The following is a 57,671-nucleotide window of genomic DNA, read 5'->3' as shown; positions in this document are numbered from 1 at the left end:
GGCGGTGTACGGGCTGGTGCGCGGGCACCCGGCGGTGTACGGGCTGGTGGTCGTACGCGGGCACGCGGCGGTGTATGACCAGGTGGTCGTACGGGGGCACGCGGCGGTACAGGAGGACGCGGCGGTGTACGGGCAGGCGGCCGTACGCGCGCACGCGGCCGTGTACGGGCGCACGGCCGTCCGCGGGCGAGCGGGCCTGGCCGTCCCCGGTGACGCGGCCGTGCTCGGCGGGCGGCGGACCGGAGTGGTCGTCGGCCGGTGGACGTGGCCGCCGGTCCGCGGACGCACGCGGCGCGCGGTCCTGTGAGGGACTCGGCCGGCGGCGGACGCGATCTTCATGGCCGCACTATGACACCAAGAGGGGCCAAAAGTGGCTTATCTCCTCATATCATCCGCCCGCATGGACTATCCGGACGTGAGGGGCGGTCCGGGTGCGGGCGACGGTGCCGTACGCCGCGACCGCCCGCTCCGGGAACCGGTCGCGGAGCGGCTGACGCCCCATGGTCACCGGGGCCGGCGACGGCCGGGCCGGCCGGGAGGTGGGCCGGAGGAGTGAAGTGCCGCGTAGGGCGGAGCCGCCCCCGGGTGGCCCATGGCCGCCCGGGATCACCAGTGCTAGAAAGGTCACATGGCGAATCGTTTCGCCGGATTTGGACGGTTTTCACTCAGGCCACTGGTCAGCAAGAGTCCGCGGAGCGTAGCCGGGCAGGTGCTGGTTCTCCAGGTGGCACTGGTCGTGCTGCTCGTCGCCTTCGGCGTGCTCGGGCTCGCCCTGCAGTCGAAGCGCGACACCGACGCCGAGGCCAAGCGCCGTTCCCTCGCGGTCGCGGAGACCTTCGCGCACTCTCCCGGTGTCGTGGCGGCGCTGGAGAGCCCCCAGCCGAGCAAGATCCTCCAGCCGCTCACCGAAGCCGGGCGCAAGGCGGCCGGTGTCGACTTCATCGTGGTGCTGAACACCAAGGGGATCCGTTACACCCACCCTCTGCCGAGCCTGATCGGGAAGCGGTTCGTGGGCAACATCGCGCCCTCCCTGGCGGGGAAGATCTACACGGAGAGCGTCAACGGCCCGCTCGGCCGTGAGGTGCAGGCCACCGTTCCGGTCAAGAACGACGCGAACAAGGTGGTGGGCCTCGTCTCCGCCGGGATGAAGGTCAAGAACGTGAGCAACCAGGTGGCCCGGCAACTGCCGATCATCCTGGGCGCCGGGGCGGGCGCGCTGGTGGTGGCCACCGGCGGCACGGCACTGGTGGCCCGGCGGCTGCGGCGGCAGACCCACAGCCTGGCCCCGGCAGAGATGACCCGGATGTACGACCACCACGACACGGTGCTGCACTCCGTGCGTGAAGGGGTGCTCATCATCGGCGGCGACGGCCGGCTGCTGCTGGCGAACGACGAGGCCAAACGGCTGCTCGCGCTGCCGGCGGACGCCGAGGGACAGTTCGTGTCGGAGCTGTCGAGCCTCGACGAGGAGACGGTGGCACTGCTCGTCTCCGGACGCGAGGCCACCGACGAGGTGCACTTCGCCGGGGAGCGGCTGCTCGCGGTCAACCAGCGGCCCACGGATCGCGGCGGAGGTCCGAAGGGCACGGTGGTGACACTGCGCGACTCCACCGAGCTGCAGGCGGTGACAGGCAGGGCGGAGACCGCGCGCGAGCGGCTGAAGCTGCTGTACGACGCGGGAGTCCGCATCGGCACCACCCTGGACGTGCTGCGCACGGCCGACGAGCTGGCGAGGGTCGCGGTACCCCGCTTCGCCGATTTCGTCACCGTGGACCTGGCCGACGCGGTGCTGCGCGGCGAGGAGCCCGGCCTCACGGCCACCGGCATGCGGCGCACGGCCGTGTGCGGGATCCGGAAGGACCACCCGCTCTACGAGAAGGGCCGGCTGATCGACTTCGTGCCCTCCACGCCCCAGGCGCGCGGGTACGGAACCGGCCACTCCGAGCTGGTGACCGATCTGTCCACCGCCACGGGCTGGCACGCGCAGGACCCGCCGCGCACCAGGCGGATCATGGACTACGGCATCCACTCCCTCATCGCGGCCCCGATCCAGGCCCGCGGCGTGGTGCTGGGCATGGCCAACTTCTGGCGTTGCGAGCAGCACGAGCCCTTCGACGAGGAGGAACTGTCCCTCGCGGAGGAGCTGGTGGCCAGGGCCGCGGTCAGCATCGACAACGCCCGCCGCTACACCCGCGAACACGCGCTGGCGGTCACCCTCCAGCGCAGCCTGCTGCCGCGGGCCCTGCCCGAGCTCAGCGCGCTGGAGGTCGGCTACCGCTATCTCCCCGCCCAGTCGGGCGTCAGCGGGGACTGGTTCGACGTGCTTCCGCTGCCGGGGAGCCGAGTGGCGCTGGCCGTCGGCGACGTAGTGGGCCACGGTCTGCACGCGGCCGCCACGATGGGCCGGCTGCGCACCGCGGTGCACAACTTCTCCACCCTCGATCTGCCGCCGGACGAACTGCTGAGCCATGTGGACGATCTGGTCGGCCTCATCGACCAGGACGAGGCGGGTACGGAGAGTGCCGTGGGGGTCGTGGGCGCCACCTGCCTCTACGCGATCTACGACCCCGTGACACGTCGCTGCGTCATGGCGAGCGCGGGGCACCTGGCACCCGCGCTCGTCCACCCCGACGGGACCGTCACCTTCCCGGACCTGCCGGCCGGCCCCCCCCTCGGCCTCGGCGGCATGCCGTTCCTGACCACCGAGCTGGAGCTCGCGGAGGGAACCCAGCTCGTCCTGTACACCGACGGTCTCATCGAGGACCGCAGACGCGATCTGGACGTGGGGATGGACCTGCTCGGCGCCGCCCTCGCGGGTCATCCCGACCGGACACCCGAGGAGAGCTGCGGGGCCGTGCTCGAGGAGCTGCTGCCCGGACGCCCCAAGGACGACGTCGCCCTGCTCATCGCCCGCACCCGGGGCCTGCCGCGCGACCGGATCGCCGACTGGGACGTACCGCTCGACCCGGCCGCCGTCGCGGGAATGCGCGACGCCCTGTCCCAGAAGCTCGCCGAGTGGGACCTGTCCGAGCTGGGCTTCGGCATGGAGCTGGTCCTGAGCGAGCTCATCACCAACGCCATCCGCTACGGCTCCGAGCCGATCCACGTACGGCTGATCCGCGACCGCACGCTGATCTGCGAGGTGGCCGACGGGAGCAGCACCTCACCGCATCTGCGGTACGCGGCCACGATGGACGAGGGCGGCCGCGGCCTGTTCCTGGTGTCGCAGGTGACCGAACGCTGGGGCACCCGGTACACCCCGCAGGGAAAGGTGATCTGGGCCGAACAGGCGCTGCCGGCGAGTGTCGCGGAGCCCGTGCGGGAGCCGCCGGAGCAGGAGGACCCGATCTAGGACTACTGCCCGGAGGGCTCCGCCGGACCGCTCCCGGCCGGACCGCTCCCGGATGGACCGCTCCCGGCCGGACCGCTCCCGGCCGGATCGCTCGCGGCCGGATCGCTCCCGGGTGGACCGCTCTGGGGCGGATTGCTCGCGGGTGGACGGGCGTGGGGCGGACCGCTCCCGGCCGGATCGCTCGCGGGTGCATCGCTCCCGGATGGACCGCTCTGGGGCGGATCGCTCGCGGGTGGACGGGCGTGGGGCGGATCGGTTCGGCCTGTCCCGGTCCGGGGTGGACCGGTCCGGTGCGGTTCGGTCCGGGCCGCACCGTCTCCCGGCTCTTCGCTCCGACACGCCTCGGCCCGGTCCAGGCGCCCGCCGTCCCGGCGCGGGGCTGCCTCCGGGATGCGGTACGCGGCCAGGGCGGCGGTGTCGTCGTCGAGGTTCCCGCCGCTGTGCGCCAGCAGGTCCTGGTGGAGGCTGTCGAGGAGTTCGCGGGGCGGGAAGCGGCACCAGGACCGAACACGTTCGGCGAGCGGGTAGAAGTCGCCGGCGCGGTTGCGTGCCTCGGTGACTCCGTCGGTGTACAGCAGCAGCTGGTTGCCGGGGTGGAAGGGCACCACGTCCACGCGGTACTCGTCCCCGACGAGGACACCGAGGTTGAGAGGGAGGGAGGGGTCGTCCGAGTCCAGCTCGGTGACGCTGTCCCGGGCGATGAGCAGCGGCGGCGGGTGGCCGCAGTTCACGATGCGGACGACGGGTTCGTCGTCGGGGATCTCGGCGAACACCGCGGTGACGAAGCGTTCCGCGCCTTCACTGCCCGGCAGCAGCGCCGCTCTGCGCTTCATGCTCCTCTCGACCCGGCGGGCCACCCCGGCGAGGTCGGGTTCGTCGTGGGCGGCCTCGCGGAAGGCGCCGAGCATCGCCGCCGCAGTCTCCACCGCGACCAGGCCCTTGCCGCGGACGTCGCCGATGAGCAGACGCACCCCGTACGTGGTGGGCACCGCCTCGTACAGATCGCCCCCGATGCGTGCCTCCGCGGCGGCGGACAGGTACAGGGTCTCCACACAGATCTGGCCGAGGCGGCGGGGCACCGGGCGCAGCAGCACGCGCTGAGCGGTCTCGGCCACGGAGCGCACGGTGGCCAGGGTCCGTTCCCGGTGGATGCGGTGGGCGGCCAGAATCGTGCCGAGAACACCGACCAGGGCGGTGGAGATGTACGAGGCCACGTAGTGGCGCTCCCACAGATAGCCCACCGAGCGGCCCGCGCAGCACGGGGTTCCGGCCAGGACACCTTCGAACACCACGGCGAACACGGTGACGGCGGCGACGACGGCGGGGCCGTGCGCGTAGGCGGCGACGAGGGGGAGCGCGATGAGCAGGAAGCTGACCGGCCACTGCACCGGGGTGACGGGTTCGAGCAGCAGGAGGAAGGCGACGTAGAGGGCGGGCAGCCAGCGCAGCCACAGGGGTGTCGCCGGTCCCTGCAGACCTGTGGCACTCAGCCGCTCCGTACGGCGTCGTTCGGTGCCGCGGCTCCCCGGCCACCTCACCGCACGCTCCGGCGGGGGCCGGCCGTCGGCGGGAGCGGCCGGGGAGAACCGGCCGGGCGTACGGAGGCGGAGTCGGGGCCCGGACGGAGGTCCTGGCGGATCCACTCAAGCGGCCTGTGCACGAGAACTCCCGGCGGGCTTGGTCAAGACAACCGCCCTGATGCGGCTCGACAGCTCGACCCGATCATGACTCCGGCAAGGGCATGCCAGGATCTTTGGGGCAATCCTACGACGTGGAGATCCTCGAGAGGGGGGCGAACCGCATGAGACGGGAGGAATCGCCGTGGGCCGCGGCCCCGCCGGCCACGGGAAGCGGGCGCGTCCCCTTCCGGGTCCGGCCCGTCGGACGCGCGGGGGCACCGGCAGTGCACCGAATCCGTACAGCCCTCGGGGATCCGGACCGCCGCCCGGGGCCCGTGTCCTTCTCCCGGTGTCCGGGCCGCCGCCTCCGGTTCTTGGCCGCTCCCTCCGGAACCCGCGTCGCCTACTCGGGACCGCACGCGGCGGGCGGCCGGGCAGGAATGCGCCGAGGTGAGCGTGCGGCCTGGGCGGGTCCTTCGCCGCCCCGCTGGTGGCCGTCCGAGTCGAGGACCGGACGAAGACCGGTTCGCCACTGACGAGAAGGCTCAGGCTGTGCGGCGGCGGGACGAACTCCGCCCTGTCTCGTACGGTCGCGGAACCCCGTCCCGTTCCACCAGGACGACGTGCTGCTCGCCCGGGAGCTGGTGGCGCGTGCGGCGCTGCGCGTGGACAACACCCGCCGCCACACCCGCGAACACGCGGTCGCGGTCACCCTGCGGCACGGTCTGCTGCCTCACGCCCTGACGGGTGTACAGCGCTGGAGGTGGCCTGTCACCGACTGTCGGCCCACCACGACGACCTGGTGCTCCGGTTGGAGAGAGCCGGTGCCGGTGCCGGTGCCGATGCCTATTCAGTGTCGGTGCTGGAGCGGGTGCCCAACGGCACTGTCAGCGAAAGATGTTGACCGCCCGCGCGACCACCAGGACCACGGTCACCAACGAGATGGAGGACTGCAGCATCATCAGCATCTTGGCCCAGCGCGAGAGCGGCATCACGTCGGTCGGGCTGAAGGCCGTGGAGTTGGTGAACGACAGGTACAGGTAGTCCAGGAACGCCGGTTCCCAGTCGGGCGGCGCGGTCTCCGGGTTCTGCATCTGCACGAAGAGGAAGTCGGCGAACTGGTGATGGCCCCGGGCCCGCGCCATCGGCCCGCCGCGGTCCCACTCCCAGTACCACAGGGCGAACACGATGACGTTCGTCAGCCAGATCCCGCCGCCGGTCAGCAGCAGCGGCCCGGCGTCCTCTCCCTCGGTGCCGGTCACCAGGCCCGCCACCAGCCTGACCGCCGCCCAGCCGTTGGCCAGACTGATCACGGAGATCAGAGCCAGGCCCAGCCAGCGCAGCCACCGGCTCCGGGGCTCCACCCGCCGGGGGTTCGCCACGATCAGACCGGCCAGCAGCGCCAACTCCAGGGCGGGCAGCACCCAGTAGGGCTGGAGGGTGAGATCGTGCGGCACCGTCAGCTGGAGGGTGACCGCCACCAGGATCACGGCGGTCACCGCCCAGCGGGGCTCACCACGTGTCACGCGCCGCCAGGCCGGCGCCACCTCGCGCTCCCGGCTCTCCAGGAGCCGCTCGATCCTGGCCAGGCGGCTCTCGGCGTCGTTCGTCCCGTCGGTCATGGCGAGCATTGTCCCGGGTCACATGTTGATCAAGTGACCCGCCAGTCCGTGGATCGCCTCCTTGACCGCCTCGCCGAGCGTCGGGTGGCCGTGCACGTTGCGGGCGACCTCGTGGACGGTCAGGTCCCACTGCTGAGCGAGCGTCAGTTCCGGCAGCAGCTCGGTGACCTCGGGCCCGATCAGATGGGCACCGAGGAGTTCGCCGTGCCGGGCGTCGCTGAGGATCTTCACGAAGCCGGCGGTGTCGCCCAGACCGTGCGACTTGCCGTTGGCGGTGAACGGGAACTTCGCCACCCGCACGTCGAAGCCCCTCTCGCGGGCCTGGGCCTCGGTCCAGCCGAAGCTGGCGATCTGCGGCTGACAGTAGGTCGCCCGCGGGATCATGACGTAGTCGAGTTCCATGGTCTCCGCGTCGGCGATGGTCTCGGCCGCCACGATGCCCATCGCCTCGGCCGCGTGCGCGAGCATCAGCTTCGACGTCACGTCACCGATGGCGTAGATGTGCGGGACGCTCGTGCGGCACCGCCCGTCGATGTCGATCGCCCCGCGGTCGGTGAGCCGGACACCGGTGTTCTCCAGACCGTAGCCCTGCACGCGCGGCTGGAAGCCGATCGCCTGGAGCACCTTGTCGGCGTGGAGCGTCTGCCGCTGGCCGCCCGTGGTCACCATCACCTTGACCGCGTCGCCCGAGTCGTTGATCGCCTCGACACGGGTGGAGGTCAGCACGTTGATGCCGAGCCGCTTGTAACGGCGGGTCAGCTCCGCGGAGACCTCCTCGTCCTCCAGCGGGACGATACGGTCGAGGAACTCGACGAGGGTGACCTCGACGCCGTAGTTGTGCAGGACGTACGCGAACTCGACGCCGATGGCGCCCGCGCCCGCGATGATGATGCTCCGCGGAAGCGTGTCGGAGAGGATCTGCTCCTCGTACGTCACCACGCGCTCGCTGAGCGAGGTGTTCGGCAGCAGCTTCGTGGTGGCGCCGGCGGCGACGATGCAGTGGTCGAAGGCGATGGTTTCCGTGCCGCCGTCGGTAAGTTCGACCCGCAGGGTGTGGTCGTCGTCGAAGGTGCCGCGACCGGTGTACTGCGTGATCTTGTTCTTCTTCATCAGGTAGTGGACGCCCTTGACGCGCCCGTCCGCGACCTTGCGGCTGCGGGTGAAGGCCGCGCCGTAGTCGAAGGTCACTTCCCCGTTCACCCGGATGCCGAAGGTCTTGGCCTCCTGGGTGAAGATGTGGGCCAGCTCCGCGTTGCGCAACAGCGCCTTCGACGGGATGCACCCCACGTTGAGGCACACTCCGCCCCAGTACTTCTCCTCGACGATCGCCGTGCTGAGCCCGAGCTGGGCGGCCCTGATCGCCGCGACATATCCACCCGGGCCGGCGCCCAGGACCACTACGTCAAAGTGTGCGCTCATGGCCGCCAGCCTAGTACTCCGGCCCCGAACGGCGATCTTGTCGGTCGGGGGTGGTGTCGGAAAGCGTGACCGGACCGGCGGGACCGGGCGGGTCAGGATTCCGCGGGCGGGGTCTCCCGGGCGTCACCGAAGTCCCAGAGGCAGACGACGGTGCGGTCGCCCCCGGGAGACCGCACCGGCACGTCCACCTCGGAGAGGAACGAGGTGAGACGGGGCCGGCGCCCCGCCCAGCGGCCGGCGAACCAGTCCCCCGCCTCGGGGCGGACCAACAGGTCCGCCAGGGAGGAACTGCACAGCGCCAGCAGATCACCCGGACGGGTGGTCAGACGGGCACAGCGCACCCGTTGGGCGGCGGCGGGCATCCGCAGCCCCCGCTCGGCCGCCGTCCCGCCGGGCGTGAACGCACTGGTCCAGACTCCGTCGCGCAACATCATCAGCGCGCCGTCACCGATCCCGAAGGCGACGTGCTCGCGCTGCCTGCTGTCGCCCAGACGCGAAAGCAGCCCGGTCAGCGCCACCCCGATCGCGGCGTCGTCCGGCTCGCCGCCCGGCCCCTCCCCGCGCGTCACCAGCCGCATGGAGTGCGCCACCCCCTGCAGGGCCGTCCGCAGCAGCGCGGTCAGGTCGCCGTCCGAGCCGGCCGGCCGGTAGAGCTGATGGCCCAGTGCGTCCCCGTAACGGGCCACCTGTGCGGCGAGGTTGCGGCACGCGCGGTCGGCCGCGGACTGCGACCAGCGCCCGTGCGGCACCCCCGCCGCCACCGCGCTGAGCAGCGTCGGAGTCCGCATCTCCTCGACGAACCGCAGCAGGAACGCCTCGCGCCGGTGCTCTCCCTCGCGTCGGGCCCGGTCGCCGCGCACCGACGCGGCGCGGACGACGAGCGGTCCGAGGTCCGCACCGTCGACACTGCTGTCCGACGTCGCGTCCCGGCCCAGCGGCAGCCGCCGGGGGATCGCCGGGGACAGCGCGTTCGGACCGAGCGGCGTCCCGCCCTCGGCCTCCGCCTCGGCGAGGCGCCGCTTCAGACCGTCCGCGTCGGAACGCGCGTCGTCCCGTTCCCGCGCCAGACCGCGCACCTCACCCTCCAGAGTCCGCAACCGCTGCCGTGCCACGTGCAGTTCCTGCTGCAGACCGGCGGGCTGCATCGCGGCCGTCGCGGACTTCTCCTGAGTCTCCTTCAGGAGAGCGCGCACCCGCGACAGTTCGAGGTCCCGCCCGCGCAGCAGCTCGTGCGCCGCGGTCACCTCCCGTCGTACGCTCTCCAACCGAGCCTCCGAAGGCCCGAGTTCGGGACCCCTCCCCGATGACTGGGCCAACGCGGTCGGTACGGACGCCGGCGGCGGTACGGCGCGGTCCGTCCGGGCGAGCCGGAGGGCGAGCGCGGCGTTCCCCGCCAGCGACAGGCCGAGAAGGATGATCAGCCAGGTGGTGGAGGTCATGGTCCGCTGTCTCCCCGTGAACATGCGTCGTGTGGGTCGTCGTCCGGTCCGGCGTTCGGGAACAGCCGTCGTACGGCCCGTCGTGCCAGCGGCACCGCGGCGAAACGGTCCAGATCGTCCCAGAGTTGCCGGGCGGGTACGTCCGAGGCGAGCACGTCCGCGGCCGGCGCCGGTGCGCTCCCCGTGCCGGACGGAACGTCGTACGCGTCGAGCCGGATGTCGTGCAGTGCCGCCCGCAGGCGACGGGCGCTGAGCCGCGCCGTGGACGTGCGCGCGTCCCGCAGCGCGGGCGCCAGGGCCGACGCGCACAGGTCGGGCAGCCCGCTCGCCGCCCACACCGCCAGGGCCCGCGCCCGTACCGGCGCCGCCCGGTCCGTCGGACGCAGCAGTACCCGCAGGGCGTCCTCGGCGCGAGACGCGCACACCGCGTGGACGGGCAGGCCGCGGGCGCACGGTCCGACGGTGTGCGGCAGGGCGCCGCGCAGCCAGCCGGCCAGACCCGGGAGGAAGTCGGCTCCGTCGTGTTCGGGGACGCAGGACACCAGGGTCACCGGCGCTCGGCAGGGACCGCCCACGGACCCGGCGAGCAACGCCCGGAATCCGTCGGACAGCGGTTCCCGGCCCGTGAGTTGCTCATGCGGTGCGGCCGCCAGCACCAGATGCGCGGAGTCCAGGACCTCACGGGCGTACGGTGCGAGGGGACCCTCCGCCGGGACGGGGACGTCCGTGACCGTCAGGCGTACCCCGTCGCCCGCCGGTGGCCACGGCAGGGGGCCGCCCGCGAAGGCGGTCGAGAGGGTCGCCGGCAGATCAGGCCCGTCCGGCGGGTCCGGTGCGGCAAGCGCGCGGGCGGCGGCACCGGTGGCCGGCTCCGTGCCGGCCCCCGTCACATCCTGTATGCGGCGCCAGGCCCGTGCGACGCTGTCCTCGCCCGTCCAGCGTGTCGCGAAGAAGCGGTCCCGCCCTTGTTCCGCGCGGATCCGCAGCCAGGTGACCGTCCCGTACCGGTCCCTCCAGGCGGCGCGGGCCGGGCCCGTTGTGGCGATGTCCCGCAGGAGCCGACGGGCCAGCCGGTCGAGGGCCCGTCGATGCCCCTCAGTGATCCGCAACTCCGGTTCCACCGAGGGCCGGTGGTCGTACAGCAGAGGTACGAGGTCGAAGGCGGCGGGTGGTTCCGGCAGCCGGATCCCGGTGAGCAGGGGGACGAGACCCGCGGCGGCGGCACCGGTGCGCAGCACGACCACGCGGAGCACCCGGACGTCCTGCCGCGCCGGGCCCCCCGCCGGAGCGTACGACGCAGCGAGGTCCGCCACCAGCTGCGGGGAGAGGCCGTTCGCGCGCCCGGCGGCGCAGGCGCCGAGCAAGCGGGCCGGCGACACGCTGTCATGGGAGCCGATGTACGACCCCGGGTCCGGGGGCCGCGCGGTGGACGCCCGCGGCGCCTCACGCTGGTAGGCCATCACTCACCGCCGGGTGGGCTCGGCGGGCCGCACGACGACGCGGCCCTTGTGCTTGTTGGGCCCGTAGGCGGAGCCCTTCTTGCGCCGCAACGCCGTCCACACCACCCACTGCACCTCGGGTTCGCTGGAGCCGGCGACGCCCTTCACGGTCTCCTCGATCGTGTACTCGGCGGCGAAGTCCCGGCGCAGATCCTCCAACGGCCGGAAGATCACCTCGTAGTTGGCGTCCTCGGCGAGCGGGATCAGGATCCGGGAGACCCTCGTGCGCCACTGGTACCACCAACTCTCGGGAGCGGCCGGACGTTTGTGCACCAGGCCGCCCAGAACCATGTCCAGGTGGTGCGCGGCGCCCAGCCGGTTCTCCCGCGTCCACGCCATCTTCTCGTCCAGGCCCTGCCCCGCGGTGCGCAGCAGCGAGGCCAGCCGGCGTTCGTACTTGTCCCGGTGCTCCTGCTCGGCGAGGCTGCCCGGCTGGTGGTCGTGGAGGAGCGCGACGTGCAGTTCGGGGTCGAGCGCGGCCAGTCGCTCGGCCTGCGCGGCGCGCACCGCCCAGGCGGGACGCGGATCACCGGGTGGCAGGCTCCCGATCCCGGCCGCCGGAAGGCCGAGGTACCGGTGGAACTTGGGGTCCACCTCCCTGGCGGCGGCGGGCAGGTCGGCGAAGTCCAGCGGCAGCCGCTCCGCTGGACACAGGCCGTCCGGCAGACCGAGGACGATCACGTCGGCGTCGGCGACCTCACCGTCCGGCACCGGGAGGCCCGCGAGGGCGGCCTCGGCCGCGGCCGTCGTACGCCACTCCGTGGCCACGTCGCCGGGCAGCCTCAGCAGCGCCATGTGGACGCGCCGCCAGATCCGCCCGACGAGCTCGGCGGCGTCCCCGCCACGGTTGTCCCGGCGCGGAGGCGCCGGCTGCGGGAGATAGCGGACCTGTTCACTCCGGAGATCCGACTCCAACTGCTCGAGGGCGACCGCGAAGTCCGCCAGGGGGTCCGGCGTCGGGTCCGTCGGCGACACCGGAGACCCGGAAGAGGAGCCGTACGGCGGTGACCCCGCCGCCGTTCGGTGCTCAGTCAACTCTCCCTTGGTGACGGTGAGTTCCCGCGAGCCCCGCTGCTTCACCGGAACCGACGACTGCGGGTGGTCCGACGGATCCGGCTGGTCCCCCTGGTCGTGCTGATCCAGCTCGTCCGTTGTCTCCGTTGTCTCCGGAGCCGCTGATTCCGTCGGTCCCTCGGGCCTCACGGCAGCGTGGGACGTCGGGTCGGCCATCCGTTCCCTGCGGACCGACTCCACCCCGACAGCCGCTTCGCCCCCCTCCTCGGAGGCGACCTGGTCGCCCCGTCCGACTTGTTCGTCCGCGTCCCGGCCTTCGGCTGCGTGCCCGTCCCCTTCCCGGCTTTCGTCCCCGCTCCCGTGCCCGTCCTCGGCTCCGCCCGATTCGGGGGTGGCGCCACGCGCCGGACGTTCGCCGTGCGGGACCGCCGCGAGCGCCGACGCCTCGCGCAACGCCCGCCCCAGTTGCGTACGCGCCTCATCGAGGCGTTCGACGACCTCACGCGGATCGTCCCGGTACGGAGGCAGGTGGCCGGCGACGTTCTGGAGAGCCAGCCAGCACTCGTGCAGCGCTTCGAACATCGCCTCGCCACACTGGGAGGGCGATTCCAGTACGGCGGTGGCGGCCTCGGCGAAGGCACCGAGCCGGAGCGCGTGCGCGTGCCTCGGCCCGTGGTCGTGGGCGTCGGTCATCAGTGCCTCCCGCTGTTGGGATCCCAGTGGTGGTTCAGCTTGTTGGTGGGCGGGTCCATGCGCAGCCGCAGCACCCGGCCGGGAACCTCCTCCACCTGGCGCAGCTTCTCGGCGGGCAGATAGGGCACCAGGCCCCGGTGCACGCGCAGTTGGCCGTGGGCGTCGAGCGTGGCGTGGTGCCGGCCGTCCTGCACCGCGGGGAGATAGCCGAGGAAGACAGGCGCACCGTCGCCGCGGTCCAGGAAGAACTCGTAGGTGAACGTGTTGTTCACGTCGGTGGGCGGCGCCGAGATCGGGGCGACGCGCCCCGGCACCGGCAGGTCGTGCAGGTCGAGTGTGGGATGGAAGGACTCCGGCAGGTAGCCGCCGGCGGACACGACCGCGCCGGCCGCCAGGTCGGGTGACGAGGGCGGGAACACCTCCACCAGGCGTCGTACGCCGTTGTCGTCCGTGCCCGCGTTGACGCAGATGCGCCCGGGTACGGAGCAGTTCGGCAGTTCGGCGTCGAAGGCGAGTCCGGGCGCGGCGCCGTCCAGCGGGACCGCGGGACCGTCGACGAGCAGGTGGGCGGGGCCGTTGCACAGCAGGATGTACGGCACGAGCCGGTTGTCCATCTCGATCTGGTACCGCACCCCGCGCCGGCTGCCGCTGGGCGGCCGCCACACAGACGGCGTGGGTTCGAACCCCTCCGCGCTCGCCGCCAGGGCGAGATCGAAGGCACCCCACTGCAGGGAGTCGCCCGATCCGAGGTAGCGGTGGATCGACAGCGTGCGGCTGAGCGTGTTCCAGCCGGTGCGGACCCCGAGCCGCCCGGAGGTGTCGAGTTCGACATAGGGGTCGCCCGCCCGCAGCAGTGGGGTGACCCGGTCCATGTGCCCGCGCGGGCCGAAGTCGCACGGCAGACTGGAGAACAGGCCCTGGAGCCTGATGTCCAGATCGCTCAGCCGGATGGTGGCCCCGGCCCGTCCGCCCGCGCCGTCGCCGTGCCCGACCTGTCCCGCGACGTTGCGCACCGAGTGGGCCCAGGCCGCGCCGAGCGAGGTGACCTGCTTGGCGTACTTCACCTCGGCCGACAACTCGGTGTTCTTGTGCCAGCCGAGACCGTCGCCGCCGTCCGCGCCCTTCTGCCGCAGCACCGCCCGGACCTCTCCCTCCAACTGGGCCATGCGGCTCGTGCGTCCTGACAGCACCACCTGGTCGAGCAGTGGCTCGGGAAGCTCCGGCAGGCCCTTCGCGCGCCGCTCCTCGTTCTCCTCGTGGGCCCGGCGGAACGAGCCGCGCACCAGGTCGGCGCCGAGCGCGGCGGCCCGCCGCAGCACGGGCTGCACCAGCTTGGCGAACTGCCCCGCGTCCAGGGTGATCTGACCCTGCACCGCGCCCAGCCGGTGGTTCGGTCCCGCGTTCAGGACGTCGGCCACCCGCTCCGGCTCCAGCACCGCGCTTCCCGCGCCCCGGGCGCTGAGCTCGCGCTTCTTGAGTTCGGCGAGCCTCCACAGCAGCTCGAACCGGGTCCTGCGCTCGTCCCGCTCGGCCGGGTCGCTGATCCCGGCCCAGTCCGTGGGCAGCGCCTCCGACAGGACCGCGCGGACCTCGGGCGAGACGATCGTGTCCAGTTCGTCGGCCGCGCGCTCGGCCACCGCGTCGGCGTACGCGCGCCGCGGCACGCCCCCGCGCCGGCCCGGTAGGTCCTGCACGGCCTCCTCGCCGTCCTCCGGTCGCTCGCCGAACGACCCCGTCCGGACGCTCAGTTCGTCCACCAGCCGTGCCTTGATCCAGTAGAAGACCTGGAGCGTCAGCAGGTCGCCGCCGAGCCGTTCGTGGCCCGTGGACCCCAGCAGTTCGGGTTCGAGCCGGTAGTCCCGGCCGGCCACGAACTCCTGGTCGTCGCCGAGCGCCGGTGTCTGGTCGACCAGGGTCAGCCGCAGCAGCGCGATGTCGGTGGTGCCGCCCCCGATGTCGATCACCAGCATGATCCGCTGCCACGTCGGCGGCTTGTCCCCGACGCGTCGGCAGCGTGCGCGCAGCGACTCCAGGCCCGCGTTGAGATTGTCGGTCAGGTCGCCCATCAGGAAGTACAGCCCGGCCGCGAGACCCTCGTCGAAGTCCATGACGACGCGCGGACCGCCGAGCGCCGTACGGACCAGCCTCTCCAGCTTCTCCTTGACCTCCGGCAGGATCGTCGTCGGATACGTGACGACGACCGTCGCCATCCGGCTGATCGTGTTCAGCGCCGGGTTGTACGTGGTCTGTTCGGCGCCGTCGACCAACAACAGGTACATGTGCTGGGCCAGATGGTCCGCGGACATGTCGGAGTCCGCCACCGGCTCCGGAGTGAGCTGCAGCGCCGCCCTCTTGATGCCCGTCAGCCCTTTGACGCCCGGCAGCCCCTCGGGCCCGTTGCCGCACAGCGCGAAGCCGCGGTCGCGCGGCTGCTCGGGCACGGTGCCGTCGGCGTACTCGACCTCGCGCAGCGCGCTGGCCGGGGCGGAGGTGAGCCGGCCCGAGTCGTCCGGGTACTCGACGGCCCTGAGCGCGTGCCGGTCGAGCGGCGGAGCGCCGATGACCTCCGCGTACCCGGTGTGCAACCGGCGGTTGAGCCAGCGCCGCAGCTCCGGTCCCGCCTGCTCGCGGAGGGCCTCGACGCGCAGCATCAACGCGTCGGCGACATCGGAGTCGCCCAGCCGGGCCAGCGCCTCGGTGCCCGTCACCTCCGCGTTTCTGCGCGGCAGCGCGACCGGCCCGGTGAGCAGTGCGTCCACCTCCTTGCGCCATTCCGCCGGCGCGTCGGCGGGCGGCGCGAGCAGGTCCGTCAGCAGGTCGGTCAGGGAACGGGCCTGCGCCGGATCGACCAGCTGGGCCCTGATCCGTGTCGGATCGTGCAGGGTGGCGGTGGAGGCCGTCGTCCCGAAGTCGACGACGATGAACTCGTGTTCGTGCGTGCTGCCCGTGATGTCGCGCAGGGTCAGGAACTCGTCGTCGTCCTCCGGGCGCGGCGGTGCCACGGGCTCCTCACCCCGCGGGGCGAATTCCAGCATGACGCGGCCGTGCGCCGTTCCCGCGTGCTCGACCGACGCGTAGTCGACGCTCCAGTGGACGTCCAGCCGCAGCGGCTCGTCGCCCGCGGCGGCCGCGGGAGCGGACGCGGGGTGCACCAGGGCCGTCGGCAGCACGGTGTCCTGGGACAGGGTGCGCGGCCCCTCCACGGTGATCGACGTGTACTGCTGCGGCACCCAGCAGTCGGCCAGTGCCTGTGCCAGCTGCGCCGGTACGAGGCCGCCGCTGGGTGTGATGACCTCGATACGGGCGGGCAGGTGCACGGTCACCATGCGGCTGCCGCCGGTGCCCTCCTGCTCCAGGACGACCTCGGGCAGTGCTATGCCCTCCGGGCCCGTGTAGAGGCGGAACTGCCTGCGGCCCAGCGGGACGACACCCGAGGCGGGATCGGCGTGCGGGGCGCGGAAGGAGATGGTCAGCTCGGTGCTCATGTCAGTCGTCGCTCCAGGCTCGGATCAGGATGTCGATGGGCTCCTCGACCGGCGCCTGCGCGGCACCGGTGCCGTCCCCGCCGGAGTGCGGGTCCGCCCCCAGCGGCTTGCGCGGTGCCCGCACCTCGTTCTCCCGGGGCAGGTACTCCACGGTCTTCGAGTACAGGGCGACCAGGTCCTTCTCGATCAGGGCGAGGGTGCGGCCGAGATGTTCGGTGACGAGCCGGGCGGCGGCGTCCGCGGTGTGCTGGCGCAACTGCACCACCAGCAGCGGGTGCCGTTCGCGTTCCTCGGAGCGCTGGTCCTCCAGCCTGGGCATACGGTGGTCCCAGGGCAGCGCGTGCGGCGCCCGCATCGGGAAGCGGTTCTCCTGGTCCGCGGGCGTCGGTCCGGGCACGGACGCCAGTTCCTCCACCCGCCGGCGCGCGTGCGTCGGATTGAGAGCGGTCCACAGGTGGTTCAACTGGTTGTCGGCCCGGTGCGCGCTGCCGCGCAGCCGGGTGAACAGGTCGTTGAGCAGGATGTCGGTGGCCGGGTCCGCCATCCACTCGCGCAGCGCCCCGAACTCGTCCTGCCAGTAAGCCGCCCACTGGTCGAACCAGACCCGCAACTGGTCGTGCTCCTCACCGGTACGCCGGTCGACGAGCGTGCGGAACTTGTCCAGGAAGGTCGTCGTGACGTCGGCCGACTCCTCGCCGCCGGGCGCCTCCGCCGCGACGCCGGCGGTCCGGCCGGGCCGCGTCAGGTTGTTGATGCCGCCCTGCGCGGGCGGTTCGCTGCGGGGGACGAGGTGGTTGCGGTCCCGCTCGGCCCGGCCCAGCAGCTCCTGCCACTCCCGCCAGTCGAAGACGTCGTCGCGCACCGAGTCCGCGATCTCCTCCCGCCGGGGCGGCCGTCCGCCCAGCTCGGCCGCGTACGAGGCGTCGTCGGTCCCGCTCGCGCGCGGCGCGGGGGTACTGAGCTGGTACAGCGTCGGCAGCATCAGGTCGAGCAGCTCGCGGAACTCGGCCAGTTTCTCGGCGAGTTCGCGGTACTCCTCGGGTTGCTCGCCGCCCGCGGCCCGGTGCACCTGCCGCTGGAGCAGACTCAGTTCGCGCCAGAGCCTGCGGTGCGAGCCGCGCGCCCGCTCCAGCTTCTGATCCAGCCCGTGACGGCGTACGTGGTGGTCGATCAGCAGGCGCAGCCGCTGGATTCCGCCGTCGTTGTCGTAGGCGCGCAGCCGGTCCGTCCAGGGGTTGGTCTCGTCGGCGCGGCGCAGCCGGTCGGCGATCTTCTCCCACCGCTCGGCACCCGGCGGGTCGAGGTCCGCCAGTGCCTTGTGGATGCGCTCCCGGGTCTCCGGCGAGGTCGCGGTGTAGGGGAGTTGGTGCGCGCGGATGGCGGCGATCGAGGAGACGGCCACGATGCCGTCCTCGCGGTGGTGCACGAACTTGTTCCCGTACACGTGCACGCCGTTGACCTCGGCCGAGTGCGACAGCAACTGCCGCAGCGGCAGGGGCCCGTCGGGTACGTCCCGCAGTGCGGGCGGCTTGGCGAGGTCGAAGGCGTTCGCCGCGACGAGGGCCGCGCTGGCCAGGGCCTGCGGTTCCCGGCCGTCCTCCGTGAGCATGTCCCAGAACGTCGAGGCGCCCTTGGACTCGGGTCGGACGGCGCTGATGACCAGCAGGATGGTGTGTACGGACACCAGTTCGCGGCGGCTGAGGAAGGTGTCGCGGCCGTAGGAACCAGCGGCGTTGATGCCCGGGAAGTCCAGCAGCCGCACCGCGGTGTCCTGTGAGATCAGCCCGGCCAGGTCCCAGTGGTCGGGCGAGACCTCGACCCGCAGCGTCACCTTCTCGACCAGCGGGAACGTACGGCGCAGCGCCTCCGCTGCGACCGCGTCGTCGGAGTTCTTGAGCTGACCCGTGTCGACGGGCTGCACGGCCCGCTTGGGCGGGGTCTCAGGGGTGCGCTGGGCGGCTCCGAGGACCAGTGCCGCGCCGACCGCCTTCCCCGACACGGAGACGGAGGTGCCGAGCAGGTCGCGCTGGCTCAGGGCCGCGTCGCGGATCCGGCACAGCTCGGTGACGGCGTCCCGGTGCGCGGCGCCGATCGCCTCGTACGCGACGGGGCCGCCCGGGGCGGGCCACAGCCGGGGGTACCACGCCTCGAACGGGGCCCAACCACGCGGATCGGTCACCGGGTTGTAGTCGGACAGCGTGGCTCCGGCGCCGAGCGGCGGGTGCCGTTCGTCCAGCACGCGGACCAGGTCGTCGAGGACGGCGCCCACGCACGCGGCGAGCTGCTTCTCGGTGAGGAAGGCGACGTCCGTGCTCTCGGCGGCGGTCGTCGGCCGGCCCGGTTCGCCGCGCGACAGTTCCAGCACCGTGATGTTGCCGGTGCTGGGTCCCGCCTCCACCGGCAGCAGATCGGGTTTGCCCAACAGGGTGCCGAGGAGCAGGGACTTGCCGACGGAGTACTCGCCGACCACCCCGATGGTGACCGGTGCGTTCAGCCGTGCGTCGAGCTCCGCGGCGAGCGACTGGATCCGGTCCCGGGACTCGTAGGCCTCGGGTGTGTCGGGGATGTTCTGCTCGCCGAGCATGGTCAGGGCCTGTCGGGTGAACTCGCGCAGCTCCGAGAGGCTCGGGTTCTTCTTGAAGACGGTCACGATGTTCCACGCTCCGTTGGGCTGTGAGTGGGTGCGCTGTTCCCGCGCGCGTCGTACGAGCGGCTCGGCGCGGGCCGGTCGGGCGGTTGGTCCGGGCAGGCGTCCCGGACAGGTGGTCCGGGGCGGGGAACCGGGGCGGGGAGGAGGGCGTCACCGCAGCAGGAAGAAGAGCTCGATCCGGGCGGTTCCCGAGCCGATGTCGCCGCTGCTGTCGTGGTAGCCGCGGATGATCTTCTCCGAGTACGGCGGGAAGAAGGCGGGTTCGGTCCTCGGCAGCAACCGGGCCACCGCGGTGGCGTACGCGTCGCTGCGTGCGCTGTCGACGACTCCTCCCGCGCCGCGGACCGTCCCGAAGACCATGACGAAGGCCGCGGTCCGTCCCTTGAACCGTTCGATCCCGTCGGCGATTTGGCGCTCCAGATCGGCCTTCGCGGACTTCGAGCCCCCTACCAGGGCGTCCGCGTCGGTCTGCACGGTGATCGACCGGGTCACGGGGTCGAGCCCGCCCGGCCGGGCCCGCTGTGTCCGCGTCGGTGTCGCGGTCGGGCCCGGCGAGGGCGACCGCCCCGCGGTGGGCGTCGGTGCGGGGGTGGGTGACGCGTCCTGTGCGGCCGCCCGGTCGTGCCGCGTCCGTTCGCCTCCCAGCACCACCAGCACGATCACCAGCAGCACGTCGGCGAACAGCCATCCCGCGAGGTACGGCACCGTCGCGCGGCCCGACCGCCGGTTCACCGCGTTCCCTCCCGCCGCTCTCCCCCGGCATCGGGCCGCACGGGCTTGCGCAGCCGCCGTGTCGAGGGACTCTCCAGGCCGTCGGCGGGTGCGGATGCGGGTGCGGGCGGAGACGCGGGTGTGGGTGTGGGTCCGGTCCGATGGGCCCCGGAGGAGTCGGCCGTGACGGTGGTGGCGGATCGGGGACGGGTGTCGGAGGGGCTCGGGGGACCGGGGAACGAGTGGGCTCCGGCGCCAGGACGGGCGTCGGGAAGGGAACCGGGGGCGGATCCAGGACGGGCGCCGGGTACGGACTCGGGGCCGGGGGCCGGGTCGGACGAGGAGGATGGGTGGGGGACCGGGCCCGCGGAGGGCTGGGAGCCGTCCGACGCACGACGCAACTGCCCCGCCGCCGCGTTGAGTTCGGCCGAGCCGTTCGCGACGGCGCGCCCCGCCTCGTCGAGGCCGCCGGTGACACGGCGCAGCGCCTGCTCGAGGTCGGCGGTGGCGGTGCGGAGCAGGTCCCGGATCTGCTCCTGGCCGCCGCCGAGGTCACGCTGCACCGCCCGCTGGCTGTTCGCGACGGCCTGCAACTGGTCGATGCGGTCCGCCAGTTCGGCGGACACCTCGCGCACCTCCTGACGCAGCGAGGCGGCCAGGGCGGTGACGGCCATGTCGTACGCCATGCCGATGCGGTCGGCTCCTTCGGCGGCCGAACCCTCCAGCGCGGTGGGCAGGGTGGTGAGCGTGCGGTCCAGTCCCTGCACGGTGGCGGTGAGGAGCCGCGTCGACTCGGTCAGGGAGGCCTGTGTCCTCTCCAGGGTGTCCCTGGCCTCGTCCCGGATCCGCTCCATGGACTCGGTGGCACGGTCGGCCACGGCGGACCCGCGCAGTTCGGCCGCCGAGGCGACCGCGTCGAAGCGGTCGGCGACGGATGCGCCGGCCGCGCCGATGTGTTCGGCGGCGATCCGCCCCGCCTCGCCGACCGAGTCGCGGAGCGCGGCCACGGACGCGGCCACCCCGTTCGCCAGTACGTCCGCCCCTCGGGCGACCTGGCCCGCGGCCGTGGACGCGCCCCGCGTGGCCTCGCGGGCCTCGGAGGCTCCCGCGCGCAGGATGACGAGCGCCGAGTCGAGCGAGGCCAGGGCTGTGACGGTGCGGTCGGTGGCCCCGTCCGCCTGTGCCACCGCCCGGCGCGCTCCCTCCTGGACGTCGACGGCCCGGCCGAGGAGCGCGTGCAACTCCGCCGCCGCGCCCTGCAGTTCCTCGGTGAACCGGCGTGGCGAGGTGGCCGCGGCGCGCACCGCCAGTGCCTCCGTCTGGGCGAGGGCCCCCGACAGTCGCTGGGAGAGCACCAGACGTTCGCGCTCGTCGCGCTCCTCCCAACGGTGGCGCAGCATGGTGGTGGTGGCCAGCGCGGCGAGCGCCAGCACCGTCCAGACCGCCATCATGTCGAAACGGAGGAACGGCCACAGATGTCCGTCGAAGCCTTGCTGCCACAGCGTCAGGAAGGAGCCCTCGGACCGGCTGCCGGAATCGTTCATGCGCTGGTTGGCCCAGGCCGCCGCGCCCAGTCCGAACCAGGTGATCAGCAGCGGGACGAAGACGAGCGCAGTCGGCAGCAGACCGAGCCGGCGGGCCCGGTCACCCTTGTCGGAGGGGCCGTCACCGAGTGCGTCGGCCCCTCCGTAGGCGGTGACGAGACTGCCGCCCGCCCATACCTCAAGTCCTCTGCCACTGCTGACCGCGTCCGCCAGGTCGCCTAACGCCGCACTGTGCCGGGCGAGTCGCGGATGTGCGGCCAGATCCGCCAACTCAGCTGCCAGATAGGCGGGTTCGCGATGTGTGGGACCTGGCTTCGGAGACTGCGCGGTTGCGCGTCCTCGCGTCCGGTGCGGAACGAGTCGGAACAGCCTCACAGCACACCACCCCCCGTAAGTGGCCGATTGTCACCGGCCCACTGTCGGCGCGTTGGTGCGGCGAGATTCGGTCAGGTGACGTATTCCGCTGACGTATTCACCTTCACCGCGGCACGCCGGACCGGTGTCGCGGCCCGGCGGGCGGCGTGGATCAGCCGGCCTCGGACAGGGGTGTGCCGCCGTCCCGCGCGTCGAGAGCGGAGGCCGGGCCGGCGTGCGGCGCGGGCGCTTCGAGAGGCGCCCGCTTGGGCCTGGGCGGACGGGGAGCGCGCGGGGCCGGTACGCCCGGCAGCGCGCCACCGTCGGCGGCGGGCCAGCCGCTCTGCGCGGCGATGGCCCGCAGGATGTCCGGTTCACGGATGACGACGCCCCGGTACTTGGTGGTCACGGCCCCGGCGGCCCGGAGGCTGCGCAGCGCGCGCTGCACGCTGGCGTCGGAGATCCCCGCGAGCGCCGCCAGATCGGTGTGGCTGAGCGGTACGTCGATCCGCAGCCCCTCGGGCACGGCCCTCGCGTAGCTGCGCACGAGGTTGTCCAGGGTGCGGGCCAGCCGGACGGTGGCCGTTCCGCCGCTGGTGTCGATGCGGTGACGGGTGGCGCCGCGCAGCTTGCCCGCCACGGACCGCTGCACCACTTCGGCCGCGTCCCGGCTCTCCCGCAGGAAGGCGAGGAAGACGGCGCTGGTCAGCGTACGGGTGACGGTGGGGCGGGAGGCGACGACGGTGGCCGAGCGCGGCTGCCCGTCCAGCGCCGAGACCTCGCCGACCAGTTCGCCGCGCACCCGCAGGGCGAGCAGGACCGTGCCCCCGTCCTCGACGGCACCCACGACCTTGACGCAGCCGTCGGTGAGGAGCAGCACGGTGGTCTCGGGTCCGCCTTCGCGTATGAGGACGTCGCCGGTCCCGTAGCGGACGACACGGCCCAGCCGCAGCAGCGCGTTCCGGTCGTCGGACGACAGGTTGGCCATCAGCGTCCCCTGCGGCCAGCGACTCAAGGGCGTCGTGTGGCTCGTGGGACTTGAACGAGTGTGGTTGCGCATGTGGTCCCCCCTCGGTCGACACCGTCCGCTTCGTGCACGGACCGGCGTGCCGGTGCGAGGAACTTAGCGCACAAAAGAGTTGTCGGTGAATCAGATGGACAGAACGCACTTCAGGTCGAAAGAGTGTACGTATCCCCTCACCGTGCCTGGACTCGTCATGCCTTGTCCTGGCAACCGGTCACCTGACCGGTTCTCACCCGGTTCGCTCCGTCACCATGGCCCGGCCGCCCGCGCGCCAGTCGAAGGAGCCGTATGGACATCGTGATGCTCGGACACGGCGGGGTGGGGAAGAGCAGCTACCTCTCGTTGATGTACGCGGCGATGCGCGACGGCATCCAGGGATTCGGACTGTGCGCACAGGAGGCGTCCCTGCACGAGGAACTCACCTCGGAGGCCGAGGAGGTGCTGCGGGGGCGCCGTCCCGGTGCGGAGCGCCGGCGGGACGTCCTCGACCTGCTGCTCCACTATCAGGGGCGCGCCGTGCTGCCGGTGCGCTGGTGCGACCACCGGTACCTCCCGGGCCAGGCAGGGGAAGGGCTGTTCTCCGGCCTGACCCGCGCGGACGGAATCATGGTCTTCGCCGACGCGCCGCGGCTGCTCGGCGACGACCCGTACCGCGCCGCCCTGCACCGCATGGCCACGCTGGTGCGGCGGGCCCTCGCCGAGCGCGACGGGCGGCTGACGCCGCTCGTGCTCGTGTTCACGAAGTGCGACCGCCTCACGTCCTCCGCGGGCACGCCCGCACCGCTGGACCTGCTGCTCGAACCCTTCGAGGACGTCATCGCGAAGGTCGCCGTCACCGAGAACCTGCGCGGCGCGGTCGCCCTGGTCGCCTGCGGCCGCGAGCCCGAGGGTGTGACCGTCCCGGTCCTGTGGATCCTGCACCACGCGATCGTCGGGCGCGGCCTCGCCCTGCATGCCGCACTGACCCCCGGACGTGTCCTCGCGCCGGCGGACAAGGCCGCCGAGTACGGACGCCTCGAACCCCTGTTCGCCCCCGCCGAACGACTGGCGACCCTGCTGACCCGCGTACCGAGCTTCTGAACGCGCCCCCGGTCCGGGACCTGGATCGCCCCCGTCGCGGGGGCCCTCCCGGGCCGCCGCCGGGTGGCGGCCCGGCCCCCGCTTTCGGGTGACCCCACAGCCTGTCGTCGCCGTCGCCCCGCGCGGCATGTCCCACCATCGCAGTCGACCGGGGCGGGACGCCGGACAGGCGCCCGTCACTGGAACGGACGGTCATCGCATCCCCTCGCGGCCGAAGGGGTGGTACGAAGAGAGCTGATGGTCGAATTGAAGTCTTTCATCCCCTAAAGGGCTTTCGTTCCCCCAGGGGATCTCATCCCTCACCTCCCCGAGGAGGCGGTCCCATGACAGCGACGACGCCGAGCACGGCCGGCGCCACGGACGCCGGTGGTGCGCCTGCCGACGAGACCCCCACGATCCACATCCTCTGGATCAACGCGGGGCTGAGCTGCGACGGAGACTCGGTCGCGCTGACGGCCGCGATGCAGCCGAGCATCGAGCAGATCGCCCTCGGCGGCCTGCCCGGCCTGCCGAAGATCGCCGTCCACTGGCCCCTCATCGACTTCGAGTGCGGCCCGGTCGGTGGCGCGGACACGTTCATCGAGTGGTTCTTCAAGGGGGAGCGGGGCGAGATCGACCCGTTCGTACTGGTCGTCGAGGGATCCATCCCCAACGAGTCGATCAAGCCCGAGGGTTACTGGTCCGGCTTCGGGGACGACCCGGCGACCGGCCAGCCGATCACGACCAGCGAGTGGATCGACCGGCTCGCGCCCAAGGCGCTGGCGGTCGTCGCCATCGGCACCTGCGCCACCTACGGCGGCATCCACGCCATGGCGGGCAACCCGACCGGCGCGATGGGCCTGCCCGACTACCTCGGCTGGGACTGGACGTCGCACGCCGGCATCCCCATCGTCTGCGTCCCCGGCTGCCCGATCCAGCCGGACAACTTCGCCGAGACGCTCACCTACCTGCTGTACCAGGCGGCCGGCTCCGCCCCGATGATCCCCCTCGACGACAAGCTGCGCCCCGCGTGGCTGTTCGGTGCCACCGTGCACGAGGGCTGCGACCGGGCTGGCTACTACGAGCAGGGCGAGTTCGCGACCACCTACGACTCGCCCAAGTGCCTGGTGAAGCTGGGTTGCTGGGGCCCGGTCGTCAAGTGCAACGTGCCCAAGCGCGGCTGGATGAACGGCATCGGCGGCTGCCCGAACGTCGGCGGCATCTGTATCGCCTGCACCATGCCCGGGTTCCCGGACAAGTTCATGCCCTTCATGGACGAACCCCCCGGCGCGAAGTTGTCCACCAAGGCCAGCGGCGCCTACGGCGCGGTGGTCCGCAGACTGCGGACCCTCACGACCCAGACCGTCGACAAGGAGCCGAAGTGGCGCCACACCGGGGACAAGATCACCACCGGATACCGGCCGCCGTGGTGATCCCCCGCCACGGCTGAGGCGCAACCCCACCACCCGGCCACCCCCTCCCGGACCACCCGCGCGAAGAAGGGCACGACACAGACGATGGCACCGAAGACGAAACCGGCCGGCGACGGTAGCGGCCTGATGGAGATGGCCTGGGACCCGATCACCCGGATCGTGGGCAGCCTGGGCATCCACACGAAGATCGACTTCAAGCAGAAGCGGGTCGCGGAGTGCTACAGCACCTCGTCCGTCTTCCGCGGGTACAGCGTCTTCATGCGGGGCAAGGACCCCCGCGACGCCCACTTCATCACCAGCCGCATCTGCGGGATCTGCGGCGACAACCACGCCACCTGTTCGGTGTACGCGCAGAACATGGCGTACGGCGTGAAGCCGCCGCACCTCGGTGAGTGGATCATCAACCTCGGCGAGTCCGCCGAGTACATGTTCGACCACAACATCTTCCAGGAGAACCTGGTCGGGGTCGACTACTGCGAGAAGATGGTCAAGGAGACCAACCCCGGTGTCCTCGAACTCGCCGAGCGCACCGAGGCACCGCACGCCGGGGAGCACGGCTACCGCACCATCGCCGACATCATGCGCTCCCTGAACCCCCTCGAGGGCGAGTTCTACCGCGAGGCCCTCCAGGTGAGCCGGTACACCCGCGAGATGTTCTGCCTCATGGAGGGGCGCCATGTGCACCCCTCCACGCTCTACCCGGGCGGCGTCGGCACCATCGCCTCCGTGCAGCTGTTCACGGACTACCTCAGCCGGCTGATGCGCTACGTGGAGTTCATGAAGCGCGTCGTCCCCCTGCACGACGACCTCTTCGACTTCTTCTACGAGGCGCTGCCCGGGTACGAGGAAGTGGGACGCCGGCGAGTGCTGCTCGGCTGCTGGGGCGCGCTCAACGACCCCGAGTACTGCGACTTCACCTACGCCAACATGACGGACTGGGGCCGGCGGATGTTCGTCACGCCCGGCATCGTCGTCGACGGCAAACTCGTCACCAACGACCTCACCGAGATCAACCTCGGCATCCGCATCCTGCTGGGCAGTTCCTACTACGAGGACTGGCAGGGCCAGGAGCAGTTCGTCACCCACGACCCGCTCGGCAACCCGGTCGACCCGCGCCACCCGTGGAACCAGCACACCATCCCGGCCCCGCAGAAGCGCAACTTCGACGACAAGTACAGCTGGGTCATGTCGCCCCGCTGGTTCGACGGCAAGGACCACCTCGCCCTGGACACCGGCGGCGGCCCCATCGCCCGGCTGTGGTCCACCGCCCTGTCCGGCCTCGTCGACACCGGCTACGTCAAGGCCACCGGGCACAGCGTCGTCATCAACCTGCCCCGCACGATGACGAAGCCGGAGACCACCTTCGAGTGGAAGATCCCGCGCTGGAGCAACGCGCTGGAGCGCAACCGAGCCCGCACCTACTTCCAGGCCTACACCGCCGCCGTCGCGCTGCACTTCGCGGAGAAGGCCCTGGAGGAGGTCCGCGCCGGACGCACCCAGACCTGGGAGAAGTTCGAGGTGCCCGACGAGGCCGTCGGAGTCGGTTTCACCGAGGCGGTCCGCGGCGTCCTCTCCCACCACATGGTGATCCGGGACGGCAAGATCGCCAACTACCACCCGTACCCGCCCACCCCGTGGAACGCCAGCACCCGGGACACCTTCGGCACCCCCGGCCCGTACGAGGACGCCGTGCAGAACACCCCGATCTTCGAGGAGAACTCCCCGGAGAACTTCAAGGGCATCGACATCATGCGCGCCGTCCGCAGCTTCGACCCCTGTCTGCCCTGCGGTGTCCACATGTACGTGGGCGGCGGCAAGACCGTACAGAAGATGCACATGCCCACCGGCCTGAGCGGACTGGGCGGATGAGCGCGGCGCGGGCGGCCCAGGCACCGCACCCGGTGAACGCCACGCAGACCGGACTGCGGATCGAGGACGTGCTCGACCGCCTCGCCGCCACCGGTGACCCGGCCGTCCGCGCGGCGGCCGAGGAACTGGTGCAGGCCCTGATGGACTTCTACGGCGCCGGACTGGAACGGGCGCTCCAACTGCTCTCCGCGCCCGGGAACCGGCACGCCGCCGGTGACCCGGTCGCGCCGCTGCTGGGCGACGAGCTGGTCGCGAGCCTCCTCGTCCTGCACGACCTGCACCCCGAGGACCGGACGACCCGTATCGCCCGCGCCCTCGACAGCGTGCGCGAACACGAGCTGGACGTCGTGGACTTCGACGAGACGACCGGAACCCTCAGGCTCCGGTCCGCGGCGGCGCCGGGCACGGGCTGCGGCTGCGCCGCGAACGGAACGACGGCGCGCCAGGACGCCGAGGACGCGCTCGCCTGCTTCGCCCCCGAGGTCACGGCCGTCGAGGTGGAGTCCGTCGGCACACCGGGGGAGCCCCCGCTGCTGCAGATCGGCCTCGGCCCGGACAGCCGGGCCGCCGCCGGCCGCCCGGCTCCGGCGCAGACCGCGTGAGCACGCCCACCGGCGCCCGCCCGGTCACCCGCGGACCGGGCCTGCGCAGGTTCCTGACCGGGCGTGAGCCGCGCCCGGAGCGGTGCGGACTGTGCGCGGTGGCCGTGGACGAGGCACACCACCGCCACCTGGTCGACACGGAGAAACGGGCCCTGGTCTGCGCCTGCCTCCCCTGCGCCCTGCTCATGCAGCAGCCGGGCGCCGCCGCCGCGGGCCGCTTCCGCGCGGTACCGGACCGCTACCTCACCGACCCGGACCACCGTCTCGACGACGGGGCCTGGGAAGCGCTGCAGATCCCGGTCGGCGTCGCCTTCTTCTTCCGCAACGCGGCGCTCGACCGGCTGGTGGCCCTCTACCCGAGCCCGGCCGGGGCCACCGAGAGCGAACTCGACCCCGCCGTCTGGAAGACGGTCCTGGGCGGCAGCCGCCTCGCCGGACTGCTCGAACCCGACGTGGAGGCACTCCTGCTGCGCCGCGTCGACGGCCGCGTCGAGTGCGCCCTCGTCCCCATCGACATCTGCTACGAACTGGTCGGCCGGATGCGCCTGTTGTGGCAGGGCTTCGACGGTGGCGCGGAGGCCCGCGCCGCCCTGGACGCGTTCTTCGGGCGGGTCGGGGAACGCACGCGTGACGTCGGGGAGGAGAGCCGGCCGTGACGGAGTTCTCCTTCACCTGCACCGGCGTGCGCGCCGACCGGTTCGCCGCCGGACCGACCCTCGTCTTCCGCCTGCGCGTCACCGCCTCCGGCGACGAGCCGGTGCACGCCGTCGCGCTGCGCTGCCAGATCCGCATCGAACCCGCCCGGCGCGGCTACGAGCCCGCCGAGGCCGTCGCGCTCGCCGACCTCTTCGGGGAGCGCTCCCGCTGGGGCAGCACCCTCCAGCCGGTGCAGTTCGCACAGGTCTCCGTCATGGTCCCCGCCTTCACCGGTGAGACGGAGACGGACCTCGTCGTGCCCTGCACCTACGACATGGACATCGCCGCGACCCGCTACTTCGACGCCCTCACCGACGGTGAGGTGCCGCTCCTGATGCTCTTCTCCGGCACCGCGTTCACCGGAGCGGGCGGCTTCCGCGTCGAGCCCGTCCCGTGGGACCGCGAGGCCGTCTTCCGGATGCCCGTCGCCACCTGGCGGGAGATGGTCGAACAGCACTTCCCCGCCTGCGGCTGGATCCGGCTGCCGCACGACACCATGGACGCCCTGCTCGCCTTCCGCTCCCGCAGGGCGCTGCCGTCCTGGGACGCGACCGTACGGGCCCTGCTCGACGAAGGCGACGGCGCGGCTGCCGGCACACCCCGGCCGGCGTCCACCCTCACCCGCATCACCGGAAGGACCGCTCCGTGAGCGTGACCACGTTCGCCCCGGAGACCGAGGCCCGTCTCGCCCTCGCCCGGCAGGTCGCCGACGCCGTCCTCTTCGAGGGCTATGTGCTCTACCCGTACCGGGCCTCCGCCGCCAAGAACCGGCTGCGCTGGCAGTTCGGCGTCCTCGTACCGCCGACCTGGGGCGCCGCGACCGAGGAGCACGACTTCCAGCACACCGAATGCCTGATGGAACCCCGGGCGGACGCCACCCTCGCGGTCGAGCTGCGCTTCCTGCGCGCCCGGCGCCGGACCGTCCAGCGGGCACGCCCCGACGGCGGCTTCGACACGGTCCCCGAACTCCGGCTGGCGGACCGGATCCTGGTCCCCTGGGACGAGGGAACCGAGGAGCACGTCGAGGCGGTCGTACGGATCGACGAACTCCTCGGCGACGGCGTCACGATCCCCTTCGGCCTCGCCGCCGCGGAGGACACCGAACCCGTCCTCGACGAGACCGGCCGCCCGGTGGGCCGTATGGTCCGCCGCTACGAGGAGACCACGGGCGCCCTGCGACTGTCGGCACGTGAACTCGAGGGCCCCTACCGGGTGATGCGGCTGACCGCCGTGGTCGAGAACACCAGCGCCTGGACACCCGCGGACGGCACGGCCGCCGACCGGGACGCGGCGCTGCCGCGCTCCCTGGTCGCAGCCCACCTGCTCATGGGACTGAGCGCCGGGTCGTTCCTCTCGATGACCGATCCCCCCGAGTGGGCGAAGGGCGCGGTCGCGGCCTGCCGCAACCTGCACACCTGGCCCGTACTCGCGGGCGAACCCGGCCGCGCCGACGTGGTGCTCTCCTCACCGATCATCTTGGAGGACCACCCGGCCATCGCCCCGGAGAGCCCCGGAGCCCTGTACGACGCCACCGAGATCGACGAGATCCTCGCGCTGCGCACCGCCGCCCTCACCGACGAGGAGAAGCGCGAGGCGCGGGGGACCGACGAGCGGGCCGCCGCCGTGATCGACCTCGCGGACTCGATGCCCCCCGAGGTCCTGGAGCGCCTGCACGGGGCCGTGCGCAGCCTGCGCGAGGTGACCGGATCGGCCCCCGCCCCCGCGGCGGACGGATTCCCCGACGAGTTCGGGGTACCGCGCCCGGACACCCCCTGGTGGGACCCGGCGAGCGACGCCGGATTCGACCCCGGGCACGACCGGATCCTCGTCGACGGGCACTCACTCGGCGCGGGCAGCCGGGTGGTGCTGCGGCCGGGCCTGCGGCGCACCGACGCCCAGGACCTGTTCCTGGCCGGCCGCACCGCCAGGGTCGAGGCCGTCCTGCACGACGTGGACGGCGGAGTGCATCTCGCGGTGACGGTCGAGGACGACCCCGGCGCCGACATCCGCCGCGAACAGGGCCGCTTCCTTTACTTCCAGCCGGACGAGGTCACCCCGCTGGAGCGCGACGCGTGAGCGCCGCCCCGGACCGGTCCCGTCCGCCGGGCGGCAGGGTCCTCGTCGCCGGCATCGGGAACATCTTCCTCGGCGACGACGCCTTCGGTGTCGAGACCGTGCGCGTCCTGACCGGCAGGCGGCTGCCCGCCCACGTCGAGGCCGTGGACATCGGCGTACGGGGAGTCCATCTCGCCTACCAGGTACTGGACGGCTACGACACCCTGATCCTGGTCGACGCCACCGCGCGCGGCGAGGCGCCGGGCACCCTCTACGTCATCGAGCACGACGGCGCGGAGACGGAAGGGGAGGCGCCGCCCGGCGCGGTCCTCGACGGGCACCGGATGACCCCCGACACCGTGCTCGCGCTGCTCGGCACCCTCTGCGCCGGAACCGGCGGACAGCCGCCGCGGCGCACGCTGGTGCTCGGCTGCGAACCGGCCTCGGTGGAGGAGGGCATCGGCCTCAGCCCGCCCGTCGCCGCCGCCGTACCGGAGGCCGTCCGGATGATCGAAGAGTTGCTGCGGGCCGACGAGCCGGGAGAGTCCGCGCCGCGGGCCACGGTCGGCGAAGCCGCGAAGTGAAGTGAGGAGAGAGCAATGATCAAGACCCTCGTCGGCGGCGTAGTCGCCGCCGTTGTCGCCGCCGTCCTCGTGCAGTCCCTGCCCGACATCAGACGCTACCTGCGGATGCGCAGCATGTGAGCCGGCGCGCGCCCGGCCGGGTGGCCGGGGAGCGCGCGGACGCGTACCGCGCCGTTGCGGCGAACGGCGTACCCGGCCGGGCGGCGACGGCGCGCCGGGCCGCCGCCCCCGGACGCCTCCCCTCTAATGAGGGCGGCGGACGCCCCGCCGCACGGGTCGCCGCACGGGGCGGCCGACCGGGTGGCGGCCGGCCCCGGACCGGCCCCTGCCAGGACGGAGACCGATGCACGAGATGTCCATCGCGCTGGCCGTGATCGGCCAGGTGGAAGAGGCGGCGGAACGGGCCGGCGGCGTGACGGCCGTGCGCTCGGTACGACTCCAAGTGGGCGAACTCGCCGGCGTCGTACCCGACTCCCTGTCCTTCTGCTTCGAACTGGCCTGTGCCGGGACCCTCCTGGAAGGCGCCGAACTCGTCACCGAGTCGGTGCCCGGACGGGCCCGCTGCGCGCCCTGCGCCCACGAATGGGCCGTCGGTATGCCGCCCCTGCTGACCTGCCCACGCTGCGGCGCGGCCGGCACCGACCTGCCGGCGGGCCGTGAACTGCAGATCCTCAGCGTGCAGTGGGAGGACGGCCCCACGCACGCGCACCGCCGCGAACCGATCCCCGAGGAGCGCTGAACCATGTGCCGTGTGGTCGACCTGCAGCAGGCCGTACTCGCCAAGAACGACCAGAGCGCGCGGACCCTGCGCGCCGAACTGGCCGCCCGCGGCACCACCGTCGTCAACCTGCTGTCCAGTCCCGGCAGCGGCAAGACGGCCCTGCTGGAGCGCGAACTGGAGCTGGCCCGGCGACGGTCGGTGCCGGTCGCGGCGCTCACCGCCGACCTCGCCACCGAGAACGACGCGGTGCGGCTCGCCCGCTCGGGTGTCCCGGTCAAGCAGGTCCTCACCGACGGCCTGTGCCACCTGGAGGCCGATATGCTCCGCCGCCACGTGGAGGACTGGCTGCCCGACCGCACCCGGCTGCTGTTCGTGGAGAACGTCGGCAACCTCGTCTGTCCGGCCTCCTACGACCTGGGGGAGACCCTGCGCGTCGTCCTCGCCTCCGTCACGGAAGGCGAGGACAAACCCCTCAAGTACCCCACCGCCTTCGGTCTCGCCCACCTGGTCGTCGTCACCAAGACCGACATCGCCGAAGCCGTCGAGTTCGACGAGGCGGCGTTCCGCGCGAACGTCGAACGGGTCAACCCCGGCGTCGAGGTGCTGCTGACCTCGGTCCGCCGCGACCTCGGGATCGGGACCCTGCTCGACCGGGCGCTCGCCGCAGCGGACGGCGCCCCCCTGCACGACCCCGTCATGGCCCACCGCCCGGACGCCTCTCCGCACGCCGGACCCGCCCCCCATCACCACGCCCACGAGCACCCCGACGGCACCGGCGCCATGGCGCACTCCCCCTCGTGAGCCGACCACGGTCCCCCGTCGGCGTCCTCGGCGAGACACCGCTGCGCCGTCGGGTCCTCGTGCGGGGTGTCGTGCAGGGCGTCGGCTTCCGCCCGTACGTCTACACCCTCGCCACCGGCCTGGGCCTGCGCGGACACGTGACCAACACTCCGGAAGGCGTCGTCGCCGAGGTCGAGGGGGCGCCCGGGGCCGTCGCCCGGTTCTGCGACGGGATCGCCGTGCAGGCGCCGCCGCTGGCCCGCGTGGAGTCCGTCGACCACCATGAGGTGCCCGCCACCGGCGACACCACGTTCAGCATCCTCGCCTCCCGCACCGCCGGACCGGCCCGCACCCTGATCCCCCCGGACACCGCCACCTGCGCGGCGTGCCTGCGGGAACTCGCCGATCCCGCCGACCGGCGCCACCGCCACCCCTTCGTCAACTGCACCCACTGCGGCCCCCGGTTCACCATCGTCACCGGCCTGCCCTACGACCGCGCCCACACCACCATGGCCGGCTTCCCGATGTGCCCCGACTGCGCGCGCGAGTACGCCGACCCCGCCGACCGGCGCTTCCACGCGCAGCCCGTCGCCTGCCCCGCCTGCGGCCCCAGGCTGCGACTGCTCGTCCCCCGGCCCGGCGACGCCGGGCCGCCGCGGCCGGTCACGCCCGACGACCCGGTCGCCGGGGCCCGCCGGCTCCTGGCGGACGGCGCGGTCCTCGCGGTCAAGGGACTCGGCGGATACCACCTGGCCTGCGACGCCACGAACCCCGACGCCGTCGATCTGCTGCGCCTTCGAAAGGCCCGAGGGGACAAGCCGTTCGCGGTCATGGCCCGGGGCCTCGCCGACATCGGGCACCTCGTGGGTCTCGGCGCCGAGGAACGCGGTCTGCTCACCGGCGCCACCCGCCCCATCGTGCTGCTGAGACGCGAGACCGGCGGCACGCGCCCTCCGCACGCTCCGTGGCCGGCCGAGTCCGTCGCGCCCGGCAGCCCCGACCTCGGCGTGATGCTGCCGTACACCCCCCTGCACCACCTGCTGTTCGGCCTGCCCGGCGACGCCGACGGCCCCCGCCTGCTCGTCATGACCAGCGGCAACGTCTCGGGTGAGCCGATCGTCACCGACGACGGGGAGGCGCTGCGGCGGCTGGCTCACCTCGCCGACGCCTGGCTGACCCACGACCGGCCGATCCACGTGCCCTGCGACGACTCGGTGCTGCGGGTGTGCGACGGCGAGCCGCTCATGGTGCGCCGCGCCCGCGGCTACGCTCCGCTGCCGCTGACCCTCCCGGTACCCGTGCGGCCGGCTCTCGCCGTCGGCGGCGACCTCAAGAACGTGCTCTGTCTCGGCGAGGACCGCCGTGCCTGGCTGTCCGCCCACATCGGCGACATGGACGACCTGGCCACCCAGCGGGCCTTCGAGCGGGCCGTCGCGCAACTGGAGTCGATCACCCCGGTGCGCCCGGAGCTGCTGGCGGCCGACCGGCATCCGGGTTACCGCTCCGCGCGCTGGGCCGGCCGGAACGCGGCGGGACGGCCCGTCGTGCGCGTCCAGCACCATCACGCCCATGTCGCCGCCGCGATGGCCGAGGCGGGCCTCGACGGCAGCCGGCCGGTACTCGGCGTCGCCTTCGACGGCACGGGGTACGGCGACGACGGAGCGGTGTGGGGCGGTGAGTTCCTGCTCGCGGACTACGACGGCTTCGTCCGGTTCGGGCACCTCGCGTACGTGCCGCTGCCCGGTGGTGACGCCGCCGTGCACCGGCCGTACCGGATGGCGCTCGCGCATCTGCGCGCGGCCGGGATCGACTGGTCCGACGACCTGGCCTGCACGTCCGCCTGCCCGGCCGACGAACGCCTCGTACTGGCACGCCAGTTGGAGCGCGACCTGAACTGCGTCCCCACCTCCAGCATGGGCCGCCTCTTCGACGCCGTGTCCTCCCTGGCCGGTGTCTGCCACCGGTCCGGATACGAGGCCCAGGCGGCGGTCGAGCTGGAGGCCGCCGCGCTGACGGCGCCCGCCGGTGACACCGGGGCGTACGGGTTCGCCGTGCGGTGTGCGGACCAGGACCGGCCCGACGTGCCGGGCACCGGAGGCCGACGGACGGCGATCGAGTCCGTCCCGGCCGGTCCGGCGCCCGTCCTGGCGGACCCCGCGCCGATGTTCGCGGCGATCGTCGGCGATCTGCGCGCGGGCGTGGCGCCGGGCCTGGTCGCCGCCCGCTTCCACCGGGCCGTCGCCGCGCTCGTCCACCGGCTCTGCGCGCTGGCAAGGGAGCGGCACGGAGTGGACACGGTCGCCCTGACCGGCGGTGTCTTCGCCAACTCCCTGCTCTCCTCGGCCTGTGCCGCGGCCCTGCGCGCGGACGGATTCACGGTCCTGCGCCACCACCTGGTACCGCCGGGGGACGGCGGTCTGGCCCTGGGCCAGCTCGTGGTGGCCGCCCGTACCGAGGAACGGACCCGGGCCGCCGACTGACGAACCGAACCGAACCGAACCGAACCGAACCGAATCGAACCGAACCGGCCCGGCAACGACGTACGACACGAACGCCCCGCACCCCCCACAGCAAGGAGAGGCCCATGTGCCTGGCGGTACCCGGCAGAGTGCTGGACATCGAGGAACGGGACGGAACCCGGATGGCCAACGTCGACTTCGGCGGTGTGGTCAAGGAGGTGTGCCTGGAGTACCTTCCCGACCTCCAGGTCGGCGAGTACGCCATCGTCCACGTCGGGTTCGCCCTCCAGCAGCTGGACGAGGAGTCGGCGAAGCAGACGCTGGAACTGTTCGCCACCCTCGGCATGCTGCAGGAGGAGTTCGGCGACCCGTGGGAAATGGCCGCGGAGGCGGGCGGAACCCTGCCGCCCGAGGAAGAGGGGGCGCGGCGGTGAAGTACATCGACGAGTTCCAGGACCCGGACCTGGCGCGCAGGCTGCTCGACGACATCCACTCCACGGTGACCAGGCCGTGGGCGCTGATGGAGGTCTGCGGCGGACAGACGCACACCATCATCCGACACGGAATCGATCAACTCCTCCCAGAACAGGTCGAGTTGATTCACGGCCCCGGCTGTCCGGTGTGCGTCACCCCGCTGGAGGTCATCGACAAGGCGCTGGAGATCGCCTCCCGCCCCGGCGTGATCTTCTGTTCCTTCGGCGACATGCTCCGGGTGCCCGGCACCGGGCGGGACCTGTTCCAGGTGCGGGGAGCCGGCGGGGACGTGCGGGTCGTCTACTCGCCGCTCGACGCCCTGCGGATCGCCCAGCGGAACCCGGACCGCGAGGTGGTCTTCTTCGGCATCGGCTTCGAGACGACCGCGCCGCCCAACGCCATGACGGTGTACCAGGCCCGCAGGCTCGGTATCAGGAACTTCAGTCTGCTGGTGTCCCACGTGCGCGTACCGCCGGCCATCGAGGCGATCATGCGGTCTCCGGACTGCCGGGTCCAGGGCTTCCTGGCGGCGGGGCACGTCTGCAGTGTGATGGGCGTGGAGGAGTACCCGGAACTCGCGGAGCGCTTCCGGGTACCGATCGTCGTGACCGGATTCGAGCCGCTGGACATCCTCGAAGGCGTCCGCCGGACCGTGGCGCAGCTGGAGCGCGGCGAGCACACCGTCGACAACGCCTACCCCCGTGCCGTCCGCCCGGAGGGGAACGCGGCGGCGCGGGCCATGCTGGAGGACGTCTTCGAGGTCACCGACCGGGCGTGGCGCGGTATCGGCGTGATTCCCGACAGCGGCTGGCGGCTGTCCGCCAAGTACCGTGACCACGACGCCGAGCACCGCTTCTCGGTCGAGGGCATCCAGACCCGGGAACCGGCCGAATGCCGCAGCGGTGAGGTCCTTCAGGGCCTGCTCAAGCCGCACGAGTGCGAGGCGTTCGGAACCCTCTGCACCCCCCGCACCCCGCTCGGGGCCACCATGGTCTCCAGCGAGGGCGCCTGCGCCGCGTACTACCTCTACCGGCGGCTGGACCTCACCCCCGCTCCCCGGGAGGCGAGCCCCGTTGTCTGACATCACGGAGACCACCGACGTACGGATGCCCGTCCTCGACCCCGCCGCCTGGACCTGCCCGGCCCCGCTGCGCGACCAGCCCCGTGTCGTCATGGGGCACGGCGGAGGCGGCGTGCTCTCCGCCGAACTCGTCCAGCATGTCTTCGCACCCGCCTTCGGCGGCGGCGTGCTCGCCCAGATGGGGGATGCCGCGGCCCTGTCGCTCGGCGGCGTGCGGATGGCCTTCTCCACCGACTCGTTCGTGGTGCGGCCGCTGTTCTTCCCCGGCGGCAGCATCGGTGACCTCGCCGTCAACGGCACCGTCAACGACCTCGCCATGAGCGGCGCCAGGGCAGCCTACCTCTCCTGCGGCTTCATCCTGGAGGAGGGCGTCGAGATGGAGACCGTCGCCCGCGTGGCGGAGGCTCTCGGCGCCGCCGCGCGCACCGCGGGTGTGGAGATCGCGACCGGTGACACCAAGGTGGTGGAGTCCGGCCACGGCGACGGGATCTACATCAACACGGCCGGGATCGGACTGATCCCGGCGGGGGTCGACCTACGGCCTCAGCGCGTCGTTCCCGGCGATGTGGTGATGGTCAGTGGCGCGATCGGTGTGCACGGCGTGGCCGTCATGAGTGTCCGGGAGGGCCTGGAGTTCGGGGTGGAGATCGAGAGCGACTGCGCGGCGCTCGGCGGGCTGGTCGACGCCATGCTCGCGGTCACCCCCGACCTGCACGTGCTGCGCGACCCCACCAGGGGCGGCCTCGCGGCCTCCCTGAACGAGATCGCCGCGGCCTCGGGCACCGGGGTCGTCATCCGGGAGCGGGAGGTCCCGGTCCCGCCCGCGGTCGCCAACGCCTGCGCCGTGCTGGGGCTCGACCCCTTGTACGTCGCCAACGAGGGCAAGCTGGTGGCCTTCGTCCCCCGCGTGCACGCCGACGCCGTGCTCGACGCGATGCGGGCGCACCCGCTGGGCGCCGGATCGACGGTCGTCGGCGAAGTGGTGGCCGACCATCCGGGCATGGTCGTGGCCCGTACCGGGCTGGGCGGCACCCGGGTGGTCGACATGCCGATCGGGGAGCAGCTCCCGAGGATCTGCTGACGCACGGAGGGCCGCACGGAGAGCCCGCAAGGAGGGGCCGCACGGACGGCGGGAGGGGGCGAGTCTGTCTCGCCCCCTCCCTCCGTGTTCCGCGCGTCTTGTCACACGGCGCCGGACGTCGGGCGCGGAGTGTCCCGGACGTCGTCGCGCGAGACGGCGAGGTAGGCGACGAACCCGACGATGGCGACGGTCCAGGACAGGGTGACGGGACCCAGCCCGAGTCCGAGGCCGCCGCGCGCGTGACCGAGGGCCATCCAGTCGGCGACCGAGGCTCCGAGCGGGCGGGTGATGACGTAGGCCGACCAGAAGGCGGCCACCGCGTCGAGGGCGTTCCAGCGGTGCAGGAGGGCCGGGACGGCGATGGCGACGGCGTACAGCACGGCCGAGCCCAGATAGCCGAGGCCGACCGTGGCGGAGAGGTCCCCGGCGGCCGTGCCGAGCGCGAAGGTGGCCAGCACGGTGGCCCAGTAGAAGAGTTCGCGCCGGCGGGTGTGGATGCTGTGGATGGAGAGCGTGCGTTCGCTCGCGTACCAGAGGCCGAAGACCACCGCCAGCGCGAGCATGAAGAACGGGGTCGAGACCGTGTAGGGCACGCCGAGGCCGACGTGCAGGACGTCCGCGGCCATCGTGCCGAACACGCTGACCATGACGATCGCCGTCCAGTAGATCCAGGCGACGTAGCGGCGGGCGGTGAGCTGGAGGGCCAGCGAGGCCGCCAGGGCCACACCGCCGAGGCCGACCGCGGGGACGGGGCCGAGCTTCTGTGCGAGGAAGTCCGAGGCGGTCTCACCCATACCGGTGGTCAACACCTTGATCACCCAGAAGTAGACGGTGACTTCCGGGACCTTGCTCGCCACGTGGGCGGCGCGACTGCGGCGGGTGAGGTGCTCTGTGCTCATGCTCGCACGATGACATGGCGAACTGGCCTGGTCACAGGGGTCTTTGCCATTGCTTTGGGGCTTCTGGTGCAGGTGTTGCCAGGCGTCGTGACGAGCCTGAACACAACCTGAACGTGTCCGCGCGGACCCCTCGATCCGCTGGTCGGCGACGCGGACTCGGTGATAGGAAGATCGGTCGGCCCTGTCGCGCGGCGGGGCGTGGCGAAGGCCCGAGGCCCCACCGGCGCCCATGGGGTCGCGTCCGGTGAATCAATCCCGCACCCGGGAACCCCGCTCATTTCCGCGGAAATGCGGGACGCGTGAAGAGTGTGAGGGGTGAACCCGGGACGCGTGAAAGTGCGGCGGGTGAAGGGGTGGCGCTGAATGGGGCCACGCGAACGGACCGTGCGTGAATACGGGAATGTGACGGATTTTCCCTACGCTCCAGCGTCGGTCGGCTGCCCGGTGTCACTTTAATGAATCGAGGGGTTCCGGATGACCGATATGGGGTAATTTTACTCACAGTGCTTCGGACAGGAGGCACGTCCGTGGGAGCTGGTCCACCAGATCGCGGGTGTGCCTCCTCGACCTGTGCGCGCCCTCCCCATGGACTGCCGGTCAGTAGCTCTGAGGGGACTGTGAGCGCCATGCACACCACGGTCAGTACGAGGCATCACCCGCACGACGACGCCCCCGACACCGGTGAGGCATTCGTGCGGTTCGCCGGGCTTCCGGACGGGCCCGAGCGGGAGACGCTGCGGGACGAGATCGTCCGGGCCTGGCTGCCCATGGCCCAGCGCGTCGCCGGCCGGTACCGCGGCAGGGGTGAGGCGGCCGAGGACCTCATGCAGGTCGCGGCACTGGGCCTGCTCAAGGCCGTCGACCGCTACGACCCGGACCGGGGCAACGCGTTCGAGAGCTACGCCGTCCCGACCGTCACCGGCGAGATCAAGCGTCACTTCCGCGACCACATGTGGATGCTGCACGTGCCGCGCCGCGTACAGGAAGTGCGTGCCAGGGTGCGTACGGCGCTCAAAGAGCTCTCGCAGACCACACCGGGCCGACAGCCCACCGTCGCCGAGATCGCCGCGTGCGCGCACCTCGACGAGGACGACGTACGTCTCGGGCTCGAGGCACTGGACTGCTTCGCCACCCTCTCCCTCGACGCCGAGCTGCCCGGCGAGGACGACGGATGCGCGCTGGCCGACACGCTGGGCGGGCCGGACGCCGGATTCGACCTCGTCATCGACCGTGAGGCCGTCAAGCCCGCGCTGCGGTGCCTCCCGGAGCGCGAGCGCACCATCCTCTACCTGCGCTACTTCCGCGGCATGACGCAGCTCGGCATCGCCGAGCAGCTCGGGATCTCGCAGATGCACGTCTCACGGCTGCTCAGCACGTGCTGCAGCACCCTGCGCGAGCAACTTCTCACCGAGGCGGCGTAGGGCACGGGCGGCGCGGACCCAGGTGGTCCGGTGTGCTGCCCGGCCGTCCGGTGGGTCGCCCCATCCGGGCGGCCGGGGGGCGGGCTCACTGCCGAACCCTCCCGGGAATGGTTGGCCAGCGGACCGCCTCCCTTCGAACTACCTGGGTGGACTCGATCCAAACAAATTCCGGCCGACGGGTTGGACGCGCCGCCACCCGGATTTCTCGTGGACCGCGGCATTTCCGAGGACCCATTCCAGTGGCACGCGAATATCGGCCGGAACATCTGTCACGCGGGCGGAAGAATTCTCCCGGCGCGCCGGCACCGTCCGATTCCGCGCGGCCCGCCCCACCCCGGGCGACGATGACGGAAACCCGCGTCCGCGCCCGCACCCGGTAACACCTCGTACGGGTCACCAGAACGCGCCGCCCCCCTGCGGGCCCGCTGCAATGGACAGATGACGGCGCCCCCGGACGACTGCCTCGCCCGCAACGAGTGGATCTGCGGCGCGTACCTGAGCACCCGCCGCCAGATCCTCCTCGACGCCGTCGTCCAGCACCTGCAGCTCACCGTGATCGCCGTCCTCGTGGGACTCGCCGTCGCGGTGCCGCTGGCCGTCCTCGCCCGCCGCTGGGGCTGGGCGGCCGGTCCGGTGCTGGCGGCGACCACCGTCCTGTACACCGTCCCGTCACTGGCGATGTTCTCGCTTCTCCTGCCCGTGTACGGACTGTCGGCCGCGCTCGTCGTCGCCGGTCTCGTGCTCTACTCCCTGACCCTTCTCGTACGGAACATCCTCGCGGGCCTGCGCGCCGTCCCCGAGGAGACCCGGCAGGCCGCGCGCGGCCTGGGCTACGGGCCCGTCCGACTGCTGCTCACCGTGGAACTGCCGCTCGCGGTGCCCGCCGCGATGGCCGGACTGCGGATCGCCACCGTGTCGGCCGTCTCACTGGTCACGGTCGGCGCGATCGTCGGCTTCGGTGGTCTCGGAAACCTCATCTACGCGGGCATGAACACCTACTTCAAGGCGCAGGTCCTCACCGCGTCCGTGCTGTGCGTCGTCATCGCCGTCGCGGCCGACCTCCTGCTGCTCGGGGTGCAGTGGCTCATCACCCCCTGGACACGGAGAGCCCGCGGATGAACACCCTGGCCGAGGCCTGGCACTGGCTCACCGACCCCGCGCACTGGACCGGTGACGACGGCATCCGGCACCGCCTCGCCCAGCACCTCGTCCTCACCGCCGTCTGCCTGGTCATCAGCTGTCTGATCGCGCTGCCCGTCGCCCTCGTCCTCGGCCATCTCGGCAAGGGCGGCGCGCTCGCGGTCAACCTCTCCAACATCGGCCGGGCCGTCCCCACCTTCGCCGTCCTCGTCCTCCTGCTGCTCACCCCGCTCGGCGGATACGGCGAGGGGCCCACGGTCGTCGCGCTCGTGCTGTTCGCCGTCCCGCCGCTGCTCACCAACGCGTACGTCGGCATGCGCGAGGTCGACCGCGGCGTGGTGCGGGCGGCACGCGGCATGGGGATGACCGGGCGGCAGATGCTGTTCCAGGTCGAACTGCCCCTCGCCCTCCCGATGGTGATGAACGGCGTACGGATCGCCGCCGTCCAACTGGTCGCGACGGCCACCATCGCCGCGCTCGCGGGCGGCGGCGGGCTCGGCAGGATCATCACCGCGGGATTCAACCTGGCGAGCACCCCGCAGGTCGTCGCTGGTGCCGTCCTGGTCGCCGTGTTCGCGCTGATCGTCGAGGGGCTCTTCGAGACCGCCGAACGGCTCGCGCCGCGCCTGGCGAGAGGCCGGCGATGAAGCGGTACGCCGTTCTCGCGGGGGTGTTCCTGCTCGCCGGTTGTGCCACCGGCCCGTCCCTGGAGAACCGTGGCGCCGTCACCGCCCCGCCCGGCGACAGCAAACACCTGACCGTGGGCTCGGCCGGGTTCACCGAGAGCGATCTGCTGGCCCAGATGTACGCCCTGCTGCTGAGACAGGCCGGATACAGGACCTCCATGCTCACGGTCGCCAACCGCGAGCTCTACGAACCCGCCCTGGAGTCCGGTCAGATCGACGTCGTCCCGGAGTACGCGGCCACCTTCGCGGACTGGCTGAACGCCAAGACCCACGGGGCCGACGCACCACCGGCCGGCTCGCCCGACCTCAACGCCACCATGAAGGCGCTGCGCGCGCTCGCCACACCGCGTGGCCTCACCGTCCTCGACCCCGGCAGGGCCGTCGACCAGAACGCCTTCGCCGTGACCGGCCGGTACGCCCGGCAGCACCGGCTGAAGAACCTCAGCGACCTCGGGGCGTCCGGTCTCGAGGTGCGGCTCGCGGCGGGCGACGAGTGCGTCGAGCGGCCCTACTGCGAACCGGGCCTGAGGAAGACGTACGGCATCGACATCACCGCGGTCGACCCGAAGGGCGTCGGCACCACCCAGGCGAAGCAGGCCGTGCGGAGCGGCCGGGACCAGATGGTGCTGACCACGACGACGGACGCGACCCTCGGCGAGTTCGGGCTCGTCCTGCTCGCCGACGACAAGCACCTGCAGAACGCCGACTACATCGTGCCCGTCGTCAACCGCTCGCGCGCGGGCGGCGAGGGCGTCACCAAGGCGCTGGGAGCACTCAACGCCGTGCTCACCACCGCGGACCTGGCGTCCATGAACCAGCAGGTGGACAGCTGGCGACGGCTCCCGCAGGACGTGGCACGCGCCTACCTGAAGGAGAAGGGCCTGCTGAAGTGACCGGAAGGGCATGACCGGCCCGAGCGACGGTACGAGGCCGCCGGACCCGGCGCACCCGGTTCACAGAGCGCCCCGCCAGGGGGCGCGGGGAACGGCGCGCTCAGCCCACACCCACACCCACACCCACACCCACACCCACACCCGCCCACACAGCCACCCACCCACACCCACCCACACAGCCACCCACCCACACCCACCCACACAGCCACCCACCCACACCCACCCACACAGCCACCCACCCACACCCGCCGGCCCGCCCGCAGTCGAACCTCAGCCGCAGCCGAATCCGGCCCCCAGCCAGGCCCCACCCGCACGCCCCCGAAACCCGGCGGTGCGCTACCCCTTGGGCACCGAGTCGAAGGCCACCTGCCCCCGCGCGACCCCCCGCGCGTCCGCGTCCACGGAGCGCCGCAGCGCCTCGTGCAGACGCGCCGGGGTCAGGACACCGAGGAACCGCGCGCCCTCCAGTACCGCGACCCACCCCGCGTCGTGCTGGAGCAGGACACCGAAGGCCTGTTTCAGCGGGGCACCCACCGGGACCCAGGAGTTCATCCGGTGGACGTGGTCCCCCACGGAGCCGCCCCCGGTCAGCTCGTCGGCACCCACCCAGCCGTGCAGGTCGCCCTCGGCGTCCAGCACCACCGCCCAGCGGGCGCTCCGGGAACGCAACCGTTCGGCGGCCCGCCCGGCGGACTCGTCCATGCGTGCGACGGGCGGCTGTTCCAGGTCGTCCGGCTGGATCTCGGTGACCGACAGCCGCTTCAGCCCGCGGTCGGCCCCGACGAATCCGGCGACGTACTCCGTGGCCGGGCCGCCCAGTACGGCGCCCGGCGTGTCGAACTGTTCGATGCGCCCCTGCCCGTACACCGCGATGCGGTCGCCGAGCCGGACCGCCTCCTCGATGTCGTGCGTGACGAACAGCACCGTCTTGCGCACCGACTCCTGCATCCGCAGGAACTCGTCCTGCAACTGCTCGCGGACCACCGGGTCGACGGCGCCGAAGGGCTCGTCCATCAGCAGTACCGGCGGGTCAGCCGCGAGCGCCCGCGCCACTCCGACCCGCTGACGCTGACCGCCCGACAGCTGGTCCGGATAGCGGGACCCGTACGTCTTAGGGTCCAGGCCCACCAGGTCGAGCAACTCGGCGGCGCGGGCACGGGCCTTCGTCCTCTTCCAGCCGACCAGCGTCGGGACCGTCGCCGTGTTGTCGAGGACGGTCCGGTGCGGGAACAGGCCGACCTGCTGGATGACGTACCCGATCCGCCGCCGCAGCCGGACCGGGTCGACGGTGGCCACGTCCTCGCCGTTCACGAGGATCCGGCCCGAGGTCGGTTCGACGAGCCGGTTCACCATCATCATGGTGGTCGTCTTGCCACAGCCCGACGGGCCGACGAGCGTGACGAGTTCGCCCTCCGCGACCTCGAACGAGAGGCCGTCCACGGCCGTCGTGCCGTCCGGATAGCGCTTGGTGACCTGTTCGAACCGGATCATCCCCTCACGCTAACCGCGCACGTCACCCGCCGCTCACCAGCACCACCTCCAGGGTGCGCGGACCGTGCACCCCCTCGACCCGGTCGAGTTCGATGTCGCTGGTCGCCGACGGGCCGGAGATCCACGTCAGCGGGCGGGCCGGGTCCAGACGCTCCAGGGCCCGGGGCACGGAGGAGACGACCTGCCCGGGGACGCGGACGACACAGATGTGGTGGTCAGGGACCAGCGTGATGCGACGACGGCCCTGATCGGGGCCGCCGTCCAGCACGAGGGTGCCCGTCTCGGCGATCGCCAGCGCGCACCCGGTCACCACGCTGTCGACGCGGTCCAGCTCGGCCGGGGTGTCCTCGGCCCGGTCGGTCACCCGCGTCACCGCGGTCGCGGCCAGCCAGGTCCCGTCCAGACCCGCCGGTACGACCACCGAGGCCGAGCCGTGCGCGGCGAGCAGCCCGGCGATCGTCGCCGCCAGTTCGTCGGCCGTGCAGCGGTGCACGAGCGCCCGGTAGTCCGCCAGGTTCTCCGCCAGCAGGTCCACCGTCCCGGCGACACTCCGGTCGCCGTGCTCGCGCAGATACTCCCGCGGTACGGCCTGCTCGTACGGCGTGTCGTCCCGGGGGACGTCGGCGAGCGCGCGTCGCACCCGCCCCAGGATCAGCTCCCTGCTGCTCACTTCGGTACGTCCTTTCCGCCTCGGGTCCGCTGCCACCAGTCGCGGAACGGCTCCGCGGGCACCGCCGGCAGGTCCCGGGTGTCGCTCCACGCCCGGCCGGGTCCGGGCAGCGTCCGTGGATGGAAGCGGCGCGTCCGGGACGCCAGCCGCTGACCGGTGCGCAGCGCGCCGGGACGGCCGAACGCCCAGCGCGCCGCCCGCATGGCGGCCCGCTCGGCGGCGTGCCCCTTGGCGGGCTTGAGGACGGCCTTGTTGCCCTCCCGCGTCACCCGGCCACCCTCGGCGATCCGTTCGCGCAGATGGACGAGGACCTCCGGGATGTCGATGGCGACCGGGCAGACCTCGTAGCAGGCGCCGCACAGCGAGGAGGCGTACGGCAGGGAGGCGTCGATCTCGCTCTGGGTACCCCGCAGCTGGGGGCTGAGGATGGCGCCGATCGGGCCGGGGTAGACCGAGCCGTAGGCGTGCCCGCCGGCCCGCTCGTACACCGGGCAGACGTTGAGACACGCCGAGCAGCGGATGCAGCGCAGCGCCTGGCGGCCGACCTCGTCGGCGAGCGTGTCGGTGCGGCCGTTGTCGATCAGGACCAGATGGAAGGTCCGGGGGCCGTCCGCCGTGTCCGAGTCCGTGGTGCCCGTCCACATCGAGGTGTACGGGTTCATGCGCTCGGCGGTCGAGGAGCGGGGGAGGGTCTGCAGGAAGACCTCCAGGTCCCGCCAGGTCGGCACGGTCTTCTCGATGCCGACGACCGAGATCAGCGTCTCGGGCAGGGTCAGGCACATCCGGCCGTTGCCCTCGGACTCCACCACCATCATCGTGCCGGTCTCGGCGACCATGAAGTTGGCGCCGGAGATGCCGACCTTGGCGCGCAGGAACTTCTCGCGCAGATGGAGCCGGGCGGCCTCGGCCAGTTCGGCGGGCGTGTCGGTGAGACCCTCGGGCGCGGGGCGTCCCCACTCGCTCATCTCGCGGGTGAAGATGTCGCGGATCTCGCCCCGGTTGCGGTGGATGGCGGGGACCAGGATGTGCGAGGGCCGGTCCTTGCCCAACTGCACGATGAGCTCGGCGAGATCGGTCTCGTAGGCGTGGATGCCCTCCGCCTCCAGGGCTTCGTTGAGACCGATCTCCTGCGTGGCCATCGACTTGACCTTGACGACCTCGCTCTCACCGGTCGCCCTGACCAGCTCGACGACGATCCGGTTGGCCTCGTCGGCGTCGGCGGCCCAGTGCACGACGCCACCGGCCGCGGTGACGGACTCCTCCAACTGGACGAGATAACGGTCGAGATGACGGAGTGTGTGGTCCTTGATCTGCTTGCCGGCCTCGCGCAGGGCCGCCCAGTCGTCGAGTTCGGACACGGCGACGGCGCGCTTGGCACGGATCGTGTGGGTGGCGTGGCGCAGATTCGCGCGCAGGGTGGGGTTGTTGACCGCTTCGTGGGCGGCTTCGGGGAAGGCCGGCATGCCGACGAAGGTGCCGCTCACGCGCTCGGCCCCCCTTCCGTGTTCGCCAGGATCTCCGCGATGTGGACCGGCCGCATGTCCGTGCTCAGCCGGGTCATCGTGCCGCCGATGTGCATCAGACAGGAGTTGTCGGCGGCGCACAGGACGTCCGCGCCGGTCGACTCGGCGTTGCGCACCTTGTCGGCGCCCATCGCCGCCGAGACGTCGGGGTTCTTGACGGCGAAGGTGCCGCCGAAGCCGCAGCACTCGTCGGCGCCGGGCAGCTCGCGCAGTTCCAGTCCCCTGACGGCCTGGAGCAGCCTGCGCGGCCGGTCGCCGAGCCCCAGACCGCGCAGCCCGTGACAGGTGGGGTGGTAGGTGACGGTGTGCGGGTAGTAAGCGCCCACGTCCGTCACTCCCAGCACGTCCACCAGGAACTCGGTGAGCTCGTAGGTCTTGGGGACGACCGGGGCGAGCGTGGCCGCGAGCGTGTCGCCGCGGCCCTCGGCCCGTGCCCGCTCGCCCATCCGTGGATAGAGCTCCCGCACCATCGCGCCGCACGAACCGGAAGGCGTCACGATCGCCTCGTACCCACCGAAGACATCGGAGAAATGCCGGGCCAGCGGTTCGGCCTGATGCCGGTACCCGGTGTTGTAGTGCGCCTGCCCGCAACACGTCTGGGCCATCGGGAAGTCGACTTCCACGCCCAGCCTGGTCAGCAGTTTCACCACGGCGCGGCCCGTGTCCGGATAGAGCGTGTCGTTGACACAGGTCAGGAACAGAGCGACACGCATCGCGGCTCCTAGGGATCGGTCATCGGATGAGTGCAGAGTACGCGGCGGCCGGGCGCCAGGGGAGTCCTCGGTCAGGGAGTCGGGCCGGTCCCCGCTCACGGACGGACGAGCCGGTCCTGCGCGGCGCGCCAGACGGCCGCGTCGCCCCGGGGCTCGTACCGCCGCAACGGCTGCGTACGGGCGAGGAGCCGCCGCATCGACGTACGGTCGCCGACCAGGCCCTGGGCCCGCGCCTGGACCAGGACGTTGCCGAGCGCGGCCGCCTCCGCCGGGCCCGCCACCACCGGCAGCCCGCAGGCGTCGGCGGTCAGTTGGCAGAGCAGTTCGTTACGGGTGCCGCCGCCGACGATGTGCACGACGTCGACCGGGTGGTCGGCGAGCTCCTGCGCCTCGGCGACCGCCCGGCGGTGGGCGAGCGCGAGGGAGTCGAGGATGCAGCGGGTGATCTCGGCACGCGACCCGGGCACGGGCTGTCCCGAAGCCCGGCAGGCGTCGGCGATCCGGGCCGGCATCCGGCCGGGGGCGAGGAAGGCGGCGTCGCCCGCGTCCACGACCGATCGCAGTGGCGGGATCTCCGCGGCGGTCCGCAGCAGTTCGCCCAGGTCGGGGTGGTCCCACTCGCGCAGGCACTCCTGGAGCAGCCACAGCCCCATGATGTTGCGCAGGTAGCGGACCGTTCCGTCCAGGCCCAGTTCGTTGGTGAAGTTGGCCGCCCGGCTCGCCTCGGTGAGGACCGGCGCGGCCAGCTCCAGGCCCGCCAGGGACCAGGTGCCGGTGCAGATGTAGGCGAAGCGTTCCCCGACGGCGGGGACGGCGGCCACCGCGGAGGCGGTGTCGTGCGAGCCGACGGTCGTCACCGGGACCGGGCCGGTCAGTCCGGTCTCCTCGAGTACCCGGGGCGTCAGGTGGCCGGCCGGGTCGCCCGGCCGGCGCAGCGGCGCGAACAGCTTCAGGTCGATGCCGAGCCGCCCCGCGAGGTCGTGCGCCCACTCGCGCGTCCTCGGGTCGATCAGCTGGGTGGTGGAGGCGTTGGTCAGCTCCGTGCCCGCCTCGCCCGTCAGCCAGTAGGCCAGCAGGTCGGGGATGAGCAGCAGCCGCTCGGCGTGGGCGAGTTGGGCCGTCGAGCGGGCCGCGGTGAGTTGGTAGAGGGTGTTGAACGGGGCGTACTGGAGCCCGGTCGTCGCGTACAGCTCGGCGGCGGGCACCCTGGCCCACACCTGCTCCGCGACGCCCTCGGTGCGGGTGTCGCGGTAATGCACCGGGTTGCCGAGCAGCGCCCCGTCGGCGTCCAGCAGTCCGTAGTCCACGGCCCAGCTGTCGATGCCGACGGAGTCGACCTGCCCGGCGGCGCGCAGTCCGTCGAGCACTCCCGCGTAAAGCGCGAGGATGTCCCAGCGCAGGCCCTCGGGGACCCGTACCGGCCGGTTCGGGAAGCGGTGGGCCTCGGTGAGGTCCAGGGCTCCGGGGCCGACGCGGCCGACCATGACGCGTCCGCTGGACGCGCCGAGGTCGACCGCGGCGAAGGTCTTGTGCCGCTCGCTCATCGCAGGAATGCCGCCGCGACACCGGCGTCGACCGGGACGTGCAGACCGGTGGTGTGGGTGAGGTCCCCGCCGGTCAGCGCGAACACGGCGTTCGCGACGTGCTCGGGCAGTACCTCCCGCTTGAGGATGGTCCGCCGGGCGTAGAACTCGCCGAGCTTCTCCTCCTCGATCCCGTAGGTGGCCGCGCGCTGGGCGCCCCAGCCGCCCGCGAAGATGCCCGAACCGCGCACCACACCGTCCGGGTTGACGCCGTTGACACGGATGCCGTGCTCGCCCAGCTCGGCCGCCAGCAGCCGGACCTGGTGGGCCTGGTCGGCCTTGGTCGCCGAGTAGGCGATGTTGTTCGGGCCGGCGAAGACCGAGTTCTTGGACGCGATGTAGACGATGTCGCCGCCCAGCTCCTGCCGGATCATCACCCGGGCGGCCTCGCGGGAGACCAGGAAGGAGCCGCGGGCCATGATGTCGTGCTGGAGGTCCCAGTCCTTCGCGGTGGTCTCCAGGAGCGGCTTGGAGATGGAGATCCCCGCGTTGTTGACCACCAGGTCGACGCCGCCGAAGGCGAGCACCGCCGCCCGGAAGGCCTCGGCGATCTGCTCCTCGGAGGTCACGTCGACGGTCACGGCCACGGCCCTGTCGGGACCGCCCAGCGCCGTCGCGACCCGGGCGGCGTTCTCCGCGTTCAGGTCGGCGACCACCACGCAGGCACCCTCGGCCACCAGCCGCTCGGCGATCGCCTTGCCGATGCCGCTGCCCGCGCCCGTCACCAGCGCCACCCGGGTGGCGAGCGGCTTGGGCCTGGGCAGGCGCTGGAGCTTCGCCTCCTCCAGCGACCAGTACTCGATGCGGAACTTCTCCGACTCCTCGATCGGCGCGTACGTGGAGACGGACTCGGCGCCCCGCATCACGTTGATCGCGTTGACGTAGAACTCGCCCGCGACACGGGCGGTCTGCTTGTCCTTGCCGAAGGAGAACATGCCGACACCGGGGACCAGCACGATCGCCGGGTCCGCGCCGCGCATCGCGGGGGAGCCGGCGACGGCGTGCCGCCGGTAGTAGGCGGCGTACTCCTCGCGGTACTCGGTGTGCAGTTCCTTCAGACGGGCGATCGCCTCGGCCGGCTCGACTGTCGGCGGCAGGTCGAGGACGAGGGGCCGGACCTTGGTACGGAGGAAGTGGTCGGGGCAGGAGGTGCCGAGCGCGGCGAGACGGGGGTGCTCGGCGCGCGCGAGGAAGTCGAGGACGACGTCGGAGTCGGTGAAGTGGCCGACCTGCGCACGGTCCTGGGAGGCCAGCGCCCGGACGTACGGCGCGAGGGCCGCCGCGCGCTCACGGCGCTCGGTCACGGGAAGGGCCGCGTAGCCCTCGACGGCCGGCCCGAAGGGCTCGGGCCTGCCGCGCTCGGCGAGGAACGCCTCGGCGGTCCTGATGATGTGCAGCGAGTTGTGCTCGCACTCCTCGGCCGTGTCGCCCCAGGCGGTGATGCCGTGGCCGCCCAGAACACAGCCGATCGCGCGGGGGTTGGCCTTCTTGACGGCCGCGATGTCCAGGCCGAGCTGGAAGCCCGGCCGGCGCCAGGGCACCCAGACCACGGTGTCGCCGAAGCACTCCGCGGTCAGCTTCTCGCCGTCCGCGGCGCAGGCCAGCGCGATACCGGAGTCGGGGTGCAGGTGGTCGACGTGGGCGGCGTCCACCAGACCGTGCATCGCGGTGTCGATGGACGGGGCCGCGCCGCCCTTGCCGTGCAGGCAGTAGTCGAACGCGGCGACCATCTCGTCCTCACGCTCCACGCCGGGGTAGACCTCCGTCATGGCCCGCAGCCGGTCCAGCCGCAGGACCGCGAGCCCGGACTCCGTCAGCGTGCCGAGGTCGCCGCCCGACCCCTTCACCCACATCAGCTCGACGTCGCCGCCGGTCACGGGGTCGGTGTCGGTGCCCTTCGCGGACGTGTTGCCGCCCGCGTAGTTGGTGTTGCGGGGGTCGGCGCCGAGCCGGTGCGACCGGGCCAGCAGAGCGGCGGCTTCGGGATGGGGTGCCATGTTCCTGGTCCTTAGGGAATGAGGAGTGAAGAGAGGGGACGTACGGGTGCCGTGGCGCACCCGGCGGGGAGCGGGCGGCCGTGCGGTCCGTGGCGCACGGCCCGCGGCCGTCCGCCGGGGTCACCCGGCGGACGCGGCGCGAGGGCTACGCCCCCCACCCGGCCTGCTGTCCGCCCACCCGGTCCGCGGCGATCTTCTGCGCCCATCCGGAACGGTGGTACGCGGCCACCGGGTCGCCGTCCAGGCCGAGTTCCTCGCGGACCTCGCGCAGCAGCGGCCGTACGTCGGTGTTGTACGCGTCCATGATCACGGCGTTCGCGGCGAGCACGTCACCCTCGCGCTGGGCGACGGCCAGCGCGTCCCGGTCCACGAGCAGCGCCTTCGCGGTGGCCTCCTGAACGTTCATCACCGAGCGGATGATCGCGGGGATCTTCGCCTCGATGTTGTGGCACTGGTCCAGCATGAACGCGACGTCGGGGGTGAAGCCGCCGCCGCGGATCACCTCGTACATGATCCGGAAGAGCTGGAAGGGGTCGGCGGCGCCCACCATGAGGTCGTCGTCTGCGTAGAAGCGCGAGTTGAAGTCGAAGCCGCCGAGCTTCCGCTCACGCAGCAGCGTGGCGACGATGAACTCGATGTTGGTGCCGGGCGCGTGGTGCCCGGTGTCGACGATGACCTGTGCCTTGGGACCGAGCTTGAGGCAGTGCGCGTACGCGGTACCCCAGTCCGGCACGTCCGTCGCGTAGAAGGCGGGCTCGAAGAACTTGTACTCCAGGAGCATCCGCTGGTCGTCCCCGAGCCGTTCGTAGACCTGGGAGAGGCTCTCGGCCAGCCGGTCCTGGCGCTCGCGGATGTCGTCCTGGCCGGGATAGTTCGTGCCGTCGGCGAACCAGAGCTTCAGGTCCTTCGAGCCCGTCGCGTCCATGATGTCGACGCACTCGAGCAGGTGGTCGAGAGCCTTGCGGCGCACCGTGGCGTCCGGGTGGCAGACACTGCCCAGCTTGTAGTCGTCGTCCTGGAAGGTGTTGGAGTTGATCGTGCCGAGCCGCAGGCCGCGCTCCCCGGCGTACTCGGCCAGGGCCTTGTAGTCCTCGACCTTGTCCCAGGGGATGTGCAGCGCGACGGACGGCGCGGCACCGGTGTGGGCGTGCACCTGGGCGGCGTCGTCCAGTTTCTCCCGCGGGCTGCGCGGCACGCCGGGCTGGGCGAACACCTTGAAGCGGGTTCCCGAGTTCCCGTACGCCCACGACGGCGTCTCTACTGCCTGGGTCTTGAGTGCGGCCTTCACCGCGGCGAGCTCGGTCACTTCGGGGCTCCTGTGACTTCGGGTGTGACGTCGGGTCTGAGCGACGGCGACTTCGGTCCGGACGGCTTCGATCTGAACAGGGGTGGTCTGAAACGATTCAGAAAGCTGAAGCTATGAGCACCCCGAAAGGCTGTCAACCCCCTCGACGAAGACGGCTCTTCGTGACCCGGTTGTGACCTCTGTCTATCGAGAATTTCGACCCGAACCCATTGACGTGACCTGGGCTACATGCCTAACGTCCCGGCAACCTAGTTGAAACCTTTCACGACGTCGTGAGGCCTCTCCGCCCGCGTCGTTGAGGAGCTCCCATGACCCACCGGTCCGACGCGGGTCCGGCCCCCGTACTGGCGCTGGAGGACATCTCCAAGTCCTTCGGCGCGGTGCGCGCCCTGCGGGACGTGTCCCTGGAACTGTTCCCCGGCGAAGTGCACGCACTCGCCGGTGAGAACGGCGCGGGCAAGTCGACCCTCATCAAGACGCTCGCCGGCGTGCACCGACCGGACGCCGGCCGGGTGCTGCTGGACGGCCAGCCCACCGTCTTCCACGGTCCCGCCGACGCCCGCGACGCGGGTATCGCGGTGATCTACCAGGAGCCCACGCTCTTCCCCGACCTCTCGATCGCCGAGAACATCTTCATGGGCCGCCAGCCCCGGCGCGCACTCGGCCGCATCGACCACAAGGCCACCCACGCGGCGACCGCCGGCCTGATGAAGCGCCTCGGTGTCGAACTCGACCCCGAGCGCCCGGCGCGCGGACTGTCCATCGCCGACCAGCAGATCGTCGAGATCGCCAAGGCGCTCTCGTTCGACGCCCGGGTCCTGATCATGGACGAGCCGACCGCGGCCCTCACCGGCAGCGAGGTGGCGCGCCTGTTCGGCGTGGTGCGCACCCTGCGCGAGCAGGGCTCGGCGGTGCTGTTCATCTCGCACCGGCTGGAGGAGATCTTCCAGATCTGCCGGCGGGTCACGACCCTGCGCGACGGCGCCCTGATATCCAGCGAGCCGCTGGAGGGCATGACGGAGGACGACCTGGTACGCCGGATGGTCGGCCGCGACCTCGACGAGCTCTACCCCAAACAGGACGTCGAGGCGGGCGAAGTCGCCCTCAGCGTGCGCCGCCTGACCCGCGAGGGCGTCTTCACCGATGTCTCCTTCGACGTCCGGCGCGGTGAGATCGTCGGTCTCTCCGGTCTCGTAGGCGCGGGCCGTACGGAGGTGGCACGGGCCGTCTTCGGCGTCGACCGCTGGGACGCCGGAGAGGTGGAGGTGGACGGCCGGGCGCTCACCAACGGCGCGCCCTCGACGGCCATGTCGGCGGGCCTCGCCCTCGTCCCCGAGGACCGGCGGGCCCAGGGCCTGGTGATGGACATGTCCATCGAGCGCAACATCGGTCTGACCGGGCTGCGTACGACCGTCAGGGCGGGCCTGATGGACCGGGGCGCCGAGCGCAGCCGCTCCCTCGACTGGGCGGTCAAGCTCCAGGTGAAGTACGCCCGGCTCGCCGACACCGTGGCCACGCTCTCCGGCGGCAACCAGCAGAAGGTCGTCCTGGCCAAGTGGCTCGCCACCGGCCCCAAGGTACTGATCGTGGACGAGCCGACACGCGGCATCGACGTCGGGACCAAGGCCGAAGTGCACCGGCTGCTCAGCGAGTTGGCCGCGGACGGTGTCGCCGTCCTGATGATCTCCTCCGACCTGCCCGAGATCCTCGGCATGGCCGACCGGGTCCTCGTGATGCACGAGGGCCGGCTCACCGCCGAGATCCCGCGCTCCGAAGCCACCGAGGAATCCGTGATGGCCGCAGCGACCGGGAGGGCCGCCGCATGACGACGACCGACACTGAGAGGGCCGCCGCATGACGGTGACCGCACCCAACCCCGCCCCCGCCTCCGAGGTTCCCCGGTCGAGCGGCACCCGGCTGGTGGACCGCGTCTTCAAGATGCGCGAATTCGCCATCCTGGCCGTCTTCCTGGTGATGATCGTCATCACGCAGATGGGCAACAGCCAGTTCCTGTCCGAGCAGGGCATCAAGGACCTGCTGCTGAACGCGACCATCCTGGTGCTGGTCGCCACCGGCCAGTCGCTGGTGGTGATCACCCGGAACGTCGACCTGTCGGTCGGCTCCACGCTCGGCATCAGCGCCTTCGCGGCCGGCACCTATCTGCAAGGCGGCGGGAACCCCGTCGTCGCGGTGTTCCTCGCGGTGCTGCTCGGCATCGGCTGGGGACTCGTCAACGGCCTGCTGGTCAGCCTCGGCCAGGTACCCGCGCTCGTCGTCACCCTCGGCACGCTCTACATCATCCGCGGCATCGACTCCATCTGGGTCGGCTCCCGGCAGATCACCGCCGCCGACCTCCCGGGCAGCTTCGTCGACTTCGGCTCCGGCGGCATCTCGGCGGTGCCCTACCTCGCCCTGATCGCCCTGGCCGTGCTGCTGGTGACCGCCTACTACCTCAAGCACTTCGGCAGCGGACGGGAGTTGTACGCGCTCGGCTCCAACCCCGAGGCCGCGCGGCTGGCCGGCATCCCGGTGCGCAAGCGCATCCTGACCGCGTACGTCGTCTGCGGCGGCCTCGCCGGCCTCGCCGGCGCGCTCTACCTCGCCCGGTTCGGCAACGTCGACTCCGGCACCAGCACCGGCTACGAACTCACCGTCGTCAGCGCCGTGGTGGTCGGCGGCGTCGTCTTCACCGGCGGTTCCGGCAGCGTCTACGGCGCCTCGCTCGGCGCGCTGCTGCTCACCTCCATCAACAGCGTGCTGCCCGCGCTCGGCGTCAGCTCCGTCTGGGTGCTCGCCATCAACGGCGTCCTGCTCATCCTCGCCATCGCGGTCGACCGGATCGTCGCGCTGCGCGTGGCCTCCGCACTGAAGAAGAGGAACGCCCGCCATGGCTGACTCGCCCCTCGCGCGCGCCGTCCGCTGGGACACGGTCGTCGGCGCCCTCCTCATCGTCCTGCTGCTGTTCTCCTTCGGCTTCGTCGACGGCTTCGGCAACGCCCTGAACCTGTCGTTCCTGATCGGCAACACGCTGCCCATCGCGCTCATCGCGCTGCCGATGACCCTGCTCGTGGTGGCCGGGGAGATCGATCTCTCGGTGGCCTCCACGGCCGGTCTGTCCGGCTCGGTGATGGGTGCCCTGTGGAACCAGGGCATGGCGATCGAGACGATCATCCCGCTGTGCCTGCTGCTCGGCGTGGTGTGCGGACTGGTCAACGGCCTGCTGGTGACCCGGCTCGGCCTGCCCTCCCTCGCCGTCACCATCGGCACGCTCGCCGCCTACCGGGGCATCGCGCAGATCGTGCTCGGCTCGGACGCGGTGACCGATTTCCCCACGCAGTACCAGGACTTCGCGGCGGGCCGCATCGGGAACACCTTCATCCCGCAGGCATTCCTGCCCTTCCTGGTGCTCCTCGCGATCGCCGTTCTCGTCCTGCACGCCACCCCGTTCGGACGCTCGGCCTTCGCGGTCGGCGCCAACGAGGAGGCCGCGCGATTCGCCGGCATCCGGGTCAAGCGGCAGAAGCTGATCCTGTTCGTCGCCACCGGCTTCATGGCCTCGCTGACCGGCATCTTCTGGGCGCTGCACTACGCCAGCGCCCGCTACGACAACGCAACCGGCCTGGAACTCTCCGTCGTCGCCGCCGTCCTGCTGGGCGGCATCGACTTCGACGGCGGCAAGGGCACGCTCGGCGGCGCTGTCGCGGGAGTCTTCCTGCTCGGCGCGCTGCAGAACGTGATGAGCCTCTCCAACGTCTCCGCGCAGTCGCAGATCGTCGTCACCGGCGTTCTGCTCGTCGTCTCCGTGCTCGGCCCCCGGGTCGCGCGGCAGATCTCCGTAGCGAGGGCGGGCCGCAGAGCCGCCTCGACTCCGACCTCGTAACCGCCCACCCCCGTAAAGGAACTTCCGCCATGCGCAAGTCAACGATCCGCCGCGCCTGCGTGGCGCTCGCCGCCGTCACCTCGCTCGCCCTGGCGGCCACCGCCTGTGGTGGCACCACCAAGAAGGACGTGAAGGCCGACAGCGGTTCGAACGCCACGGCCGGCAAGGCCGACCCGAACGCGGCGACCAAGAAGGGCCTGACGGTCGGATTCCTGCCCAAGCAGGTCAACAACCCGTACTTCACCTCGTCCGACAAGGGCGGCGAGAAGGCGCTGACGGAACTGGGCTCCAAGTACAAGGAGGTCGGCCCCAGCAGTGCCACCGACACCTCCGGCCAGGTGAGCTATGTCAACACGCTCACCCAGCAGCAGGTCGACGCGATGGCCGTGTCCGCACAGGACCCGGGCGCGCTGTGCACCGCGCTCAAGCAGGCCATGAGCAACAAGATCAAGGTCGTCACCTACGACTCCGACACCAAGCCCGAGTGCCGCAACGCCTTCGTCTCCCAGGCCAGCGCCGAGGACCTGGGCCGCACCGAGGTGCAACTGCTCGCCGAGCAGATCGGCTACAAGGGCGAGATCGCGATCCTGTCCGCCGCGCAGACCGCCACGAACCAGAACACCTGGATCGACTTCATGAAGGACGAACTGAAGGACCCCAAGTACAAGGACGTCAAGCTGGTCAAGGTCGCCTACGGCAACGACGACGCGCAGCAGTCCTTCCAGCAGACCCAGGGCCTTCTCCAGGAGCACCCGAACCTCAAGGGGATCATCTCCCCGACCACGGTCGGCATCAAGGCGGCAGCCCAGTACCTGTCCGGCTCGAAGTACAAGGGCAAGGTCAAGCTGACCGGCCTCGGCACCCCCAACGACATGCGCAAGTACGTCAAGAACGGCACCGTCGACGGCTTCGAGCTGTGGGACCCGGCGAAGCTCGGTGAGCTCGCCGCCCGCACCGCCGTCGCGCTGGTGTCGGGACAGATCAGCGGCAAGGAGGGCGAGACCTTCAAGGCGGGCGACATGGGGACCTTCACCATCGGCAAGGACGGCGTGATCAACCTCGGCAAGCCGACCGTCTTCGACACCAAGAACATCGACCAGTTCAACTTCTAGGCGCTGAAGGGTCCTTGATGCAGCGCGTGTGCTTTCTGCTGAAGGTCCGGGCGGACCGCCTCGACGAGTACCGCGAGCGGCACGCCGCCGTGTGGCCCGAGATGCTCCAGGCGCTCTCGGCCACCGGCTGGCACAACTACTCGCTGTTCCTGCGCGAGGACGGACTGCTGGTCGGCTACGTGGAGACCGAGGACTTCGCGGCCGCCCGGGCCGCCATGGAGGCCACCGCCGTCAACGCCCGCTGGCAGGCGGAGATGGCGCCGTTCTTCGAATCGCTGGACGGCGCCAGACCCGACGAGGCGATGAAACCCCTCACCGAAGTCTTCCATCTCGCCTGACCAGGAGCCCCGCACATGAGACGACGCGCCTTGCCGAGGACGGCGCCGGCGGCCATCGTCGGGGGTCCCGGTCACGGCGGTACGGCGCGGGCCGCCGACCCGGGTCCCGCCAGCGCCGCCGTGTACCGGGAGAAGACCGGCGGCACCACGCCCCGGGCACTCCACGCCGTCGCATTCCGGCTGCCCGCATGAGCGCCGGTCCCCGGGGACGCGCGGGTAATGTGAAGGCCCGCCCGCCGCTTCTCGTCTACCTGGAGGTTCTTGCCTGATGGCTCAGTCGGTGGGTATCAAGGACGTCGCCCGCGCCGCCGGAGTCTCCGTGGGCACGGTCTCGAACGTGATCAACCGCCCGGACAGCGTGGCCTCCGAGACCCGGGCGCGCGTCCAGTCGGCCATAGACCGGCTCGGCTACGTCCGCAGCGAGTCGGCGCGCCAGCTGCGGGCCGGGCGCAGCCGGATCATGGGCCTGCTGGTCCTCGACATGGGCAACCCCTTCTTCGTGGACGTGGCGCGCGGCGCCGAGCGGGCCGCCCGCGACGCCGGGCTCGGCGTGATGGTCTGCAACAGCGCGCAGAGCGCGAGCGAGGAGGCCGACTACCTGTCGCTCTTCGCCGAGCAGCGGGTCCGCGGGGTGCTGCTCACCCCCGCCGACGCGACGGGGCGCAACATCGCGACCTTCCGCCGCAACGGCATCCCCTTC

General features: G+C 72.0%; 48 protein-coding genes (1 of these 48 only partly in view). 28 read left to right on the top strand and 20 right to left on the bottom strand.

What is annotated here, in order from left to right:
• The first annotated feature begins 16 nt into the window (after positions 1 to 16).
• Positions 17 to 307, top strand: a complete 291-nt coding sequence (locus ACFVTC_RS19930; protein ID WP_390128691.1) for a hypothetical protein — start codon at positions 17 to 19, stop codon at positions 305 to 307.
• A 321-nt stretch (positions 308 to 628) separates the two neighbouring features.
• The gene (locus ACFVTC_RS19925) at positions 629 to 3,352 is read left to right on the top strand and encodes a SpoIIE family protein phosphatase (protein WP_390128689.1); all 2,724 of its coding nucleotides are present in this window, start codon (positions 629 to 631) and stop codon (positions 3,350 to 3,352) included.
• A gap of 2 nt (positions 3,353 to 3,354) precedes the next feature.
• Here ACFVTC_RS19925 and ACFVTC_RS19920 read toward each other — a convergent pair whose 3' ends face one another.
• The 12 genes from ACFVTC_RS19920 to ACFVTC_RS19865 form a co-directional block, all read right to left on the bottom strand.
• Positions 3,355 to 4,890 (bottom strand): SpoIIE family protein phosphatase, encoded by a 1,536-nt coding sequence (locus tag ACFVTC_RS19920; RefSeq protein WP_390128687.1) that lies wholly within the window; start codon positions 4,888 to 4,890, stop codon positions 3,355 to 3,357.
• Positions 4,891 to 5,516: 626 nt separating this feature from the next.
• A complete protein-coding gene (locus tag ACFVTC_RS19915; RefSeq protein ID WP_390128686.1) occupies positions 5,517 to 5,708 on the bottom strand; it encodes a hypothetical protein in 192 nt (63 codons plus the stop codon).
• A gap of 150 nt (positions 5,709 to 5,858) precedes the next feature.
• Positions 5,859 to 6,593 carry a hypothetical protein gene (locus ACFVTC_RS19910; RefSeq protein WP_390128685.1) on the bottom strand — a complete coding sequence of 245 codons (735 nt, stop codon included), beginning with the start codon at positions 6,591 to 6,593 and terminating at the stop codon, positions 5,859 to 5,861.
• A gap of 18 nt (positions 6,594 to 6,611) precedes the next feature.
• Positions 6,612 to 8,012 (bottom strand): dihydrolipoyl dehydrogenase, encoded by a 1,401-nt coding sequence (gene lpdA, locus ACFVTC_RS19905; protein ID WP_390128683.1) that lies wholly within the window; start codon positions 8,010 to 8,012, stop codon positions 6,612 to 6,614.
• A 92-nt stretch (positions 8,013 to 8,104) separates the two neighbouring features.
• Positions 8,105 to 9,451 carry a protein phosphatase 2C domain-containing protein gene (locus tag ACFVTC_RS19900; protein ID WP_390128681.1) on the bottom strand — a complete coding sequence of 449 codons (1,347 nt, stop codon included), beginning with the start codon at positions 9,449 to 9,451 and terminating at the stop codon, positions 8,105 to 8,107.
• Positions 9,448 to 10,911, bottom strand: a complete 1,464-nt coding sequence (locus ACFVTC_RS19895; RefSeq protein WP_390128679.1) for a hypothetical protein — start codon at positions 10,909 to 10,911, stop codon at positions 9,448 to 9,450. Before ACFVTC_RS19895 ends, ACFVTC_RS19900 begins: the two co-directional genes overlap by 4 nt.
• A 3-nt stretch (positions 10,912 to 10,914) precedes the next feature.
• Positions 10,915 to 12,657 (bottom strand): hypothetical protein, encoded by a 1,743-nt coding sequence (locus ACFVTC_RS19890; protein WP_390128677.1) that lies wholly within the window; start codon positions 12,655 to 12,657, stop codon positions 10,915 to 10,917.
• Complete coding sequence (locus ACFVTC_RS19885) at positions 12,657 to 16,142, bottom strand: hypothetical protein (protein WP_390128675.1); 3,486 nt, start codon at positions 16,140 to 16,142, stop codon at positions 12,657 to 12,659. Before ACFVTC_RS19885 ends, ACFVTC_RS19890 begins: the two co-directional genes overlap by 1 nt.
• A gap of 1 nt (position 16,143) precedes the next feature.
• Positions 16,144 to 18,792 carry a hypothetical protein gene (locus tag ACFVTC_RS19880; RefSeq protein ID WP_390128674.1) on the bottom strand — a complete coding sequence of 883 codons (2,649 nt, stop codon included), beginning with the start codon at positions 18,790 to 18,792 and terminating at the stop codon, positions 16,144 to 16,146.
• 150 nt (positions 18,793 to 18,942) lie between these two features.
• Positions 18,943 to 19,524 carry a hypothetical protein gene (locus ACFVTC_RS19875; protein ID WP_390128672.1) on the bottom strand — a complete coding sequence of 194 codons (582 nt, stop codon included), beginning with the start codon at positions 19,522 to 19,524 and terminating at the stop codon, positions 18,943 to 18,945.
• Entirely contained in the window at positions 19,521 to 21,317 is a 1,797-nt protein-coding gene (locus tag ACFVTC_RS19870; RefSeq protein ID WP_390128670.1) for a hypothetical protein, read from the bottom strand. Before ACFVTC_RS19870 ends, ACFVTC_RS19875 begins: the two co-directional genes overlap by 4 nt.
• A 256-nt stretch (positions 21,318 to 21,573) precedes the next feature.
• Complete coding sequence (locus ACFVTC_RS19865) at positions 21,574 to 22,389, bottom strand: Crp/Fnr family transcriptional regulator (protein ID WP_390128669.1); 816 nt, start codon at positions 22,387 to 22,389, stop codon at positions 21,574 to 21,576.
• A gap of 324 nt (positions 22,390 to 22,713) precedes the next feature.
• Here ACFVTC_RS19865 and ACFVTC_RS19860 point away from each other — a divergent pair, with 324 nt between their 5' ends.
• The 15 genes from ACFVTC_RS19860 to hypE all read left to right on the top strand — a co-directional run bounded on the left by ACFVTC_RS19860 (position 22,714) and on the right by hypE (position 37,319).
• Positions 22,714 to 23,505, top strand: a complete 792-nt coding sequence (locus tag ACFVTC_RS19860; protein WP_390128667.1) for a hypothetical protein — start codon at positions 22,714 to 22,716, stop codon at positions 23,503 to 23,505.
• 323 nt (positions 23,506 to 23,828) lie between these two features.
• On the top strand, positions 23,829 to 24,917 hold the full coding sequence (locus ACFVTC_RS19855; RefSeq protein WP_266704997.1) for a hydrogenase expression protein HypE: 1,089 nt from the start codon (positions 23,829 to 23,831) through the stop codon (positions 24,915 to 24,917).
• 84 nt (positions 24,918 to 25,001) lie between these two features.
• Entirely contained in the window at positions 25,002 to 26,786 is a 1,785-nt protein-coding gene (locus ACFVTC_RS19850) for a nickel-dependent hydrogenase large subunit (RefSeq protein ID WP_390128665.1), read from the top strand.
• Positions 26,783 to 27,388 (top strand): hypothetical protein, encoded by a 606-nt coding sequence (locus ACFVTC_RS19845; RefSeq protein WP_390128663.1) that lies wholly within the window; start codon positions 26,783 to 26,785, stop codon positions 27,386 to 27,388. The genes ACFVTC_RS19850 and ACFVTC_RS19845 overlap by 4 nt, the downstream gene beginning before the upstream one ends.
• On the top strand, positions 27,385 to 28,044 hold the full coding sequence (locus ACFVTC_RS19840; protein WP_390128661.1) for a DUF5947 family protein: 660 nt from the start codon (positions 27,385 to 27,387) through the stop codon (positions 28,042 to 28,044). The genes ACFVTC_RS19845 and ACFVTC_RS19840 overlap by 4 nt, the downstream gene beginning before the upstream one ends.
• The gene (locus ACFVTC_RS19835) at positions 28,041 to 28,733 is read left to right on the top strand and encodes a DUF6084 family protein (RefSeq protein ID WP_390128659.1); all 693 of its coding nucleotides are present in this window, start codon (positions 28,041 to 28,043) and stop codon (positions 28,731 to 28,733) included. Before ACFVTC_RS19840 ends, ACFVTC_RS19835 begins: the two co-directional genes overlap by 4 nt.
• The gene (locus tag ACFVTC_RS19830; protein ID WP_390128657.1) at positions 28,730 to 30,160 is read left to right on the top strand and encodes a hypothetical protein; all 1,431 of its coding nucleotides are present in this window, start codon (positions 28,730 to 28,732) and stop codon (positions 30,158 to 30,160) included. Before ACFVTC_RS19835 ends, ACFVTC_RS19830 begins: the two co-directional genes overlap by 4 nt.
• Positions 30,157 to 30,723 (top strand): hydrogenase maturation protease, encoded by a 567-nt coding sequence (locus ACFVTC_RS19825; RefSeq protein WP_390128655.1) that lies wholly within the window; start codon positions 30,157 to 30,159, stop codon positions 30,721 to 30,723. Before ACFVTC_RS19830 ends, ACFVTC_RS19825 begins: the two co-directional genes overlap by 4 nt.
• Positions 30,724 to 30,738: 15 nt before the next feature.
• Complete coding sequence (locus tag ACFVTC_RS19820) at positions 30,739 to 30,843, top strand: DUF6893 family small protein (RefSeq protein WP_381242641.1); 105 nt, start codon at positions 30,739 to 30,741, stop codon at positions 30,841 to 30,843.
• A gap of 223 nt (positions 30,844 to 31,066) precedes the next feature.
• Positions 31,067 to 31,462 (top strand): hydrogenase maturation nickel metallochaperone HypA, encoded by a 396-nt coding sequence (locus ACFVTC_RS19815; RefSeq protein ID WP_390128654.1) that lies wholly within the window; start codon positions 31,067 to 31,069, stop codon positions 31,460 to 31,462.
• A gap of 3 nt (positions 31,463 to 31,465) precedes the next feature.
• The gene (hypB, locus tag ACFVTC_RS19810; protein ID WP_390128652.1) at positions 31,466 to 32,245 is read left to right on the top strand and encodes a hydrogenase nickel incorporation protein HypB; all 780 of its coding nucleotides are present in this window, start codon (positions 31,466 to 31,468) and stop codon (positions 32,243 to 32,245) included.
• On the top strand, positions 32,242 to 34,704 hold the full coding sequence (gene hypF, locus ACFVTC_RS19805) for a carbamoyltransferase HypF (protein ID WP_390128650.1): 2,463 nt from the start codon (positions 32,242 to 32,244) through the stop codon (positions 34,702 to 34,704). The genes hypB and hypF overlap by 4 nt, the downstream gene beginning before the upstream one ends.
• Positions 34,705 to 34,808: 104 nt before the next feature.
• On the top strand, positions 34,809 to 35,117 hold the full coding sequence (locus ACFVTC_RS19800; protein WP_390128648.1) for a HypC/HybG/HupF family hydrogenase formation chaperone: 309 nt from the start codon (positions 34,809 to 34,811) through the stop codon (positions 35,115 to 35,117).
• A complete protein-coding gene (gene hypD, locus ACFVTC_RS19795) occupies positions 35,114 to 36,238 on the top strand; it encodes a hydrogenase formation protein HypD (protein ID WP_390128645.1) in 1,125 nt (374 codons plus the stop codon). The genes ACFVTC_RS19800 and hypD overlap by 4 nt, the downstream gene beginning before the upstream one ends.
• 25 nt (positions 36,239 to 36,263) lie before the next feature.
• Positions 36,264 to 37,319 (top strand): hydrogenase expression/formation protein HypE, encoded by a 1,056-nt coding sequence (gene hypE / locus ACFVTC_RS19790; RefSeq protein ID WP_390128883.1) that lies wholly within the window; start codon positions 36,264 to 36,266, stop codon positions 37,317 to 37,319.
• A gap of 101 nt (positions 37,320 to 37,420) precedes the next feature.
• On the opposite strand, the gene ACFVTC_RS19785 is transcribed toward hypE, so the two are convergent.
• Positions 37,421 to 38,218 (bottom strand): hypothetical protein, encoded by a 798-nt coding sequence (locus ACFVTC_RS19785; protein ID WP_390128642.1) that lies wholly within the window; start codon positions 38,216 to 38,218, stop codon positions 37,421 to 37,423.
• 626 nt (positions 38,219 to 38,844) lie between these two features.
• Between ACFVTC_RS19785 and ACFVTC_RS19780 the strand changes: the two genes are divergently transcribed.
• The 4 genes from ACFVTC_RS19780 to ACFVTC_RS19765 all read left to right on the top strand — a co-directional run bounded on the left by ACFVTC_RS19780 (position 38,845) and on the right by ACFVTC_RS19765 (position 42,358).
• Entirely contained in the window at positions 38,845 to 39,639 is a 795-nt protein-coding gene (locus tag ACFVTC_RS19780; RefSeq protein WP_390128640.1) for a SigB/SigF/SigG family RNA polymerase sigma factor, read from the top strand.
• 438 nt (positions 39,640 to 40,077) lie between these two features.
• Positions 40,078 to 40,758: an ABC transporter permease gene (locus tag ACFVTC_RS19775; RefSeq protein WP_390128639.1), complete on the top strand. Its 681-nt coding sequence runs from the start codon at positions 40,078 to 40,080 to the stop codon at positions 40,756 to 40,758.
• Positions 40,755 to 41,426, top strand: coding sequence for an ABC transporter permease (locus tag ACFVTC_RS19770; protein WP_390128636.1), 672 nt, complete (start codon positions 40,755 to 40,757; stop codon positions 41,424 to 41,426). Before ACFVTC_RS19775 ends, ACFVTC_RS19770 begins: the two co-directional genes overlap by 4 nt.
• Positions 41,423 to 42,358 carry an ABC transporter substrate-binding protein gene (locus tag ACFVTC_RS19765; RefSeq protein ID WP_390128634.1) on the top strand — a complete coding sequence of 312 codons (936 nt, stop codon included), beginning with the start codon at positions 41,423 to 41,425 and terminating at the stop codon, positions 42,356 to 42,358. Before ACFVTC_RS19770 ends, ACFVTC_RS19765 begins: the two co-directional genes overlap by 4 nt.
• A 336-nt stretch (positions 42,359 to 42,694) precedes the next feature.
• Here the strand turns inward: ACFVTC_RS19765 and ACFVTC_RS19760 are convergent, their stop codons facing one another.
• The 7 genes from ACFVTC_RS19760 to rhaI all read right to left on the bottom strand — a co-directional run bounded on the left by ACFVTC_RS19760 (position 42,695) and on the right by rhaI (position 51,641).
• Positions 42,695 to 43,849, bottom strand: a complete 1,155-nt coding sequence (locus ACFVTC_RS19760; protein WP_390128633.1) for an ABC transporter ATP-binding protein — start codon at positions 43,847 to 43,849, stop codon at positions 42,695 to 42,697.
• A gap of 22 nt (positions 43,850 to 43,871) precedes the next feature.
• Positions 43,872 to 44,519 carry a lactate utilization protein C gene (locus ACFVTC_RS19755; protein WP_390128631.1) on the bottom strand — a complete coding sequence of 216 codons (648 nt, stop codon included), beginning with the start codon at positions 44,517 to 44,519 and terminating at the stop codon, positions 43,872 to 43,874.
• Complete coding sequence (locus ACFVTC_RS19750; protein ID WP_390128629.1) at positions 44,516 to 46,003, bottom strand: LutB/LldF family L-lactate oxidation iron-sulfur protein; 1,488 nt, start codon at positions 46,001 to 46,003, stop codon at positions 44,516 to 44,518. Before ACFVTC_RS19750 ends, ACFVTC_RS19755 begins: the two co-directional genes overlap by 4 nt.
• A complete protein-coding gene (locus ACFVTC_RS19745) occupies positions 46,000 to 46,755 on the bottom strand; it encodes a (Fe-S)-binding protein (protein ID WP_390128626.1) in 756 nt (251 codons plus the stop codon). The genes ACFVTC_RS19750 and ACFVTC_RS19745 overlap by 4 nt, the downstream gene beginning before the upstream one ends.
• 95 nt (positions 46,756 to 46,850) lie before the next feature.
• Positions 46,851 to 48,299, bottom strand: a complete 1,449-nt coding sequence (locus tag ACFVTC_RS19740) for a rhamnulokinase family protein (protein ID WP_390128625.1) — start codon at positions 48,297 to 48,299, stop codon at positions 46,851 to 46,853.
• Entirely contained in the window at positions 48,296 to 50,335 is a 2,040-nt protein-coding gene (locus tag ACFVTC_RS19735) for a bifunctional aldolase/short-chain dehydrogenase (RefSeq protein ID WP_390128623.1), read from the bottom strand. Before ACFVTC_RS19735 ends, ACFVTC_RS19740 begins: the two co-directional genes overlap by 4 nt.
• A 145-nt stretch (positions 50,336 to 50,480) precedes the next feature.
• A complete protein-coding gene (gene rhaI, locus ACFVTC_RS19730) occupies positions 50,481 to 51,641 on the bottom strand; it encodes an L-rhamnose isomerase (RefSeq protein ID WP_390128621.1) in 1,161 nt (386 codons plus the stop codon).
• Positions 51,642 to 51,949: 308 nt separating this feature from the next.
• Between rhaI and ACFVTC_RS19725 the strand changes: the two genes are divergently transcribed.
• From ACFVTC_RS19725 to ACFVTC_RS19695, 7 genes are all read left to right on the top strand, one after another.
• On the top strand, positions 51,950 to 53,467 hold the full coding sequence (locus tag ACFVTC_RS19725; RefSeq protein WP_390128618.1) for a sugar ABC transporter ATP-binding protein: 1,518 nt from the start codon (positions 51,950 to 51,952) through the stop codon (positions 53,465 to 53,467).
• Between the two features lie 28 nt (positions 53,468 to 53,495).
• Complete coding sequence (locus ACFVTC_RS19720) at positions 53,496 to 54,536, top strand: ABC transporter permease (RefSeq protein WP_390128616.1); 1,041 nt, start codon at positions 53,496 to 53,498, stop codon at positions 54,534 to 54,536.
• The gene (locus tag ACFVTC_RS19715; RefSeq protein WP_390128614.1) at positions 54,529 to 55,521 is read left to right on the top strand and encodes an ABC transporter permease; all 993 of its coding nucleotides are present in this window, start codon (positions 54,529 to 54,531) and stop codon (positions 55,519 to 55,521) included. The genes ACFVTC_RS19720 and ACFVTC_RS19715 overlap by 8 nt, the downstream gene beginning before the upstream one ends.
• Positions 55,522 to 55,550: 29 nt before the next feature.
• A complete protein-coding gene (gene rhaS / locus ACFVTC_RS19710; RefSeq protein ID WP_390128611.1) occupies positions 55,551 to 56,633 on the top strand; it encodes a rhamnose ABC transporter substrate-binding protein in 1,083 nt (360 codons plus the stop codon).
• Between the two features lie 17 nt (positions 56,634 to 56,650).
• Complete coding sequence (locus ACFVTC_RS19705; RefSeq protein WP_390128609.1) at positions 56,651 to 56,971, top strand: L-rhamnose mutarotase; 321 nt, start codon at positions 56,651 to 56,653, stop codon at positions 56,969 to 56,971.
• A 15-nt stretch (positions 56,972 to 56,986) separates the two neighbouring features.
• On the top strand, positions 56,987 to 57,163 hold the full coding sequence (locus ACFVTC_RS19700) for a hypothetical protein (RefSeq protein WP_390128608.1): 177 nt from the start codon (positions 56,987 to 56,989) through the stop codon (positions 57,161 to 57,163).
• A gap of 76 nt (positions 57,164 to 57,239) precedes the next feature.
• On the top strand, positions 57,240 to 57,671 hold the start of the coding sequence (locus ACFVTC_RS19695) for a LacI family DNA-binding transcriptional regulator (RefSeq protein WP_390128606.1). It continues 594 nt past the right edge of the window; 432 of the gene's 1,026 nt are visible here — the first part of the coding sequence; its start codon is at positions 57,240 to 57,242; the stop codon falls past the right edge of the window.

Source organism: Streptomyces sp. NPDC057950 (genome assembly GCF_042887295.1).
Lineage (GTDB): Bacteria > Actinomycetota > Actinomycetes > Streptomycetales > Streptomycetaceae > Streptomyces > Streptomyces kaempferi.
Note: the sequence above shows the minus strand (reverse complement) of the source record. Positions and strands in the feature narration are given on the sequence as shown.

Coding starts and splice junctions, on each gene's coding strand:
- ACFVTC_RS19885 (WP_390128675.1), bottom strand. CDS start 16,142: ATGAGCACCGAGCTGACCATCTCCTTCCGCGCCCCGCACGCCGATCCC.
- ACFVTC_RS19770 (WP_390128636.1), top strand. CDS start 40,755: ATGAACACCCTGGCCGAGGCCTGGCACTGGCTCACCGACCCCGCGCAC.
- ACFVTC_RS19855 (WP_266704997.1), top strand. CDS start 23,829: ATGACAGCGACGACGCCGAGCACGGCCGGCGCCACGGACGCCGGTGGT.
- ACFVTC_RS19910 (WP_390128685.1), bottom strand. CDS start 6,593: ATGACCGACGGGACGAACGACGCCGAGAGCCGCCTGGCCAGGATCGAG.
- ACFVTC_RS19890 (WP_390128677.1), bottom strand. CDS start 12,657: ATGACCGACGCCCACGACCACGGGCCGAGGCACGCGCACGCGCTCCGG.
- ACFVTC_RS19865 (WP_390128669.1), bottom strand. CDS start 22,389: ATGGCCAACCTGTCGTCCGACGACCGGAACGCGCTGCTGCGGCTGGGC.
- hypE (WP_390128883.1), top strand. CDS start 36,264: ATGCCCGTCCTCGACCCCGCCGCCTGGACCTGCCCGGCCCCGCTGCGC.
- ACFVTC_RS19760 (WP_390128633.1), bottom strand. CDS start 43,849: ATGATCCGGTTCGAACAGGTCACCAAGCGCTATCCGGACGGCACGACG.
- ACFVTC_RS19800 (WP_390128648.1), top strand. CDS start 34,809: ATGTGCCTGGCGGTACCCGGCAGAGTGCTGGACATCGAGGAACGGGAC.
- ACFVTC_RS19785 (WP_390128642.1), bottom strand. CDS start 38,218: ATGAGCACAGAGCACCTCACCCGCCGCAGTCGCGCCGCCCACGTGGCG.
- ACFVTC_RS19850 (WP_390128665.1), top strand. CDS start 25,002: ATGGCACCGAAGACGAAACCGGCCGGCGACGGTAGCGGCCTGATGGAG.
- ACFVTC_RS19845 (WP_390128663.1), top strand. CDS start 26,783: ATGAGCGCGGCGCGGGCGGCCCAGGCACCGCACCCGGTGAACGCCACG.
- rhaS (WP_390128611.1), top strand. CDS start 55,551: ATGCGCAAGTCAACGATCCGCCGCGCCTGCGTGGCGCTCGCCGCCGTC.
- ACFVTC_RS19700 (WP_390128608.1), top strand. CDS start 56,987: ATGAGACGACGCGCCTTGCCGAGGACGGCGCCGGCGGCCATCGTCGGG.
- ACFVTC_RS19765 (WP_390128634.1), top strand. CDS start 41,423: ATGAAGCGGTACGCCGTTCTCGCGGGGGTGTTCCTGCTCGCCGGTTGT.
- ACFVTC_RS19815 (WP_390128654.1), top strand. CDS start 31,067: ATGCACGAGATGTCCATCGCGCTGGCCGTGATCGGCCAGGTGGAAGAG.
- ACFVTC_RS19725 (WP_390128618.1), top strand. CDS start 51,950: ATGACCCACCGGTCCGACGCGGGTCCGGCCCCCGTACTGGCGCTGGAG.
- ACFVTC_RS19720 (WP_390128616.1), top strand. CDS start 53,496: ATGACGGTGACCGCACCCAACCCCGCCCCCGCCTCCGAGGTTCCCCGG.
- ACFVTC_RS19715 (WP_390128614.1), top strand. CDS start 54,529: ATGGCTGACTCGCCCCTCGCGCGCGCCGTCCGCTGGGACACGGTCGTC.
- ACFVTC_RS19820 (WP_381242641.1), top strand. CDS start 30,739: ATGATCAAGACCCTCGTCGGCGGCGTAGTCGCCGCCGTTGTCGCCGCC.
- ACFVTC_RS19860 (WP_390128667.1), top strand. CDS start 22,714: ATGGACATCGTGATGCTCGGACACGGCGGGGTGGGGAAGAGCAGCTAC.
- ACFVTC_RS19740 (WP_390128625.1), bottom strand. CDS start 48,299: ATGAGCGAGCGGCACAAGACCTTCGCCGCGGTCGACCTCGGCGCGTCC.
- hypB (WP_390128652.1), top strand. CDS start 31,466: ATGTGCCGTGTGGTCGACCTGCAGCAGGCCGTACTCGCCAAGAACGAC.
- ACFVTC_RS19735 (WP_390128623.1), bottom strand. CDS start 50,335: ATGGCACCCCATCCCGAAGCCGCCGCTCTGCTGGCCCGGTCGCACCGG.
- lpdA (WP_390128683.1), bottom strand. CDS start 8,012: ATGAGCGCACACTTTGACGTAGTGGTCCTGGGCGCCGGCCCGGGTGGA.
- ACFVTC_RS19925 (WP_390128689.1), top strand. CDS start 629: ATGGCGAATCGTTTCGCCGGATTTGGACGGTTTTCACTCAGGCCACTG.
- ACFVTC_RS19705 (WP_390128609.1), top strand. CDS start 56,651: ATGCAGCGCGTGTGCTTTCTGCTGAAGGTCCGGGCGGACCGCCTCGAC.
- ACFVTC_RS19745 (WP_390128626.1), bottom strand. CDS start 46,755: ATGCGTGTCGCTCTGTTCCTGACCTGTGTCAACGACACGCTCTATCCG.
- ACFVTC_RS19780 (WP_390128640.1), top strand. CDS start 38,845: ATGCACACCACGGTCAGTACGAGGCATCACCCGCACGACGACGCCCCC.
- ACFVTC_RS19775 (WP_390128639.1), top strand. CDS start 40,078: ATGACGGCGCCCCCGGACGACTGCCTCGCCCGCAACGAGTGGATCTGC.
- ACFVTC_RS19895 (WP_390128679.1), bottom strand. CDS start 10,911: ATGGCCTACCAGCGTGAGGCGCCGCGGGCGTCCACCGCGCGGCCCCCG.
- ACFVTC_RS19900 (WP_390128681.1), bottom strand. CDS start 9,451: ATGACCTCCACCACCTGGCTGATCATCCTTCTCGGCCTGTCGCTGGCG.